The organism is Bacteroidales bacterium (genome assembly GCA_021157585.1).
Lineage (GTDB): Bacteria > Bacteroidota > Bacteroidia > Bacteroidales > UBA12170 > UBA12170.
The window spans coordinates 1-57671 of sequence record JAGGWH010000037.1; the positions used below are offsets into that span (position 1 = coordinate 1).

General features: G+C 33.5%; 53 protein-coding genes and 2 tRNA genes (1 of these 55 running past the window's edge). 39 read left to right on the top strand and 16 right to left on the bottom strand.

Features of this window, described 5'->3' with window-relative positions; translation table 11 throughout:
• The coding region (locus tag J7K39_01975; GenBank protein MCD6178648.1) for an RNA methyltransferase at window positions 1-1514 on the bottom strand (1514 nt) is incomplete at its 3' end.
• A gap of 53 nt (window positions 1515-1567) precedes the next feature.
• Window positions 1568-2494 carry a bifunctional methionine sulfoxide reductase B/A protein gene (locus tag J7K39_01980; protein ID MCD6178649.1) on the bottom strand — a complete coding sequence of 309 codons (927 nt, stop codon included), beginning with the start codon at window positions 2492-2494 and terminating at the stop codon, window positions 1568-1570.
• 153 nt (window positions 2495-2647) lie between these two features.
• Between J7K39_01980 and J7K39_01985 the strand changes: the two genes are divergently transcribed.
• From J7K39_01985 to J7K39_02030, 10 genes are all read left to right on the top strand, one after another.
• Window positions 2648-3502: an SPFH domain-containing protein gene (locus tag J7K39_01985; protein ID MCD6178650.1), complete on the top strand. Its 855-nt coding sequence runs from the start codon at window positions 2648-2650 to the stop codon at window positions 3500-3502.
• 25 nt (window positions 3503-3527) lie between these two features.
• Window positions 3528-3698 carry an Arc family DNA-binding protein gene (locus J7K39_01990; protein MCD6178651.1) on the top strand — a complete coding sequence of 57 codons (171 nt, stop codon included), beginning with the start codon at window positions 3528-3530 and terminating at the stop codon, window positions 3696-3698.
• Window positions 3699-3810: 112 nt separating this feature from the next.
• Window positions 3811-4530: a hypothetical protein gene (locus J7K39_01995; protein MCD6178652.1), complete on the top strand. Its 720-nt coding sequence runs from the start codon at window positions 3811-3813 to the stop codon at window positions 4528-4530.
• A gap of 137 nt (window positions 4531-4667) precedes the next feature.
• A complete protein-coding gene (locus J7K39_02000; GenBank protein ID MCD6178653.1) occupies window positions 4668-4886 on the top strand; it encodes a nucleotidyl transferase AbiEii/AbiGii toxin family protein in 219 nt (72 codons plus the stop codon).
• Window positions 4814-5620 (top strand): nucleotidyl transferase AbiEii/AbiGii toxin family protein, encoded by an 807-nt coding sequence (locus tag J7K39_02005; GenBank protein ID MCD6178654.1) that lies wholly within the window; start codon window positions 4814-4816, stop codon window positions 5618-5620. Before J7K39_02000 ends, J7K39_02005 begins: the two co-directional genes overlap by 73 nt.
• 155 nt (window positions 5621-5775) lie before the next feature.
• Window positions 5776-6060 carry a hypothetical protein gene (locus J7K39_02010; protein MCD6178655.1) on the top strand — a complete coding sequence of 95 codons (285 nt, stop codon included), beginning with the start codon at window positions 5776-5778 and terminating at the stop codon, window positions 6058-6060.
• The gene (locus J7K39_02015; GenBank protein MCD6178656.1) at window positions 6057-7406 is read left to right on the top strand and encodes an ATP-binding protein; all 1350 of its coding nucleotides are present in this window, start codon (window positions 6057-6059) and stop codon (window positions 7404-7406) included. Before J7K39_02010 ends, J7K39_02015 begins: the two co-directional genes overlap by 4 nt.
• On the top strand, window positions 7403-8017 hold the full coding sequence (locus J7K39_02020) for a hypothetical protein (GenBank protein MCD6178657.1): 615 nt from the start codon (window positions 7403-7405) through the stop codon (window positions 8015-8017). The genes J7K39_02015 and J7K39_02020 overlap by 4 nt, the downstream gene beginning before the upstream one ends.
• Window positions 8018-8095: 78 nt before the next feature.
• The gene (locus J7K39_02025) at window positions 8096-8233 is read left to right on the top strand and encodes a hypothetical protein (GenBank protein MCD6178658.1); all 138 of its coding nucleotides are present in this window, start codon (window positions 8096-8098) and stop codon (window positions 8231-8233) included.
• On the top strand, window positions 8226-8735 hold the full coding sequence (locus J7K39_02030; GenBank protein MCD6178659.1) for a hypothetical protein: 510 nt from the start codon (window positions 8226-8228) through the stop codon (window positions 8733-8735). The genes J7K39_02025 and J7K39_02030 overlap by 8 nt, the downstream gene beginning before the upstream one ends.
• 148 nt (window positions 8736-8883) lie before the next feature.
• On the opposite strand, the gene J7K39_02035 is transcribed toward J7K39_02030, so the two are convergent.
• Window positions 8884-10008, bottom strand: a complete 1125-nt coding sequence (locus tag J7K39_02035; protein ID MCD6178660.1) for a Fic family protein — start codon at window positions 10006-10008, stop codon at window positions 8884-8886.
• A gap of 192 nt (window positions 10009-10200) precedes the next feature.
• Here J7K39_02035 and J7K39_02040 point away from each other — a divergent pair, with 192 nt between their 5' ends.
• Both J7K39_02040 and J7K39_02045 read left to right on the top strand, forming a co-directional pair.
• On the top strand, window positions 10201-10371 hold the full coding sequence (locus tag J7K39_02040; GenBank protein ID MCD6178661.1) for a hypothetical protein: 171 nt from the start codon (window positions 10201-10203) through the stop codon (window positions 10369-10371).
• A 178-nt stretch (window positions 10372-10549) separates the two neighbouring features.
• Complete coding sequence (locus tag J7K39_02045; protein ID MCD6178662.1) at window positions 10550-11719, top strand: ATP-binding protein; 1170 nt, start codon at window positions 10550-10552, stop codon at window positions 11717-11719.
• 80 nt (window positions 11720-11799) lie between these two features.
• Here the strand turns inward: J7K39_02045 and J7K39_02050 are convergent.
• The 5 genes from J7K39_02050 to J7K39_02070 form a co-directional block, all read right to left on the bottom strand.
• Window positions 11800-11873, bottom strand: a tRNA-Asp gene (locus J7K39_02050).
• 125 nt (window positions 11874-11998) lie between these two features.
• Window positions 11999-16180 (bottom strand): PAS domain S-box protein, encoded by a 4182-nt coding sequence (locus J7K39_02055; GenBank protein MCD6178663.1) that lies wholly within the window; start codon window positions 16178-16180, stop codon window positions 11999-12001.
• Between the two features lie 71 nt (window positions 16181-16251).
• Window positions 16252-17730: a DNA recombination protein RmuC gene (gene rmuC / locus J7K39_02060; GenBank protein MCD6178664.1), complete on the bottom strand. Its 1479-nt coding sequence runs from the start codon at window positions 17728-17730 to the stop codon at window positions 16252-16254.
• 71 nt (window positions 17731-17801) lie between these two features.
• The gene (murD, locus tag J7K39_02065) at window positions 17802-19136 is read right to left on the bottom strand and encodes a UDP-N-acetylmuramoyl-L-alanine--D-glutamate ligase (protein MCD6178665.1); all 1335 of its coding nucleotides are present in this window, start codon (window positions 19134-19136) and stop codon (window positions 17802-17804) included.
• Window positions 19130-20512, bottom strand: a complete 1383-nt coding sequence (locus J7K39_02070) for a hypothetical protein (GenBank protein MCD6178666.1) — start codon at window positions 20510-20512, stop codon at window positions 19130-19132. Before J7K39_02070 ends, murD begins: the two co-directional genes overlap by 7 nt.
• A gap of 295 nt (window positions 20513-20807) precedes the next feature.
• On the opposite strand from J7K39_02070, the gene J7K39_02075 reads away from it, so the two are divergent.
• From J7K39_02075 to J7K39_02120, 10 genes are all read left to right on the top strand, one after another.
• Window positions 20808-21824, top strand: a complete 1017-nt coding sequence (locus tag J7K39_02075) for a phosphotransferase (protein ID MCD6178667.1) — start codon at window positions 20808-20810, stop codon at window positions 21822-21824.
• Between the two features lie 6 nt (window positions 21825-21830).
• On the top strand, window positions 21831-22229 hold the full coding sequence (locus J7K39_02080; protein ID MCD6178668.1) for a hypothetical protein: 399 nt from the start codon (window positions 21831-21833) through the stop codon (window positions 22227-22229).
• A 52-nt stretch (window positions 22230-22281) separates the two neighbouring features.
• Entirely contained in the window at window positions 22282-22875 is a 594-nt protein-coding gene (locus tag J7K39_02085; protein MCD6178669.1) for a cation transporter, read from the top strand.
• 152 nt (window positions 22876-23027) lie between these two features.
• Window positions 23028-23582, top strand: coding sequence for a DUF4199 domain-containing protein (locus J7K39_02090; protein ID MCD6178670.1), 555 nt, complete (start codon window positions 23028-23030; stop codon window positions 23580-23582).
• Window positions 23583-23612: 30 nt separating this feature from the next.
• Window positions 23613-24566: a glycosyltransferase family 2 protein gene (locus J7K39_02095; protein MCD6178671.1), complete on the top strand. Its 954-nt coding sequence runs from the start codon at window positions 23613-23615 to the stop codon at window positions 24564-24566.
• A 2-nt stretch (window positions 24567-24568) separates the two neighbouring features.
• Window positions 24569-25714, top strand: a complete 1146-nt coding sequence (locus J7K39_02100; GenBank protein MCD6178672.1) for a glycosyltransferase — start codon at window positions 24569-24571, stop codon at window positions 25712-25714.
• A complete protein-coding gene (gene miaA / locus J7K39_02105) occupies window positions 25711-26610 on the top strand; it encodes a tRNA (adenosine(37)-N6)-dimethylallyltransferase MiaA (protein ID MCD6178673.1) in 900 nt (299 codons plus the stop codon). The genes J7K39_02100 and miaA overlap by 4 nt, the downstream gene beginning before the upstream one ends.
• Before the next feature lie 166 nt (window positions 26611-26776).
• Complete coding sequence (locus J7K39_02110) at window positions 26777-27232, top strand: efflux RND transporter permease subunit (GenBank protein MCD6178674.1); 456 nt, start codon at window positions 26777-26779, stop codon at window positions 27230-27232.
• A gap of 259 nt (window positions 27233-27491) precedes the next feature.
• Complete coding sequence (locus J7K39_02115; protein ID MCD6178675.1) at window positions 27492-27935, top strand: hypothetical protein; 444 nt, start codon at window positions 27492-27494, stop codon at window positions 27933-27935.
• Window positions 27936-28070: 135 nt separating this feature from the next.
• Window positions 28071-29834, top strand: coding sequence for an APC family permease (locus J7K39_02120; protein MCD6178676.1), 1764 nt, complete (start codon window positions 28071-28073; stop codon window positions 29832-29834).
• A gap of 107 nt (window positions 29835-29941) precedes the next feature.
• Here J7K39_02120 and J7K39_02125 read toward each other — a convergent pair whose 3' ends face one another.
• The gene (locus J7K39_02125) at window positions 29942-31030 is read right to left on the bottom strand and encodes a S9 family peptidase (GenBank protein ID MCD6178677.1); all 1089 of its coding nucleotides are present in this window, start codon (window positions 31028-31030) and stop codon (window positions 29942-29944) included.
• A 230-nt stretch (window positions 31031-31260) separates the two neighbouring features.
• On the opposite strand from J7K39_02125, the gene tig reads away from it, so the two are divergent.
• The 4 genes from tig to J7K39_02145 all read left to right on the top strand — a co-directional run bounded on the left by tig (window position 31261) and on the right by J7K39_02145 (window position 35272).
• Entirely contained in the window at window positions 31261-32628 is a 1368-nt protein-coding gene (gene tig, locus J7K39_02130) for a trigger factor (GenBank protein MCD6178678.1), read from the top strand.
• 5 nt (window positions 32629-32633) lie between these two features.
• A complete protein-coding gene (gene clpP / locus J7K39_02135) occupies window positions 32634-33302 on the top strand; it encodes an ATP-dependent Clp endopeptidase proteolytic subunit ClpP (protein MCD6178679.1) in 669 nt (222 codons plus the stop codon).
• 71 nt (window positions 33303-33373) lie between these two features.
• Window positions 33374-34618, top strand: a complete 1245-nt coding sequence (clpX, locus tag J7K39_02140) for an ATP-dependent Clp protease ATP-binding subunit ClpX (protein MCD6178680.1) — start codon at window positions 33374-33376, stop codon at window positions 34616-34618.
• A 72-nt stretch (window positions 34619-34690) separates the two neighbouring features.
• Window positions 34691-35272, top strand: coding sequence for a DUF4294 domain-containing protein (locus J7K39_02145; GenBank protein ID MCD6178681.1), 582 nt, complete (start codon window positions 34691-34693; stop codon window positions 35270-35272).
• Here J7K39_02145 and J7K39_02150 read toward each other — a convergent pair.
• The gene (locus tag J7K39_02150) at window positions 35267-36931 is read right to left on the bottom strand and encodes a response regulator (GenBank protein ID MCD6178682.1); all 1665 of its coding nucleotides are present in this window, start codon (window positions 36929-36931) and stop codon (window positions 35267-35269) included. The genes J7K39_02145 and J7K39_02150 overlap by 6 nt on opposite strands.
• Window positions 36932-37311: 380 nt before the next feature.
• Here J7K39_02150 and J7K39_02155 point away from each other — a divergent pair, with 380 nt between their 5' ends.
• Together J7K39_02155 and J7K39_02160 are read left to right on the top strand one after the other, a co-directional pair.
• The gene (locus J7K39_02155; protein MCD6178683.1) at window positions 37312-40248 is read left to right on the top strand and encodes a pyruvate, phosphate dikinase; all 2937 of its coding nucleotides are present in this window, start codon (window positions 37312-37314) and stop codon (window positions 40246-40248) included.
• A 240-nt stretch (window positions 40249-40488) separates the two neighbouring features.
• Window positions 40489-41379 carry a patatin-like phospholipase family protein gene (locus J7K39_02160; protein ID MCD6178684.1) on the top strand — a complete coding sequence of 297 codons (891 nt, stop codon included), beginning with the start codon at window positions 40489-40491 and terminating at the stop codon, window positions 41377-41379.
• 1 nt (window position 41380) lies between these two features.
• Here J7K39_02160 and J7K39_02165 read toward each other — a convergent pair.
• From J7K39_02165 to J7K39_02175, 3 genes are all read right to left on the bottom strand, one after another.
• Window positions 41381-41467 (bottom strand) — tRNA-Ser (locus tag J7K39_02165).
• 163 nt (window positions 41468-41630) lie between these two features.
• Window positions 41631-43196: a GMC family oxidoreductase gene (locus tag J7K39_02170; GenBank protein ID MCD6178685.1), complete on the bottom strand. Its 1566-nt coding sequence runs from the start codon at window positions 43194-43196 to the stop codon at window positions 41631-41633.
• A gap of 97 nt (window positions 43197-43293) precedes the next feature.
• Window positions 43294-43740, bottom strand: a complete 447-nt coding sequence (locus J7K39_02175; protein MCD6178686.1) for a thioesterase family protein — start codon at window positions 43738-43740, stop codon at window positions 43294-43296.
• A gap of 156 nt (window positions 43741-43896) precedes the next feature.
• Here J7K39_02175 and J7K39_02180 point away from each other — a divergent pair, with 156 nt between their 5' ends.
• Window positions 43897-45189 carry a hypothetical protein gene (locus tag J7K39_02180; GenBank protein ID MCD6178687.1) on the top strand — a complete coding sequence of 431 codons (1293 nt, stop codon included), beginning with the start codon at window positions 43897-43899 and terminating at the stop codon, window positions 45187-45189.
• A gap of 46 nt (window positions 45190-45235) precedes the next feature.
• On the opposite strand, the gene J7K39_02185 is transcribed toward J7K39_02180, so the two are convergent.
• From J7K39_02185 to J7K39_02195, 3 genes are read right to left on the bottom strand one after another with little or no spacing between them, the layout of a single operon-like run.
• Window positions 45236-46165 (bottom strand): DUF2279 domain-containing protein, encoded by a 930-nt coding sequence (locus J7K39_02185; GenBank protein MCD6178688.1) that lies wholly within the window; start codon window positions 46163-46165, stop codon window positions 45236-45238.
• Window positions 46166-46184: 19 nt separating this feature from the next.
• The gene (locus tag J7K39_02190; GenBank protein MCD6178689.1) at window positions 46185-47528 is read right to left on the bottom strand and encodes a phosphomannomutase/phosphoglucomutase; all 1344 of its coding nucleotides are present in this window, start codon (window positions 47526-47528) and stop codon (window positions 46185-46187) included.
• Window positions 47529-47543: 15 nt separating this feature from the next.
• On the bottom strand, window positions 47544-47852 hold the full coding sequence (locus tag J7K39_02195) for a hypothetical protein (GenBank protein ID MCD6178690.1): 309 nt from the start codon (window positions 47850-47852) through the stop codon (window positions 47544-47546).
• A gap of 273 nt (window positions 47853-48125) precedes the next feature.
• Between J7K39_02195 and J7K39_02200 the strand changes: the two genes are divergently transcribed.
• The 10 genes from J7K39_02200 to J7K39_02245 all read left to right on the top strand — a co-directional run.
• Entirely contained in the window at window positions 48126-49076 is a 951-nt protein-coding gene (locus J7K39_02200; protein ID MCD6178691.1) for an RnfABCDGE type electron transport complex subunit B, read from the top strand.
• 33 nt (window positions 49077-49109) lie between these two features.
• A complete protein-coding gene (rsxC, locus tag J7K39_02205; protein MCD6178692.1) occupies window positions 49110-50441 on the top strand; it encodes an electron transport complex subunit RsxC in 1332 nt (443 codons plus the stop codon).
• 8 nt (window positions 50442-50449) lie between these two features.
• Window positions 50450-51436 carry an RnfABCDGE type electron transport complex subunit D gene (locus J7K39_02210; GenBank protein MCD6178693.1) on the top strand — a complete coding sequence of 329 codons (987 nt, stop codon included), beginning with the start codon at window positions 50450-50452 and terminating at the stop codon, window positions 51434-51436.
• 35 nt (window positions 51437-51471) lie between these two features.
• The gene (locus J7K39_02215; protein ID MCD6178694.1) at window positions 51472-52017 is read left to right on the top strand and encodes an RnfABCDGE type electron transport complex subunit G; all 546 of its coding nucleotides are present in this window, start codon (window positions 51472-51474) and stop codon (window positions 52015-52017) included.
• Window positions 52017-52604 (top strand): electron transport complex subunit E, encoded by a 588-nt coding sequence (locus J7K39_02220; protein MCD6178695.1) that lies wholly within the window; start codon window positions 52017-52019, stop codon window positions 52602-52604. The genes J7K39_02215 and J7K39_02220 overlap by 1 nt, the downstream gene beginning before the upstream one ends.
• 18 nt (window positions 52605-52622) lie before the next feature.
• Window positions 52623-53195 carry an electron transport complex subunit RsxA gene (gene rsxA, locus J7K39_02225; protein ID MCD6178696.1) on the top strand — a complete coding sequence of 191 codons (573 nt, stop codon included), beginning with the start codon at window positions 52623-52625 and terminating at the stop codon, window positions 53193-53195.
• Between the two features lie 309 nt (window positions 53196-53504).
• Window positions 53505-54809, top strand: a complete 1305-nt coding sequence (locus tag J7K39_02230) for a carboxypeptidase-like regulatory domain-containing protein (protein MCD6178697.1) — start codon at window positions 53505-53507, stop codon at window positions 54807-54809.
• 85 nt (window positions 54810-54894) lie between these two features.
• The gene (locus tag J7K39_02235; GenBank protein ID MCD6178698.1) at window positions 54895-55446 is read left to right on the top strand and encodes an RNA polymerase sigma-70 factor; all 552 of its coding nucleotides are present in this window, start codon (window positions 54895-54897) and stop codon (window positions 55444-55446) included.
• An 8-nt stretch (window positions 55447-55454) separates the two neighbouring features.
• Complete coding sequence (locus J7K39_02240) at window positions 55455-56444, top strand: FecR domain-containing protein (GenBank protein MCD6178699.1); 990 nt, start codon at window positions 55455-55457, stop codon at window positions 56442-56444.
• A 32-nt stretch (window positions 56445-56476) separates the two neighbouring features.
• Window positions 56477-57671 carry the 5' portion of a carboxypeptidase-like regulatory domain-containing protein gene (locus J7K39_02245; protein ID MCD6178700.1) on the top strand. Its footprint extends 296 nt past the window's final position, so only the first 1195 of its 1491 coding nucleotides appear in the window; its start codon is at window positions 56477-56479; its stop codon lies off the right edge, out of view.

The following is a 57671-nucleotide window of genomic DNA, read 5'->3' on the forward strand; positions in this document are numbered from 1 at the left end:
TCTCTTCTTGGACCACGACTTCTATCAGCATAATTAGATCTTTCATCTTTAGTATCCGAATCGGATCTTCTTTTATGCTTATTGTCTGATTTGTCAAAAGTTCTTCTTGGTGTTCGTCTTTCGGAATAATCGGATTTTTCGTCTCTATTTTTATAATCCGATCTGTGTTCTTTCCTGTGTTCATCTGATTTGGGAAACTTATCTTTAGTCCCTTTTCGCTCTTCTTTTAGCTTAGCATCAAATGCCCAATCGCTTTTTGTTTTTCCTTTAAATTTGGTATTTTTTCCTTCTCTATCCCAATCGTCTTTTCTTCGGTAAGCAGGTCCTTTTTGTCTGTTATTATCTTGTTTACCTCTTGATTTATAGTCTTTATACTTTTCTTTTTTACTGCCTTCGTAGATTTCGAATTTCTCAAAACGACATTCAAGGGGTCCGTTATAAAGTTCGAGTTTTTGCGATGGATATAAGCCGATTTGCTTTAGAGCAATAATATCAGAACTGATTATCCAAGCATTATATCCGCCATATTTTTGTTTCATTGTATCGCCCATTTCACGATATAATTCCACAATATCGCGTGTTTTGATACGCTCTCCATAAGGTGGATTACAAACCATTATTCCGGGACCTTTAGGAGGATTAAATTCTTGCATTGGGACTTGCTCAAGCTGTATTTCGTTTTTAAGATGTGCCGATTTAATATTTTTTTCAGCAATTGTAATCATCCCGGCAGCAAGATCGGTTCCAACTATTTTGTAGTCAAAATCTTGTTGTTGTGCTAAGGCATCAATTTTAATTTCTTTCCATAGCTCAGCATCAAAATCTTTAAAGTTCTGAAAGCCAAAGAAATCGCGATAGCTGGCAGGTGGAATATTCATTGCAATTAAAGCTGCTTCTATAAGTAAAGTTCCCGAGCCGCACATTGGATCAACAAAATTGCTTTTTTTGTCCCAGCCGCTTAATAGAATCATACCCGCGGCCAAAACTTCGTTCAAAGGAGCAGAGCCGGCACTTACACGGTAGCCGCGCTTGTGTAAAGATATATTCGAACTGTCTAAGGAAACGGTACAATGATCGTCTTTAATAAAGATGCTAATACGTAAATTGGGACGTGTAGTCTCAACATTTGGTCTTTCTTTAAATTTGAATACAAACTGGTCAGCAATAGCATCTTTTGTTTTTAAAGCAGCATATTGCGAGTGGTTTATTTTGGAATTGCTAAGAGTGGCATCAATAGCAAAGGTATCTTCCAATCCCATAAGTTGCGACCAATCTATAGAACGAATGCCTTTGTATAAAGCCAACTCATCGGCAGCAGGAAAGTCTGCTATTGGTTTTAAAATTCTTATGGCGGTTCTGCACCAGTAATTAGCTGTGTATAAGTCTTTTAAGTCGCCTTTAAATGAAACGGCGCGATTAAGTATTTCTACTTCATTTATTTGTAAATCTCGAAGTTCTTGTGCTAAAATTTCTTCTAATCCGGCAAATGTTTTAGCTATGTATAAATCTTTCAATGTCTATGCTTTAAGTTTTTTGCAAAGATAGCTTTTTCTTAGGCTCGCTTTAACTAAAATTTCTTTTGATAAATATGGCAATATGGAGTGCCTCCTTTGTTTTTATAATAGTTTTGGTGATAATCTTCTGCTTTCCAGAATGTAGTAGCAGGACTAAGTTCTGTGGCTACATCAAAACCATTTTTCTGTAATTCGGCTATTAGCTTTTTAGCTGTTTCCTTTTCTGTTTCAGAGGTGTAGAATATTGCAGAGCGGTATTGTGTTCCAATATCGGGTCCTTGACGGTTTCGCTGACTTTGGTCGTGGGTTTCAAAAAATATTTTCGTTAACTCTTCATAACTTATTTTGTTTGCATCGAAAATAACTTTTACCGTTTCTGCATGAGCTGTTTGTCCCGTACACACTTGCTCGTAAGTTGGGTTGTCGCGATGTCCTCCCATATATCCGACTTCCGTTGATATTACTCCTTTTTGCTTCTGAAAGTGATATTGAGTTCCCCAAAAACAACCGCTTGCAAAATAGGTAGTGTCAAAATTTTCTACGGGAAGTTTTACGGCTTCAAAATTAAGAGATATAGAGTTTACACAATGACGGATATTTTTATCGGTAAATTTTTCACCTTCAAAAATATGTCCAAGATGAGCACCGCAATTAGCGCAAAGAATTTCCGTTCTTTTGCCATCGGCATCTAATTTACGCTCAATAGCTCCCGGAATTTCATCGTCAAAGCTTGGCCATCCGCAATGTCCGTCAAATTTATCGTCTGATTTATATAGGTGAGCACCACATCTTTTACAGTTGTAAGTGCCACTTTCTGTATGTTCGTTATACTGTCCGGAAAAAGGACGTTCCGTTCCTTTATATACTATTACCTTTTCTTCCTCTGCTGTTAATGCTTTGTATTTTGGTTTATTTTGGCTGTTTGTAGACATAATTGTAAATATTAATAGAGATGCTAAAACTATTGTTTTTTGTTTCATATGCAAAGAAACTTAAAATTGATTTCTGTTCCGAAGATAAGTTCTAAAAAGCTGTTAAAAAAATAATCATTTAAAAACTTGATATATATTTTGGTATTTTGTATTATTGTGATATTAAAATAATATCATTACAAATTATAAATTTACTATATTATGAAAGAAGAAAAAGAATTTAGTCCATCATCAGGTTATTTTATGTTATTTATAACTTTAATATTAATTCTTGTACCAATTCCATTAATTATTCTGTCGAAAATGATTGTTTTATTGGTTTTCTTAGTCATTGGAATCTTTTTGGCAATTGGATTTTTCATTGTTAATCCAAACGAATCGATGGTTATGGTTTTATTTGGCTCATATAAAGGAACCGTGAGTAATAACGGATTTTTCTGGGCTAACCCTTTTTTTACAAAAAGAAAGATATCATTACGAGCAAGGAATATAGATAGTTCGCCTATTAAAGTGAATGATCATGTAGGAAATCCGATTATGATAGGAATTGTATTGGTTTGGAGAGTTAATAATACGTTTAGAGCTGCTTTTGACGTTGATGATTACATTCAGTTTGTAGAGATACAATCAGAAGCCGCAATTAGGAAGTTAGCAGGTGATTATCCTTACGATAATTTTGATGATGAGGGTGCTGATATTACGCTAAGATCAGGAGGCGAGATTGTTAATCATAAGCTTGAGCATGCACTTAAGGAACGCTTAGAAATTGCTGGAATAGAGGTAATGGAAGCTCGTATTTCTCATTTAGCCTACGCCCAAGAAATTGCTCAAGCTATGCTAAAACGTCAACAAGCTACCGCTATTGTAGCAGCACGGTTTAAGATAGTTGAGGGTGCTGTTAGTATGGTTAAAATGGCTCTTGATCAGTTGAAGGAAGAGGATATTATTGAAATGGATGATGAGCGTAAAGCCGCTATGGTTAGTAATTTGATGGTTGTTTTGGTTAGTGATAAAGATGCTGCTCCCATTGTAAATACAGGAACACTTCATCATTAATTTTTTGGGTAAAAAGTATTCTAAAATGTCTGAGAAGAAAAAAATCAATAAAAAAAAGGCTTTTGCTTTACGCTTAAATCCAAAAATGATGGATGCACTTGAAAAATGGGCTGCTGATGATTTTCGGAGTATGAATGGTCAGATAGAGTGGCTACTTTCAGAAGCGTTAAAAAAGGCAGGACGAAAGTTAAAATGAATATTAGATTAATATCTGTACCCTTAAATGGTAATATTTATTTCATATTGTTAAATTAATCTTGCATTGATGAACAAAATAATCTAAACTATATTTGTTTCAAATAGTTTAAATGAGAACAGCAGAATACCATATCGAAGAATTTAAAAATGTATTTGAGAATAGCATTTTTTTTCATGTGTCTGATATATATGCATTTTATCAATCATTTGATGCTAAAATTCCACGAACTACAGTTAATTGGAGAATTAACACCCTTGTTAAAATTGGAGTAATTCAACGGGTTGGAAGAGGTAAATATAAATTAGGGACAGGAAATATTTTTTCACCACAGATATCATCTAAAGCTATACGGCTAAATAACTTGATGAAAGCTAACTTTCCGTATTTAAATTTTTTAATTTGGCATATAAGTGAAATAAATTCACTTTCACAACACCTTATCAATAAAGATATATATTATGTTGAAGTGGAGCGAGATGCTATTGATGCGGTTTATGAGAAACTTGGGGAAAAATATAAATTTGTATTAAAAGGAACAATCAATGACGATGTGTTTTTTGACGAAAGTCAAATCGTAGTTCGTCCATTAGTTACAGCTTCACCTCTTCAAGTTGTAAAAAAAGTCCAGACCATCACTATCGAAAAGTTATTGGTGGATTTGTTTGTCGATAAAGAATTTGAGTTTCTTCAAGGAAATGAGTTAATACATATTTTTACAAATGCGTTTTCCAAATATACCATAAACACTGATAAATTGCTTAGATATGCCAGTAGAAAGGAAAAACGGATAACAATCGCCAATTATATCGATACTATAAAACGACAGTAAAATTAATTTACTGTCAATAATCTAATTATAATGATTCAAACAATTTGTACAACAAACGAGTGGATTTCCGAAATTGCTCACACAAAAAAAGCAGATAAAGGGTTGGTTCAGAAACTTATTCGTGTATTCGTGCATTAATGCTATTGGAAGGATTGTCCGAATCAAAACTCGACTACGTTTTTAAAGGCGGAACAGCACTTATGTTGATACTCAATAGCACCAAAAGATTATCCATTGATATAGATATTATTATTCCGAAAAGGATGAAAGTCTTCAAGGAATATTGTCCAAAATTGCTGATAATAAAGGGTTTATTGGTTTTGAAGAACAAAAGCGGAAAACAATTAGTGGAATAGAAAAAGCGCATTATAAATTTTTCTATCCCAATGCACTTAAAGCGGATGATGAAGATTTTATATTGCTTGATATTTTGTTTGAAAAAATCCATTATACCACGTTGATTTCAATCCCAATTCAGTCTTCTTTCGTTTTAAATGCTGGAGATAATATCGAAACCAGAACTCCCGATTTTAATAATATCATGGGAGATAAATTAACCGCTTTTGCACCCAATACAACAGGAATCCCATATTTCAAAAATGATAGACCAATGGGTCAGGAAATAATTAAACAACTTTACGATATTGGAAATATTTTTGAAGAAATAAACGATGTTAAAATTGTTTATGATGTTTTTGTTCGCTTTGCTATTGTTGAACTCCAATATCGGGATTTAGGTTCTGATGTGAATATTGTATTAGATGATATTGTTGAGAATTGTTTATCCATTGCATTGCGCCAACCCATTGGAAATGCTAACTTTGAAGTGCTACAGCTTGGGCTAAAACAGATTACTAATTATATATTTTCCGAAAAGTATCATATAGAAAAAGCCATTGTTCATGCTTCACGAACAGCATACCTTACAGCATTAATGAAAATCAGTACTGAACTGGAACGGTATAACAACAAAATTGATATGAAGGAATGGATAATCGAACAACCCAACAATACCAAGCTAAATAAGCTTAAAAAGACCAATCCAGAAGCATTTTACTATTGGTTTAAGTATTATGCATTGCATAAATAAATTGTAAGCAGTCGATTGATTGTGATCTTGGTAAATTATGCGCTCCTGCTTGGCTTAGTCTCCAGATTAGGTTGTATAAAAGCTTTACAACTAAAAATATTGTGATTTCTGAACGGGAAATATTCACTACATTTACTCTAAATTAGAAACAAAAATTGACCAATCCAACTTTTATAACTACCGCTTTGGATTCAGGGCCAAATGCTCTGGAAGCCTATAATTACTCCATTCAACAAAATAAATTAAACTTAGAATTTGATTGTTACGATTACGGTGCAAGGTTTTCTGATGTGAATTTTGTGCAAATAACTCTGGCTATTTTACAAATTAAATTCACAATTACCGTCGCTTTGGTACAAGTATTACAAGTAAATACCATCTCTTTGTTACAAAATACTTGTATATTTACATCCTCTTTGTTACAAAATAAACAAAAATGAATATAAAAAGGAAAGCTTATTCTCAACTGCTTGAGTGGAAGGAATCAGAAAATAGGAAACCATTGCTATTGCGTGGAGCCCGACAAGTAGGCAAAACGACATTAGTAAGAGAATTCTCTAAAGAGTTTGACAATTACATTGAGTTGAATCTTGAAAGAGATGCTGATCGTAATCTGTTTCAGGTTGACGATATTAATAAGATTTTAAATGGCGCATATATTCTTAGAGATGTTACGCCTACAAATAAACCAACACTTTTATTTCTTGATGAGATTCAAGAATCACCCAAAGCAATTCAATTGCTTAGGTATTTCTATGAAGAAAAACCAGAACTCTACGTTATAGCAGCAGGATCTTTATTGGAATTTGCATTAGGCAAAGTGCCTAGTTTTCCGGTGGGTAGAATAGAGTATCTTTATATGCATCCTTTAAATTTTGAAGAGTATTTGGGCGCGATAAATCATACACAAGCAATAAACGTAATTAAGAAAATTCCCATTCCTGATTATGCACACGATATATTATTAGATTTATTTCACGACTTTGCAATTGTAGGTGGAATGCCTGAAGTAGTACGTCAGTATATTAAAAATAAAAGTATTGCAATACTATCGAAAACGTATAATAAATTGTGGCAGGCCTATAAAGACGATGTTGAAAAATATGCGCGAAACAATTCGGATAAAAAAGTTCTTCAGCATATTATTAACGTAGCTCCAAATGAAATTGACCGGATTAAATTTGAAGGTTTTGGAGAATCAAATTATCGTTCACGAGAAGTCGGTGAGGCTCTTCGTTCTTTGAGTTTAGCTAAAATAATACAACTCATTTATCCAACTACCAGTATATCGCCGCCTCTTCGTCCTAATTTAAAGAAAAGACCTCGCCTACAATTTCTCGATACAGGAATGTTAAATAATATATTGCTAATACAAGGAGATATGATAACCGTTAAAGATCTTAATGATTTTTATCGAGGCAAAATTATTCATCATCTGGTTTGTCAGGAGTTAATTTCTATTCATGATGAGCAAACGTATATTCCACATTTTTGGGTAAGAGAATCCAAAGATTCCAATTCTGAAGTAGATTTGGTGTATAGATCCGGTAAATATCTTATTCCCATTGAAGTAAAATCTGGGAGTCAAGGGAGGTTAAGGTCTCTACATCAATTTATTGAAAGAACCGACCATCCGTATGCTATGCGTGTTTACGCTGGAGTATTTAAAGTGGAAACCCATACTACACCTGGAGGAACGCCATATTTATTAATGAATTTGCCCTATTATTTAGGAACCAAAATACCAGAGTATTTAGATTTTTTTGTAAAGAATTATAACCTATGACAGAAGTGCTTATACTTGGTGGGCAAATGAGATTGTGGATTATACTGAATCCCCCCAATAATCAAAAAACTTACTGTTACGATTACGGGGCAAGGTTTTATGACCCACAGTTGGGACGCTTCCACACATTGGATCCTTTAAGTGAAAAGTACAGTTTTCAGTCTCCTTTTGTTTATGCAGCTAACAACCCGATAAGATATGTTGATTTTAATGGATTAGGTCCGGATGATCCAAGTAAACGCCAAAAGAAAGCAGAAGCAAGTTTTGCTTTTGCTCATCCCATTGCTGCAAGGGGTATTGGTTTTGAGTATAAACGTGATGGTAAAAACTTAATCGCATATGCCGGAAATTTTTCCATTAATGCTGCAAAGGATAATCTTTTAACTGGTGAAGGTTCACAAAGAAATGCTGTGCGACATGGCGTATGGCAGGCAATGATTACACAAGAATACGGGACAGACATTGCTAAAAGTGCTGGTTTTGCTCATGAAGGTTTTACTGTCCCAGAAGTTGGTGTTACAGCCGAAGGTTATACTGTTTCTGGCACTAGCAAAGAAAAGTTGTCTGAAGCTGATGGGATGGCCGATTTATTGAACAATATCATTGGATAAACCATTGGTGAAAATAACCCTGACGCATCTAACGCTGACCTAACCAAACTTGTTTTAGATACTTTTAAAGAAGATGGAATGTGGACTGTAACCGAAACAGAATCTGGATTTTCCATTACTAAAACAAAAATAACGGAAGAACAACATCAAAAAGCAATTGAAAATACACAGTCAAAAGGAGAAAATGGGTTAAATAAAGATGAAGAGAATGAATAAAATTAATAATAGCCTTGTAATATTTATATTTTTAGCAGTTGTTAGTCTTCTTTTTCTTAATAGTTGCACTAATTCATTTGATGAACGAATTGCTAAACAAGTTGAGACCAAGTGTTCTGATTTTTCGACACCTGAAAGCTGTATTATCGGTTTAAATGAAATAACAGAGTTTGATTGGAATAATGTTTATGTTTTTGCGAGTATGACAATGCCTGATGAAATAAGTAACATTATTGGATTTGATTGTGATTGCAGTCATGTTAAAGATAATTATACAAGGATTGTTTTTACAAAAGATAATATGATAGTTTTTCAGGATCAGTATTATGGATTATCTTCATTGGTTCAATTCAGATCAGTTAACAAAGCTGACAAATACTTACATTACTCAAAAACTGAAGCGAAATTTTATGCAATAAAGAGAAACAATACTTTATCTAATGGGTATTTTTATGATCTTTATCCTGTTAGTGGTGAAAGGAAACCAAGATTTAGCAGGTAGTTTTATTTTATGAAAATACTGAAAAATAACTGGCAATAATTAAGAATTACCCAAAACCCGGCTCTGCGTCGGGTTTTTCATTTTAAGTTATCAGTACTACCAAAATTTTTCAGAGTCTCTAAGCCGGCAAGTCCGGGCTTTTTTCTTACTAATCACCGCTCAAAATCCTTAGCAAATCATTATTTAGATAATAAACTTCCAAGCCTTCTTTTTTGGGTGTCAAAATATCGGTTTTTGTTAGTTCGGCCATATATTTTGTTATGGTTGTTCTCGATGTTTTATTGAGAATTTCACCAACAGTTTTGGCCTTAATATAGGGTTGACTATAAATGGCTTCGTTAAGCTCTTTCGAATACCATTTGAATTTTGACTGCGCATAAACATAGGTTTCGTTCATCTGGTCAATAATATCTATAATCAAATTGCGTGTCTGAACCGCAGTTTTTTCAACCGCATTAAGCATATAGATTATCCAGCTTTTCCAGTTCTGTCTTTGTGTTACTCCAGCCAGATAATGATAATAATCATCTTTATTTTTGATAATATATTTAGATAAATATAATATTGGTTGAGTAAGTAAACCAGTATGAGATAGGTATAATAAATTCAGTATTCGACCTGTTCTGCCATTGCCATCCTGAAAAGGATGAATGGCTTCAAATTGGTAATGTGCAATACACATTTTTAATAATGGATCTGTTTCTGCATTTAGTGATCCGTTCAAGTATTCAATCAGATTTTTCAGATAGGATTCAATAATTCCTTCGCCTCTTGGCGGTGTATAAACAACTTCTCCTGGACGTAATTCACTATTTCCTCTTCTGATTATTACTCTGGACTGAGGTGGTCGTATTCCAATATTAGTGTTTTTAATTTGCTGAACAATATTTATTATGGTTTGTAAGTCAATTTCCTTTTTCTCATAAATTGAATTATACCCAGTCCATAAAGCTTCTCTGTATCTAAGAACTTCTCTTGTTGCCGAGTCTGTATGTTCTTCTCTTTTTGAGTCTGATATGGCCTTAAACAGCTCATCTTCTGTGGTAAATATGTTTTCTATCTCGGATGATGATTTAGCTTCTTGAATAGAAATTGTGTTTATAAGCATAAAGGGGTTAGGTAACTTGGTCATTTCAATATTTACGGAAGATAAAGCACGGGAAGCAGAGACTAGCTTTTTTAGTATTTCACTATCATTCTCTAATTCTTTGTCTGGTGGAAGCAAAGGTAAATTGTTGAAAGGCTTGTTTCGATCAAAAATATATTTGTTCATTTTCTATCATTTATTGGACATAGTACAAAAGTATGTCCAATTTCTTTTAAAACCTAGGAGTATGTCCAAAAAATATATTAAAAATGAACGTAATGTTAAATTGTGTCCATTTGTATTATTTTTTCTCTCCTTATTGTTTAAAGTAGTATGCTGGAAATATTCATTACATTTACTTTAAATTAGAAACAAAAATTGACTAACTCAACTTTAATAACAACCGCTGTTTATACTGAGCCAAATGCCATGGAAGCCTATAATTTTGCCATACAACAAAATAAATTAAAATTGGAATTTCACTGTTACGATTATGGTGCTAGGTTTTATGATCCGGCAATAGGGCTGTTTACAACTATTGACCCTTGAGCTGAAATTTACATTTCGACACCTTTTTTTATAACAACAACGATTTTATTAGGTATACAGAAATATAAACGTCAAGCAAAAAACACAATCGTATTGCACTATTAATTGAGCATTAATTAGGATAATTGTTAATTGTATTGTGCATTTTGTATCTTTGTGAAAATAAATTATAGAAGCAATGAGAACACTTTATCAGAAATTTGAAACGCTTTTACAAAATACAACAACAGATTTTAAACGTTATTTGTACGAAAAAGTCTCTTGGGATAGTCGTATGATTGGGATTATTGGTCCTCGTGGTGTTGGTAAAACAACAATGATTTTGCAGTATATCAAAGAAAACTTAGACAAAAAGAAAGCATTATATGTATCAGCAGATGATATGTATTTTAGTGAAAATAAACTTGTTGAATTAGCAGATGACTTCTATAAAAATGCAGGAGAGTATTTGTTTATTGATGAAATACACAAATACAAAGATTGGTCGCGTGAATTAAAAAATATTTACGATTCATATCCTACATTAAAAGTTGTATTTACTGGTTCCTCAGTTCTTGACATCCTTAAAGGTTCTGCGGACCTAAGTCGTCGTGCTTTAATCTACAAATTACAAGGGCTTTCGTTTCGGGAATATTTAAACTTTTTTCATAATTACGAGATCGAAGTTTATTCCTTAGAACAAATAATTAATAACGAAGTAAAACTTGAAAACATTAAACATCCACTACCATTATTTAATGACTATCTACAAAATGGATATTATCCTTTTGGAAATGAAAACGAATTGAATTTACGTTTAGGACAAATCATTGTACAAACATTAGAAACAGATATTCCACAATATGCAAACTTAAATGTAGGAACAAGTCGTAAACTGAAACAATTGCTTTCTATTATTGCAGAAAGTGTACCGTTTAAGCCTAATTTTTCTAAGATTTCTGAAATAATTAAAGTTAGTAGAAATTCTTTAGATGATTATTTCTCTTATATGGAAAAAGCTGGACTTATTGGTCAGTTGAGAAATGAAACAAGTGGTATTCGTGGATTAGGAAAGGTTGATAAAGTTTATTTAGATAATACTAATATCATTTTTAATTTAGCTGGAGAAAAAACAAATGCAGGAAATTTACGAGAAACCTTTTTCTTTAACCAAATACGATTGAAAAATGAAGTGATTTCTTCAAAAAAGGCTGATTTTGTCATTGATAATTATACGTTTGAAGTTGGTGGTAAAAACAAACAACAGAAACAAATTGAGAAAGATAGAAAATTATTTGTGGTAAAGGATGATATTGAATTTGGATATTTAAATGTAATACCTCTTTGGGCTTTTGGATTAAATTACTAAAAAACAAAGCATATAAAAATGCCAAGCACATTGTTAAAAGAAAAAAGCCCTTAAAATGAATTAAGAGCTTTTTAAAATCGCGGTCTGGACGGGACTCGAACCCGCGACCCCCTGCGTGACAGGCAGGTATTCTAACCAACTGAACTACCAAACCGTTTTTTCAATGTACTTGCCTTGTGTAAAGCGTTGCAAAAGTACATTATTTTTAATTATCTCCAAATGTTTTTTATCTTTTTTGATTTTATTTTTTAGAAAAAAATATAACTGCTAAAAAGAGCATTATTCTTCAATTAACGGAAGGCTAAAGTTAAATGTAGAACCATTTCCTTCTTCCGACTCTAACCATATCTTTCCTCTAAAACTGTTTACTAATCCTTGAGAAATTGCTAAGCCAAGCCCTGTTCCTCCATAAAGTTTGGTGGTCTTTAACTCTGCTTGCATAAAGCGCTGAAAAATTTCATCTTGTTTGTCTTTGGAAATGCCTATGCCGCTATCTTTTACATAAAAGCGAATACTTTTTTTGTGGTCTGTTATATAATAACCAAATTCTACAAATCCACTCTGTGTAAATTTTAATGCGTTACTTATTAAATTGATTAATATTTGTTTTAATCTTAATTCGTCGGTTATTATAAAGTATTCTATTTTAGGACAATCTGGTTTAAGAATTAGCTTTAGATTTTTTTCTAGTGCTGATATCTCAAACATATTGAAGATATCCTTAAGAGTTTCGCAGAGATTAATTCTTTCATAGTTAAGTTTAATTTGCCCTGATTCTATTTTAGAAATATCAATAATATCGTTGATGATACTCATTAACTGATTGCCGTTTTGTCTGATAATTCTAATGAAATGATCCTTTTCATTTTGGGAAATATCATCTTCGCCAAGTAAGTCGGAAAAACCGATAATAGAGTTCATAGGTGTACGTATTTCATGACTCATATTGGCTAAAAAAGCCGACTTTAATTTTTCATTCTCTTCTGCTTTTTCTTTTGCTTTTAATAAATCGTGTCCGGCTTGTTTTACTTTAGTTATATCTCTTACAATAATGAGTAAATGTGGTTCATTATTATAATTTATTAAACGTCCTTTTACATTGACAAAGAAACTTTTTCCATTTTTGGTTTTATCTATCGACTCTCCTTCAAACATTTTAGTGTAGCTATTGTCGAGATGATTAATAACTTCTTCAAAGCTGTGATCTTTAACGGGATTGATATATCGTGAGCTTGTTGATTGTGTAAATTCAGTATAGGAATAGCCATACATGCTTATTGCCATTTTATTTACCTGAACAATCTCTGCTTTCATATTGTAGATAATTACACCATCTAAAATAGATTCAAAAATATGACGGTAACGTGTTTCGCTTTCTTCTAGTGCTTTTTGTGCAATTTTGCGGTTTGTAATATCTCGACTAACAATAACTAACGAAAGCGGTTTCCCTGCTGTATCCAGTAGTGTTTTTGCAGTAAATTCTAATGGAATTGCACTTGCATCTTTTTTAATACCTGTAATTTCTTTTTGGAAATAGCCGTAAATGTCAATACTGCTTATTATTTCTTCAAATAGTGATTCTCTGTCTTCATCTTTCCAAAGAATATGAATTTGCTCTCCAAGTATTTCGTGATTTTTATAACCGAAGATATATTCAGCTTTGCCCGTCCACGTACTTATTTTTCCCGATAAATCGGTTATTATAAGCCCATCATTCATTTGTGATAGAATTTCTTCAGATTGTCTGAGTTTTTCAATACGCGAAATGTCATCTGTAATGTCTGATAAAACACCGTAGAAATGAGTTATTTCACCCTCGGAATTATATTGAACAGTAGTGCGATCGTTAACCCATTTAATTTTATTGTCTTTTGTAATAATTCGGTAGGGATGATGAGTAAAATTGTTTCTTTCTTTTTTGGATAACTCTTCAGTCTCTTTTCTTAATCTACCAATATCGTCAGGATGAATAAATTGAAGATAATTCATATTTTGAGAATAGAGCTCTTTAGGTTTGTATCCGAATAAAATCTCGGAATTATCAGAGACAAATTCTATCGGACTACCGTTTTCATTTTTCCATAAAATAGCAACCATACCACTCATATTTAAAATACGAATAGCTTCTTCTTTATTAGTTATATCTTCACCTGAACTGATGGTGCCAATTATTTTGTTGTTTTCATCTCTCAGCAAGCTGTTGCGCCAAGCAATTAGTTTCTCTTTTCCGTTGACCGTTTTTATCTTGTTCTCAAAGTAGTTATCATGAAACTCTTTATGTTCCATTGACTTATTAAATAGTTCCCTATACCTATTACTTTCATTTTTGGGGAGAAAAGTTGAAAACCAATTCTTGCCTACAATATTTTCTTTGGTTGTTTCAAGAATTTCACATCCTTTTTTGTTGATATCAATTATAGATCCATGGGTATCTAGAACAATCATTATCGTACCTGCAACTTCAAAGTACTGCCTTGCTCTTTGGTGCTCTTTTTCTATTATTAAAGCTGTTTTTTTACGTTCGGTAACATCAAGCAGTTGTGCAATTGTTTTGTTTTTGCCGTCAACATTTTTTATAACAGAAGAATGAATTTCAACATGCCGTATTTCTCCGCTTTTTCTTATTACTTGAAAAGTATAATATTGAGGAACAGATTTTCCTTCTTGTCTGTCTTTATATCGTCGTCCGACTAAAGTGGCACTTTCCGGCGTTAGAAATTCTCTGAAATCTTTGCCTATAAGTTCTTCGGTAGTATATCCTGTTATAATTTCCATTTGATGGTTTACATACTCGAAATGAAATGTATTGTCAATAATAGTAATTCCCTCGTAAGAGTTGTTGACAATAGTTTTATAATTATTATCTTTTTCGAAAAGTGCTTTTTGGATATTTACAAAGTCATTAATATTCTTAGCAATTATCAGATAGTATTTTTTATTACCAATATCGATAAGTTTTGCCGAAACAAGCATATGAATTTGTTTCCCGTTTTTTAGGGTGAACAAACTCTCGTGATTGATGATTTCTTCTTTGTTTTGTAATTTTTGAGTAAAAAATTTACGATCCGATTTACGCGTCCATAAATTTAAGTTGAAGGTTGACTTGCCAATGATTTCCTGATATGATAATCTGGTTATTTTAGTAAACATTTCATTTACTTCTACATAGGTCCAGTTATCCATTTCCATAATAGCTAAAGCATCGGGGCTATTGCTAAAAATACTTTGGAATTTTTCTTCGCTGCGTTTTAGTTTATCTTGCGCAGCTTTAATTTCGGTCATGTCTTTAGTGACGGTTATTATGTGAGCTTCTCCGTTTAATTCAATAATATCTGCAGATATAAGTGCCTGAAGTAAACTCCCATTTTTCATACGGAAAGTAATCTCCAAGTTGGAAATATGGCCGTCTTTTTTAAGTGGTCGGTAAAAACTACGATTAGTTATACCATCTACCCAAATATTTAAATCGTGAGGTGTTTTCCCAATAAGCTCTTTTCTAGTATATCCTGTGTATTTTAGAAAGGTCTCATTTACGTCTACAAAAGTAGCATCCGAAACTTTATTAATCTGAAAAGCATCAGGAATATTCATAAAGGCTTTGCGGAATTGTTCTTCGCTTAGCTTTATTTTTTGTGTTAGTTCATTAATTTCAGTTACATCTTTGGAAGTAACTATAAAGCTTGGCTCTTCATTATAAACAATTGTTTTAGCAGATAGTAAGGTATCAATAGTTCTCCCTTCTTTTGTTTGAAAAGAAGTTTCTAAATTTTTAATAAATCCCTTCTTTTGAAGCTCGCTAATATAATAATCTCTGTCCTTTTCATTTATCCACATGCCAAGATCAAAAGCAGATTTATTCTTAACATCAGTATCAGTATAGCCAGTAGTATCTGTAAACGATTGGTTTATGAAAGTAAATTTCCCATCAGATATTCTACTTATTGTAATTGAGTCTGGGCTTAAAACTACTGCATCTTTAAATTGTTGCTCTTGTATTTTTTCTTTACCGATATCTTCCGTAGAGACAATAGCTAAAACTTTCTCGTCTTTCTTAATTAAATTTGATTTTAGTCGAATATGTTTAAGCGTGTTATTTTTGGTAATGATCTCTGTATTAGCACTAAAATGTGTATTCCCTTTAAAAAAATGATTCAATTGCTGAATAAATATTTCTCGTGATTTTTTAGTAAAAAAACGAGAACCATTTAATTCAAGTTCTTCTTTAGAATCTATTTCGTAAAGGTCGAGTACTTTTTGGTTTAACTGTGTGATTTTGCTCTTATCAATAAAAAGTAAGAATTCCGTTGGGTTCTCAATAAGATACTTTTTTAAATCTTTAACTCCATCTTCTTTAAGCGTATCGAAATAAGAAAACATCTCTGTATAATCAATTTCCCAAAGAGGAATAGGGGAATGCTCAAAAATGAGTTCAAAAGAAGACAGGTCAAGCGACTTGCTCATAAAATACGGTTTTTCATTAAATTAACAACTGATTTTAATAATTAACGTGCAAGTTACAAATTATTTTAGTATTACTCTTCAAAAGGTAAAACCTGAGAAGCTTCATCAAAACTTTTAGGCAAAATTGCCGATTTTGTTTCTTCTAAGCTTTCTAAGCTGTCAACATTTTTTAGTTTGCGTTCCATAGCGCGAGCACGTGTATTGGCTAAGGTGTCTAATGTTCCTGCTGCTGTATGTATCTGTCGGTGTGCTTTTTCTAATGTCGATGAGAATTTATTAAACTCGGTTTTTACTTCTTCTAAAACTTTCCATACTTCGCTACTGCGTTTTTGAACAGCCAAAGTGCGGAATCCCATTTGCAGACTACTCAATAAAGCAGAAAGGGTAGTAGGTCCGGTTATTGTAATATGATATGTTCTTTGTAAACGCTCAAAAGTACCTGGATGCCGTAGAATTTCAGCATAAAGGCCTTCTACAGGTAAAAACATAATAGCAAAATCGGTTGTGTTTGGTGGATCTAAATATTTTGTGCTTATGTCTTTAGCAAATCCTTCTATGGTTTTTAAAAGTAATTTCTGTGTTTGTTCAATTACCGTTTTATCTCCTAATTCAAAAGCATCTATCAGTGTATTATAATGTTCTAATGGGAATTTTGAATCAATGGGTAACCAAACTTCTTGATCACTTGATTTTCCGGGTAGTTTTACGGCATACTCAACATTAGCTTGACTGCCTTTTTTTGTTGCAACATTTTGTGAATATTGTTCCGGTGTTAAAATTTGCTCTAATATATTTCCGAGTTGGTATTCGCCCATTATACCACGCGTTTTAACATTACTCAGCACTTTTTTTAAATCACCAACTCCGGTTGCCAAGCTTTGCATTTCGCCAAGACCTTTATGTACTTGCTCTAAGCGGTCGCTGACTTGTTTAAAGCTTTCGCCGAGGCGTTTTTCCAATGTTGTTTGCAGCTTTTCATCTACTGTTTTGCGCATTTCGTTGAGCTGAGTTGTATTGTCGGTTCTGATATCTTTCATCTGCTTTTCAACAGTTTCTTTAAGCTCTTTTTGGCTGTTTTGGGATTGTTTATTCAAATCTGCAAAATTGTTACGCATTTGCTCTGAGAATTCATTTAGCGATTTTCCTAGTTTTTCTTCAAAACGACTAAGGTTTTTACTTAATTCCTCACGACTATCTTTAGCGTTTTTGGCTTGTGTATCGCGGAATATTGTAAAATGTTGCTGCATTTTATCGGAGAAATCAGATAGTGATTTCGAGAATTTGTTAAACTCAGCTTGTTGCATCTTTATCGAATCAAAAACCCTGTTTAATAAGCTGTCTTGTAGGATTTTAAAAAGCTCGTTAATTTCTTTTCTGTTCTCGGTATTAAGCTCTCGAGTTTCTTTACGCATTTCTGCTAGATTGTCTTTTATATCACGTTTAAAATCATCAAAAGCAAAATCGTCTTTCTGTTTGTTACCGTATTTGTAAACCAAATAAATGAGCGCTAGGAGTAAAACAATTACTAAATAAGTAAGATAAATTTCCATATGTAGATTAAATCAGGGTTAAAAAATGATATTTCTCAGGCACAATAATTAGAATTAAAGTGTAGCTAAAATTACATAAATTTTTCGATAAGACTTCTAAAATAGTCGCCTCTTTCTTCAAAATTTTTAAATTCATCGTAGCTTGCTGCCGCCGGCGATAATAGGCAGATAGAGTTTTTGTTTTCTTGTATGATGTTTTCTAAATGAGGCTCAAACAGGTGCAGCTTTTCAATATGTATTTTTTTAAATTTACTGTTGTTCGCTAATTCGTCAAACATTCTTTTCCCGGCAGGGCCGATAAAGAATATTGTATTTAAAGTAAATTTTTCAAGAAAAGCATATAATTTTTGATAATTGAGTTTGCGATCTAATCCTCCTAAAATAAGATAATCGACTTTTTTTAAAGATTTTAGAGCTTCTATACTAGCTTCGGGAATTGTCGATATAGAATCGTTGTAAAATTGTAATTTTTTAATTTTTCCGATAAACTCAATGCGGTGTGGTAGTGGTTTGAAGTTTCTTATGCTCTCTAATGTCAATTCTTCATTCAGCCCAAGAATATTAGTCAAATTTAAAATAGGAATACAGTTTTTTAATTGATGCAGCCCTTTTAAATAAAGCATCTCATCAATATGGATTAATTTTTTATAATCGTTTTTTCTTTTAATACTATCGTTTATTAAAGTATAATTTGAGCTATAAATTTTATCTTTTAAAAAAGAAAAACCCTCTTTTATCAATTCTGTTTGATTACAAAAAAAGAATTCACCTTCCGATTGGAATTTTGCAATATTCAGCTTTGCTTTAAAATAATTATTTTCAGTCTTAAAATAATCTAAATGTTCCGGAAACAGATTTAATAAAATGGAATAAGTAGGACTGAATCGTGTATATTCCAATTGGTGAGCAGAAAGCTCAAAGACAATAAAGGTATCATCTTCAATTTTGTCCCAGTAATCTAAAGCGGGCTTTCCAATATTCCCAATAAGGATTGCTTTTTTATTTTGGTCGCTTAAAATTTTAAATAGTAAACTGGAAGTGGTGCTTTTTCCTTTTGTGCCGGTAACTCCAATAATTTGTTTTCTAAAGGCTTGTATAAATAAATCGGTTTGGGAAAAAATAGAATCGTGATTTAATTTACAATTTTCCGGAAGTTTAATTCCCGGCGATTTAATAATAAAGTCATTATCAGAAATAGAACTCAAATAATTCTGTCCGGTACTTATTTCTATATCAGCTTGTTGAAGAAGAGGATGCTCTCTTATATTCGGGTTTTTGTCGGCGATTAAAAAATTATTCTTGGGAAAATTTTTACTAAAAAAGCGAAAAGAAGATTGACCTTCCATTCCAAAACCCAGAAGTACAATACGTTTATCTTGAATTATAGAAGGAAGTTTATTTAGCATGTCGATAGCTTTTGTTTCAATAATATTTCTAAAAATTCAGGTAAAAAATGTTCCTGATTCCAGTCTTTTAGCGATTTAGCAAAGAGTTTTTCTGCCTCTGTTACAACTTGCAATTTTAGTGTTTTGGGCTTTGGGTAATTGTTTTTGTTTATTGCCTGAATAAGAGATAAATTTACTTCTTCAACAGTTCCAACACATTCAAAAGGTTTTACTTCTGTCAATCCGCGTAATTCTTCGAGCGATGTTTTAAGAGAGGGTTTTATAATTAAATTTTCACCTATCATTGCGTTTAATTCCGTTTCTGCTATAAAAGGAGCTAACATTATATATGTAAATAAACACTTCGGACAATTGCAACACCAAGAATCAGTTTTGCTTCCAACATTGCAAGATCTGAAAGTATAATGATGACTTTTTAATTTTGAAAATAAGCAGGCAATTTGAAGCTCGGAAAGAGGTCGTAAAAAACTGAAATATTCAATGTCGGGTGTAATATAGTTTTTGTAATAGTTTCTAAAATCCGATTCAAATTCAAATGTTTTGGAATATTGATGATTCACGTGACTATCGGCTACGGAAGGTTCGTTGGCACTTGATTCGTTGGATAAAGCAACATATTTTGTGTTTGTAATATAAGCTTGCAACAAGCTTGTAAAAGCTAACATAGCAGAAAAGGGAGTGTGCCCATTCAGATAGCCTTGTTTGTTTAGTCTTATTAAAGCAGGATCTATACTGCGCTTTGCAAGAAGCATATTCTCTTCCGGTAGTTCGGCTTGCTTTATTGTACTGAGGCTTGCTCCACGAGGATTTATAATAAATGGAAATAGTTTTAGCGATGAGCTTTTTAGCAGTTCTAAGCTTACTGCTGAGTCTTTTCCTCCACCAATAGGGACAATAATTTTTTGTTCTGTCTGTAAAGAAAACGATTCTGATTTCTTACTCGAATCTGTTCTAATATGCATAAAATTTTGCATATCAGCAGCTATCTCGTTTATATAAAAAAACTCACCTAACCCATTCCAATATAATTTCTTCCAGAATTGAATCTGATCTTCGTTTAAATAAAATGGTTTTATTATTACTTCAGCCGGACAGGCAGCTTTCCAATAACTGATTAATTCAACCATTCCCATATTAAATACAAGATTATCTATCTCCTGAGATTTTATTTTGTTGCCTTTAAACGACGACGGAAGAGCTAAATTTAGTGAAGGCTCAAATTTAACAGACGGTAAATCTTTTGGAAATTCACTTTCTAATAAAAATTCAAAACTAATATTAAGCTCTTCATTTTTAATGTAGTAATGGAAGTTTGTATATGTAAACTTTGAGTATATTTTGCGATATTTTATGTAGTCTTGCTGTCTGTTTGGCATTTGTTGCTGTTTGCTGTAATTTTTTGTTAAAGATAAATGGATTTTTGTAATCTGAAATGAAGAATAGAATAATTTAAATTAGCGTATAATGTTTATTTAAATTGTAGATTTTTAACTGAAAAACACTTTTTTATAATTCATCTTTAAATAAATGTTAAATTTTTTTAAAAATCTTGTGGCTGCTATAAAAAAAAGTGTACTTTAGCAGTGCGTTAATTTTAAGTGGGAATAATAATTGGCCCCCGATCATTGGTTTGATTGGGGGTTTTTTTATATTTGTGAAAAGGTACCTTTTATGGAGCATTTATTGGAACTGGAAAAAATTTATTCAATTTGGAAAAATTGCCCCCCCGATAGTATTAAACCATTAGATAAAAGTTCGGCATCTCCGAGGCTCTATTTTCGTATTTATGCTGATAATCAAACATATATAGGAGCTTATAATACCGATTTAAAAGAGAATAGAGCATTTTTTCATTATACAAATATTTTTAAAAAGGCAGGAATTAATGTTCCTGAACTCTATTTTGTTTCTGATAATGAAGCTTATTATTTGATTGAAGACTTAGGAAACAAGAATTTATTGGATGTACTTAAGAAAGAAGGAGAGTCTGATTTTGTTAAGCAATTGTATAAAAAAGCGATTAATAATCTCTTGAAAATGCAGCTATTTGGAAAAAATAAAATTGATTTTAAGCATTTTTCCTATCCAAGAGCCGAATTTGACACCCAATCGGTGCTTTGGGATTTAAATTATTTTAAATATTATTTTTTAAAAGTATCCGGTCTTACTTTTGATGAGCAGCTATTAGAGAATGATTTTCAGCTTTTGGCTAAGGAAATAGAAAAACAACATTGGATTGCATTTATGTTTAGAGATTTTCAAGCAAGAAATATTCAAGTTGTAGAAGACGATGTTTGGTTTATAGATTATCAAGGTGGCAGAAAAGGTCCGATGCTTTACGATTTAGTTTCTTTATTGTATCAGGCATCAGCCCAATTGAGTACGGAATTTAGACATGAATTAAAAGCATATTACGAGCAAGAAATGGGAAAAATATTTTCTGTTGATGATAGGATATTTAAGCAAGATTTTGATATTATGGTTTTTATACGAATTATTCAAACATTAGGAGCCTATGGCTTTCGTGGTTTAATAGAAAAGAAACCTTATTTTATTAATAGTATTCCTTTGGCTTTGGGAAATCTGGACGATTTTCTTCAAACCCAGCATCTTAAGTTAGAAATTCCTTATTTTATTAATTTGTTAAATCAATTAGTCAAATTAAAATCTAATTTTGCACCTAAATAAGATTGCATGCTAACAGTTACGGTTACCAGTTTTTCTTTTATATACGGCTCTTATCCTAAGGATGATAATTCAAATGGAGGAGGCTTTGTTTTTGATTGTAGGGCTTTGCCTAATCCCGGAAGATATGAGAAATATAAAGCTTTATCCGGAAAAGATGATGAGGTTAGTAAATACCTTGAGCAACAAGAGGAAGTTGCTTTATTTTTAGATGCCGTATTTAAGTTGGTAAGTCAGTCGGTAAAAAAGTATCAAGAACGCGGTTTCGAGAATTTACAAGTTAATTTTGGTTGTACCGGTGGACAACATAGATCGGTTTATTCTGCCGAAAGATTAACAGATTATTTAAATGAAAATTTTGATATTAAAGTTAATCTGATTCATTTACGAGAAAAAATCTGGGGGTAATTTGGGAGAAGAAACGACTTTAGATACAGATTACGCTTTGAAAAAAAAGCGGATGCTTAAATTTAATTTTTTGATTATTTTTGCTACTTGGATTCCGTTTGTATTTATTGCTATTTTTTCTAACTCATTAACTTTAATTGCTCAAATGATAATGGGTGGAGCACAAAGCCTGTCTGTTTTTCTTAGTTGGATGTCGACACGTAAATCTTATAGATTGCGAATGAATTTACCAAAAGGAGAATGTTTAAATGCTCGCTTTATGGCTTTTGTGTTTTTAATTTCCTTTATTGTAGTTTTGGCTATGGCTATGGAGAGGTTTGTTAATCCAAGAGAAATGAAGGAAGAGATTGCTTTGTTTGCCCTGTTGGTAAATAGCTTTGCTCTTATTGTAAACTACGTTCAGTGGCGTAAAAATTCTCATTTATCTAAGCAGAATCAGTCATTGGTTATGGAAAGCCAAAAATCTTTATTTTTTATTAAATTCTTTACCGTTCTGACAGTTGAAATCTCTCTTTCCCTTTATTTTTTACTTGAGGGAAAAGGTATTCACGATTATGTTGATACTTCTTTTAGTGTCGCATTGGCATTTTTAACATTATATTCCTCATTTCGTTTGTTTCGTAAATCTAAGCGCATTAAAGTATAATTTTTTTATTTGTTGTTGATACTTTTGTTTTTACATAAAGATTATCTCTGCTTACTTGCTCTCAGAAACCGGCAAAAGGATGAAGATTCTAAATTATCAAATTAGTATTAATTTTATTAAGTTTGCATACATATTAACTAAAACACAAGTAAATGATGGAAAACAAAGTGTCACCTTTCAAGCCGGCTCTGAATAATGGAATTATTTTGGGTATTGTAAGTATTTTTATTTCGGTTATTATATGGATTGCAGGTCTTATGGAATCTATGGGATTTGCAGGATCTTTTTATATCCTTATGTTTAATTTAACGATAACAGTTGTTTTGTTAGTTGTTTTTACAAAATCCTATAGAGATAACCTTTTGGATAGAAAAATAACTTTTGGTAAAGCATTTGTTTTTGCTTTTCTTGTTGTAATTGTAAGTGTAATCCTTTCAGCTATTTATAATTATATTTTCAATACTTTTATCGATCCTGATTATGTTCAGAGATTAATGCTTAGTATGCAAGATAAAACTGTAGCGATGTTAGAAAATAGTGGTGCAGGTGATGAAGCTATAGATGCTGTGCTTGCTAAGTTTGAAGAGCAGGGAATTCCTAGCGTATTAAAACAGGTTCAACAAGCTTTAATTGGAGGTATAGTTGGAGGCGCATTTATGGCACTAATTAGTTCTGCAATTATTAAAAAAGATAATACAGAAGCTTAATAAATTATATTTTTTACTGAGATTAAAAGTATGAATATATCGGTAGTAATACCTCTGTATAACGAAGTGGAATCCATTGGCGAATTGAGTCAGTGGATTTCGCGTGTTATGTTGGAAAATGAGTTTTCCTACGAAATTATTTTTGTAGATGATGGAAGTAGGGATGGTTCTTGGGATGAAGTTCAACGTTTGTCCGCAGAAAACCAAAATATTAAAGGCATACGATTCCAAAGAAATTATGGAAAGTCTGCGGGTTTGAGTCAAGGCTTTCGTTATGCGCAAGGCGATGTAGTAATTACTATGGATGCCGATTTGCAGGATAGTCCGGATGAAATTCCTGATTTGTATCATAAAGTGATGGATGAGGGTTTTGATTTGGTTAGCGGTTGGAAGAAAAAACGCCACGATCCTTTTATTAAACGACGAACATCTAAATTCTTTAATTGGGCAACGAGAGTAGTAAGTCGTATAAAGCTCCACGATTTTAATTGTGGTTTAAAGGCTTATAAAAACGAAGTCGTTAAATCTGTTGAAGTATATGGCGAAATGCATCGCTATATTCCTGTAATGGCAAAATGGGCTGGATTTACTAATATTGGAGAACAGGTTGTTCATCATTATCCGCGCAAATATGGAAAAACCAAGTTTGGATTGGAACGCTTTATCAATGGTTTTCTCGATTTATTATCCATTACATTTGTAAGCCGTTTCGGAAGACGTCCGATGCACTTTTTTGGTTTGTGGGGCTCTGTTTTATTTTTTATAGGTTTTCTAATTGCCGGGTATTTAGCTTATGAAAAAATATTTAATGAAGTCTATAAAATGACCGAAAGACCTTTGTTTTACTTAGGTTTAGTAGCTATGATAGTTGGAGCTCAAATGTTTTTGGCAGGTTTTATTGGAGAACTGATTTCCAGAACATCTATTAATAAAAACGATTATATAATTGCCGATACTAAAGGCTTAAATATTGATAAGGTGTAATCTTGAGAAAAATAATTGTTATCGGTCCGGCTTACCCTTTGCGGGGCGGTATTGCCGCTTTTACAGAGCGACTATCTGATGAATTGTTTAAGCAAGGTAATGATGTGAGTATAGAAACATACAGCTTTCAATATCCTAAATTTCTTTTTCCCGGTAAAACTCAATTAAGCACAGAAGAGAATACATCAAAAGTTCCAATTCAGGTTTCTTTAAACAGTATTAATCCTTTTAATTGGATTAGTCTGGGTAAACGTTTAAAAAAGGCTAAACCCGATATTGTTATTTTTAAATACTGGATTCCATTTATGGCTCCGGCTTTGGGAACGTTGGCACGGATTATTAAAAAAAATAAAGTAACAAAATGTATTGCTTTAGCTCATAATATTTTGCCTCACGAAAAACGAATAGGGGATAGATGCTTATCGAAATACTTTATTAAAGCAATGGATGGCTTTCTTGTGCTTTCCGAATCAGTAAAAAAAGATTTGGAAAGTTTTAACTTTAAAAAGCCCGTTCGTATTAGTTCACATCCGCTTTACGATCATTTTGGAGAACTTTTAAAAAGAGAAGAAGCTCTGAGGATTCTTCAATTAGATACCGATTATAACTATCTTCTGTTTTTTGGTTTTATCAGAGAGTATAAAGGATTAGATTTAGCTTTAAAAGCGTTAGCAAGCGCAAAATTGAAAGGCTTAAAATTAAAATTGATTGTCGCCGGAGAATTTTACAGTGAGGCTAAATCATATCACGATTTAGTAAATAAGTTGAGTATTTCTAATCGTGTAATTTTCCGTAGCGATTTTATCCCGGATAGCCTGGTTCCTGCTTATTTTTCTGCTGCTGATTTAATTGTACAGCCTTATAAAGATGCAACGCAAAGTGGTGTTACACAAATTGCTTACCATTTTAACAAACCTATTTTAGTGACTAATGTTGGAGGCTTGCCTGAACTTGTCCCTCATAAAAAAGCAGGTTACGTTTCCAGTCTTGATACAGAAGAAATAGCTTCATATATTCTCGATTTTTTTAAAGAAAAACGAGAAAAAGAATTTTCAGCTAATATTTTCGACTTGAAGAAAAAATATAGTTGGAAATTGTTTGTAGAGCGGTTCAATGAATTAATAACAGACATAGAATCGTTCAAATGAATAGAAAAACGGTTTATTTTGTAGTTGGTCCAACTGCCGTTGGAAAAACAGCTTTTGCTATTCAATTGGCTAAATACCTCGATACGGAGATTATTTCGGCAGATTCACGACAGTTTTACAGAGAAATGAATATTGGAACAGCAAAACCATCAGAAGAAGAGCTTAATCAGGTAAAACATCATCTTATCGGGAATTTATCAATTTACCAAGATTATAATGTTTCTTCTTTTGAGCAAGATGCTTTAGCCCTTTTAGAGGAATTATTTCAATCAAAAGATACTGCTGTTGTCGTGGGTGGTTCAGGTTTGTATTTAGATGCTTTAGCCTATGGAATTGATGATTTGCCTGATGCTTCAGAAGAGCTCAGAATGAATTTAAAACGACTTTACGATAGTGAAGGCATTGAAGCTTTACAAAAGATGTTAGAGAAACTAGATCCTTTGTTTTATGAGCAGATTGATAAACAAAATCCCAAACGACTATTGCGGGCTTTGGAAGTATGCTTGACTACCGGAAAATCATATTCAGAGCTTAGAATGGGGCAAAAGAAAAAACGCGATTTTGAAATACTATGGATAGGTTTGAAGCAAGAGCGTTCCGTTTTGAATGATCGTATAAATTTACGAGTAGATTTGATGTTGGAAGCCGGTTTGTTGGAAGAAGTAAAACAGCTTTATCCTCATAAAGATTTAAATGCATTGAATACCGTTGGCTACAAAGAGTTTTTTCTTTGGTTAGATGGAAAAGAAAGTTTTGAATGGGCGGTAGAAAAGGTAAAAACAAATTCGCGGCGTTATGCTAAACGTCAAATGACTTGGTTTAGAAAGAATGATAAAATTAATTGGTTTAATGTGGAAAAGTTACCGGATTTTCGGGATATGCTTAATGGGTTATAGTGTATTTATTTGGGTTTTTACGGAGTGAAGATATAATATTTAGAAGCTTGACAATCAATTAGTTTGCTTTTACTTGCAGAGATTGCTCATTCGCAGAATCGTGATTTGAATTTTTATATAGAGCAAGCAAAGGTATACAGAACAGCAACAATCTTTTAGGGAGCTAATGTTAATTTTGGCTTTAGCAACACTCTTTGTATTTGCCGTTTTGATGTTCTTGTTTAAACGCTGGCGAATAGCATTTTTGATTTTGTTTCTCTATTTAATGGGAATAACAGGAAGTCTAATTATGTTATATGTATTTAATATTCCTTTGAATGTGAGTAGCTATACCGGTTTGATTATGATAGTTGGAATTATTGCTGAGAATGCAATCTTTACGGTATTTCAATATTTTTCGGAGCTGGAAAATGAATCTAGAGATTTTGCAATAAAAAATGCCATTAATTTACGTTTACGTCCCAATTTAATGACAGCCCTAAGTGCTATCTTGGCTCTAATTCCTTTATCAAGTGGTATTGGCATTGGAGCACAGATGCAACAAGCCATCGCTATTGCCGTTATTGGTGGGTTTATTGTTGGATTACCTTTATTGTTCTACCAACTTTCTTACAACGAATGAAATTTAATTGATAGTAGTATAAATGAAACCTTATTATATTACCTTTTCAGCAATTATTTTTTTGTCAATATTATTTTTCCAATCAACTAATAATAGTTTGTTTGAAAATCCACAATCTAATATTGAAATGGTTACGAATACAATAATCAGTTTTGAGAAATCAGTTTTGAGAGAAAAACCGGAAAAATGGTTTCTGGCACGTACGGGTAAAGGAGAAATGTGCGATTGAGAAATTGAAAATGATAATAGAAATAAAGTATTGGTACAACTATCGAAGCAAAAAATAGATTATCGTTTCAATCTAATTATTAATAATTCCTTAAGAACTAAAAATATTGAAATGCAAGTTAGTTTGAAAGCAATTTCAGGCAAAATGGATCAGGGAGGCGGATTAGTGTGGCGATATCAGGATGAGAATAATTATTATGTAGTACGAGCCAATCCTTTAAAGAATAATTTTCGAGCCTATAAAGTAGTGAATGGAAATAGAATAGAGCTGAATAGTGCTAGCATAGAATTGGATTCTAAACAATGGTATATCATAAAAATAAGGATGCAGGAAAATCATATCGAATGCTATCTTAACGGCAATATAATGTTGGATGTATTTGATAATACAATAACTAATAGTGAAAAAGTTGGCTTTTGGACTAAATCTGATGCCGTAACGTATTTTGATGACCTTCGCATAAATGCTTTATAAGATTACTAGAATATTCATTTAATGTGGCTTATAACTTCTCAATATTTATTCACTTTAAAAGGTTAATATTTTAATTTGTTTTTTATATCTAATTTATTAGATACAATACTAACTTTGCGGCTTGATAAATTTAATATGAAGTTAAAAAAAGATCAAAAACTATCGCAGTTATCCGCTACTGCTATTAGTGGAAACGATATTAGTTCGTCGGTTTTGTACGTGTCTGCTTTATCTATTATTTATGCAGGGCAATATGCTTGGATTACTTTGTTAATAGTTGCTTTTGTTTTATTTTTATTTAGAAAGATTTATGCAGAAGTGGTTGGGGCACTGCCTCTTAATGGAGGAGCATATAACGCATTACTGAATACAACCAGTAAAAATACAGCCTCTTTTGCCGCCGGTTTAACAATATTGTCATACATGGCTACATCAGTAATCTCTGCTAATGAGGCTATGCATTATCTACATAATATAGTTCCTAGTATAGAGGTTATTACGGCTACAATATTAGTGCTGGTTTTTTTCGCAGTATTAACAATTATTGGAATTAAAGAATCGTCGGTAGTTGCCATTGCAATATTCATATTTCATCTAATTTCGATGTTGGTTCTATCTTCCTCTATTGCCTATTATCTGATGCATAATGGATTCTCTATTTTTGTACAGAATTGGCATGCTCCAATTGAAGGTGGTAGTATTTGGGTTGCTATTTTCTTAGGATTCTCTGTGTCGATGTTGGGAATTTCCGGATTTGAAAGTTCGGCTAACTTTGTCGAAGAACAAAAGCCGGGCGTTTTTCCAAAAACGCTTCGTAATATGTGGATAATTGTAAGTGTTTTAAATCCTTTAATGGCTTTCTTTGCCTTGTCTATTGTCCCAATTCCTGAAGTTAAAGAATTGTATGAAAATACGTTGTTGTCTCATATGGGAGAAGTTTCAGGAGGAAATTTGGTTTCATTAATAGTTTCAATAGATGCAGTATTGGTTTTAAGTGGGGCAGTTTTAACATCTTATGTGGGCGTTTCCGGATTATTAGAACGAATGACTCTGGACAGAATTTTACCGCCGTTTTTCTTGAAAAGAAATAAACGCGGAAGTTCATATCGTATCATCATTCTATTTTTAATATTGAATGTATCTGTATTATTTCTCTCTCATGGTAAAGTTACAACTTTAGCTGGTGTTTATACTATCTCTTTCCTTTCAGTAATGGGTTTATTTGTTGTGGGAAATATTTTCTTAAAGATAAGAAGAGCCAGGTTGCCACGGCCTGAGAGAGCGTCTTGGATTAGTTTGCTTGTCGCTTTATTTGGAGTTTCTGTTGCTTTAATTGGAAATATTAAATTGGAGCCGGAACCAGGTGAAGTTTCTAACTTTTCAATTTTTATGGACTATTTAATACCTACTATGCTGTTAATCATTATTATGCTTAATAGAATTAGTGTTTTAAGGTCGGTAATTAAAGTAGTGCATTATATGGTCGATCCAATAACAAAGAATGTTAGGCGATTGGATATGAATATTATAAAATTAATACAAAAAATTAATTCACAGGAATTTGTTTTCTTTACAAAGGGAGATTATATCAATAATCTGAATAGAGTAATGCTATATATTCTTAGAAATGAGCAAACTAGAAAGGTTAAGATTGTAACTGTTTTAAAAAAGGGAGAACAAGTACCTGCTAGTCTACAAAAAGATTTAGATTTTCTGAACAGGCTTTATCCTGATATAACCATTGATTTTGTGAAAATTGAAGGAGAATTTGGTCCCCAATTAATACAGGAACTGTCTAAAAAATGGGGTATTCTTCCTAATTTTATGTTTATTGGAGTTCCAGGAAATAAATTCCCTTATCGTATCCAAGAGTTGGGTGGAGTAAGATTAATTATCTAAGGTTTTCTGCTTACTTTCTCAATATAAGTCGTAAGAGTTTGTAATTATACATCCAAAAATATTAGCGTTATTTTTCAATAGCAGCAACTAAAAGATTACAGCTAAATTTAGAATCTGTAAGCTGCTTTTCGCAGTTCTTCAAGATTCCTAATAGGTCTTGGAGGCCTTAGCTTATCGCTTAAAAATTTATAAATCTTAACCCGAATCTGATTTGCTTTCTTGGTATCAATTCTATCAAAAGAATGACCTCCGGGTATTGCTTGATATATCTCGTATTCAAACTCTTTTCCGTCTGCTTTTAGAGATTTTATTAAGTTTTCAACTTCCAAAACATTCACATCGTCATCGATAGTGTTAGAATGAATCAAAAGAGGAGTGTTTCCCATTCGGTGAGTATTCCATGCCGGTGAACGTCTGCGGTATTCGGCTACATCTTCATTTACGGTTTTTCCAATATGATAATCAGCAGAATATAAATCGAGGTAACTTTGATTATGATAACCCATACGAGCAATTAAATCGCTAACAGGAACACCTGCAAAACATGCTTGATAATCATCGGGATGATCAAAAATATTCATTAGACTAATCAATCCACCGTGGCTCCAACCAATAATTCCAACACGGCGTTTATCTACAATTTTATAATTTTCAACCATATGGTTACGAGCAGCATAAACGTCTTCTATTTCTAATCCTCCATAGTCAATATTTTGATAATAAGATTTACCATAACCTGTGCTGCCTCTATATTCTGGGGCAACAACAATATAGCCTTGAGCCATTAATTCGCGGATAATATGAGTGTAATAAGTGCCGAGATTTGAATGTACACCACCATGAGGTAAAACTATAAGCGGATACTTTCTCTCGGGGTTAATCCAACGAGGAATAAATACATAAGTCCAGAATTTTAATGGATTTCCGTATCCCATAGCAGTTGGGTTTTTCATATTTGTTCTGGGAGGACCCGTAATATAAATTTTATCGACAAAAGCTATATCACCTACACGTTGAAACCATAAAATATCATCGTTTTGTTTGGACAACTGATCTATGCGATGTCTTAAATTGTCGTTTGATCTTTCTATATTTTGTAGTTTTTTTAAGATTGCTTCAGTATTATCTTGTGCTTGGAGAGTGTAACTGGCGCTAATAAGAATAATAAAAGCAAATAATCGGGTAAGGGTTTTCATTTGGCTTGATTAGTTTTAAGATTTCTGTATCCTCAAAAGTACAATAATTTTTTTGTGAAGCTATCACCTTGGAAAAATCTAATAAAAAAAAGTTTAAATGTATTTGAAATTGTTATTACAATTTTCCATTAATAAAGCCTTCGTATTTTTAAAAAAATATGTATATTTGCAGCCCTTAAAAACAAGCTAAAAACAATTGATTTTTAATCCATTAATAATTCAATTTATCAATGAATATTACAAAAGAGAGTACAGGAGATTTAACAGCACTAATTACTGTTGAAATTAATGAAAATGATTATGCCGATAAAGTTAAAAGTTCTTTGAACGATTATCGTAGAAAGGCTAATATCCCAGGATTTAGAGCAGGTAAAGTGCCATTTGGTATTGTAAATAAGATGTATGGAAAAGCCGTTTTGGGCGAAGAAGTGAATAAAGTTCTATCTGAAAAATTGAATTCGTATATTACTGAGAATAAGTTAAATATATTAGGAAATCCGCTACCTAGCCTTGAAAATAAAGATAAAGCTGATTTGGATAATGATAAAGATTTTACTTTCTATTTTGATATTGCGCTATCACCGGAAATAAAATTGGAGTTAAATGATAAAATTAAAGCTAATTATTTCGATATCGAAATAAGCGATAAAATGCTTGACGATTATGTGCTGGATATTCAAAATCGTTTTGGTGAGCATTCTAATCCCGAGGTTGTAGCCGAAGGAACAGAAGTTGAAGCCGAATTTAAACAGTTGGATGCAGATGGTAATATTCTTGAAGGTGGTATTGCTCACAAAGGAAAATTTAAAGTAGACGATATTAAGCTTAAAACTGTTGCCAAGAAATTTATTGGTGCTGCCAAAGGTGATAAAGTAGTTTTTGATCCTATGAAAGCATTTAAAGATGCCGATAAAGTTGCTGCTATGTTAGCTGTTGCTAAAGAAATGCTTGAAGACTTGAAAGCTGATTTTGAAGCTGTGATAACAGAAATTTACCTAACTATTCCTGCCGAAATAAATGAAGACCTTTATAAAAAAGCTTATCCTAACGATGAAATTAAAAGTGAAGAGGAGTTGAGAGCAAGAATAAAAGAAGATGCAGCAAAACAATTTATTGCCGAGAGTGATAAATTATTTATGTCAGAAACCGTTGATATGTTAATAGAAAAGGCTAAAATTCAAATTCCTGCCGATTTTATGAAACGTTGGGTCTTAGCCAATAATGAAGGAAAATTAACAGCTGAACAGATAGAAGTACAGTGGGATAGCTATGAGCATTCTTTAAAATGGCAATTACTGCAAGATAAGATATTCAAAGAAAACGATATTAAAGTTGAACAAGCAGAAGTACGTGAGCATATTAAAGGATTTATAGGTGGTCAATATTTTGGCGGACAAGCACAAGATCCTGCTTTAGCAAGTCAAATGGATGGTATTGTTGATTCGGTTATGCAAAATCAAGAAGAAGTAAATAAAATTTACGATCAGCTTTACGATAAAAAATTGCTAGACTTATTCAAAGAAAAGCTATCTTTAAAAAATAAATCAATCTCATTAGAGAATTTTATTAAAAAAGCTAGTCAACCACCTAAAGCATAATAATTATGGATGCCAACGAATTTAGAAAGTACGCAACTAAACACATAGGAATCAGTTCTTTAACCCTTGATCGTTATACTTCAATAGCGCAAAACTATATTTCGCCAACTATCATAGAAGAACGTCAGTTAAATGTTGCTCAAATGGATGTTTTTTCTCGTTTGATGATGGATCGTATTATCTTTTTGGGCGTTCCTATTGATGATTATGTTTCAAATATCATTCAGGCACAATTACTTTTTTTAGAAAGTGCAGATGCCGAAAAGGATATTCAAATTTATTTGAATACCCCCGGAGGCTCTGTTTATGCAGGTTTGGGTATTTATGATACCATGCAATATATTAATCCTGATGTAGCTACCATTTGTACTGGTATGGCGGCATCTATGGGTGCTGTTCTATTATGTGCCGGTGCCGAGGGGAAACGTACTGCGTTAAAGCATTCTCGTGTTTTGATTCATCAACCAATGGGAGGTGCTTCAGGGCAAGCGTCTGATATAGAGATTACAGCTCGCGAAATTGTTAAATTAAAGAAAGAGCTTTACGAAATAATTTCTAAGCATAGTGGTCAGACAATGAAGAAAATAGAAAAAGATGGAGATCGTGATTTTTGGATGACAGCAATTGAAGCCAAAGAATACGGTATGATCGATGAAGTTTTAGGTCAGAAGTAATATAAAAAATGATTTATAAAACTACTTTGAAGGTATTTATCTTTAAGGTAGTTTTTTTATAAGATATTGAAATGGCAAAAAAAAATATTACCGATTCTTGTTCTTTTTGTGGTCGCTCTAAAGATGAAGTTCAACTTCTGATTGCAGGATTTAATGCGCATATCTGCGATGCTTGTATTGAACAAGCACATCTGATTTTAAAGGAAGAGTTACAAGGTCAAAAAGACGGTTCCGATTTTACTTCCGGAGAGTTGTTAAAGCCTGTGGATGTAAAATCTCATCTCGACGAATATGTAATTGGTCAGGATGCTGCCAAAAAAATGCTGTCTGTTGCGGTTTATAATCATTATAAGAGACTTGTGCAGCCCGAAAGCAAGAAATTTGCAGATGTGGAGATTGAAAAATCTAATATGATAATAGTTGGAGAAACAGGTACGGGAAAGACGCTACTTGCCAGAACTATTGCTCGTGTTTTAGATGTCCCCTTTGCTATTGTTGATGCTACGGTTTTAACAGAAGCAGGTTATGTTGGCGAAGATGTAGAAAGTATTTTATCGAAACTCTTACAAGCTGCTGATTTTGATGTTAAAGCAGCTGAGCGAGGAATAATTTTTATTGATGAGTTGGATAAAATTGCACGTAAGAGCGACAATCCAAGTATTACTCGCGATGTTTCCGGCGAAGGTGTTCAGCAAGCTCTTTTAAAATTGCTTGAAGGAACTATTGTAAATGTTCCGCCACAAGGTGGTAGAAAACATCCTGAGCAAAAAATGATACAGGTAAATACCAAGAATATTTTATTTATTGCCGGTGGTGCTTTTGATGGTATCGAACGTAAAATAGGATCTCGACTAAAAGCCAATATGTTAGGATATGGTGCTAAAAAAGAAACAGGCAATATTGATAAGAAAAACCTTTTACAATATATTACGCCGGGCGATTTAAAGTCATATGGTTTAATTCCTGAAATTGTGGGTCGCCTTCCTATTGTTACCTTTTTAAATCCTTTGGATGAAGATGCTTTGCGTAAGATTTTAACCGAGCCTAAAAATGCCCTTATTAAGCAATATTCTAAATTGTTTGATATGGATAATGTAAAGCTCGATTTCAAAAAAAGTGCTGTAGATTTTGTTGTGGAAAAAGCATTAGAATCGAAAATTGGAGCTCGTGGATTGCGTTCGATTATGGAAGCCATTATGTCTGATGCTATGTTTGATATTCCATCTAGGAAAGATGTGAAAATATTGAAGGTAGATAGAAAATATGCTGACGAAAAATATAATCAAAATAATCTTACTGATCAGAAAGTAGCCTGACTCTAAAAGGTGTTTCTGTTGTTTCTGATATAGGCATTATTTTTGTAGTCTTATTTAGGTAATTTATTTACTATGAAGGCCTTTATTCTTACATCGTATTTTTTACTTTTATTTTTTGTAGCTAACGCTCAGCAGTCGGATACTTTGCTTATTCAGGCAAAAGTTCAGGCTGGTGATACACTAATGGTTAAGCAACTTAAAGAAGTAGAAGTTTATCCTAAATTCAGAAATAGATATCAGGCTCGACGGTATTATAGATTGGTTAGGTATGTTAAAAAAGTATATCCTTATGCGCAAATAGCAGCCGAGAAAATGAAGGAATACGAGCAGATTTTAGCCGATATTCCAGAACCCTCTGATCAGCGTAAAATTATGAAACAGATTGAAGCTGAGATTTATGAAGAGTGGGAAGATGATCTTAAAAATCTTACTTATTTGCAAGGTGGTATCTTGCTAAAACTTATTGATAGACAAACAGGAGAAGCATCCTATACTATAGTGCAAGAATTTAGAGGTAATTTTCGTGCTTTCTTTTACCAGTCTTTTGCTCGTATTTTTGGTTTTAATTTAAAGGAGCGTTATAACCCAAAAGGTAATAATTACGATATGCAGATTGAGCATATTGTTCATCTGATAGAAACAGATAGACTATAAATCTAGAATATTAGATAATTCGTTGTAATTAAATGGCTTTCTTAGCATACCATCCATTCCTGCAACTCGGCACTTTTCTCTAATACCCTGATAATCTTCAGCCGTTAATGCTAAAATTTTTGGAGCATTAGGCTTTTCAAGTTCCAAATCAATATCGCGCATAGCTTCACAAACCTGAAATCCATCGAGTTCGGGCATTTTTAAATCCATTAAAACTAAATCATATTCTTCTCGGCGGTATTTTGAAATAGCATCTTTTCCAGTTCTAGATACATCAACATTATATCCAAGACGATTTAAGCTCGTTTTAGCAATCTTTTCGTTTATCAAATTATCTTCCACTAAAAGTATTTTTAGGTTTTTTGGACTTTCTCCTATATCCGGTTTCCTTAAGTCTTTATATTTTGCTGGGATAATTGATCCGATTTCATTAGCTAAATGTGCCAATTTAATGGGTTTGTTTAGGTAGCCGGAATATCCAACTTCTTTAAGACTTTTAAGTGGGAAAAGACTGGCAGTAGTAGAAATTAGAATAAGCTCTGCTTTACTCAATTGAGTTATATCTCTAAGTTTTTTAATAACAAAGGTGTCTAGTGTGTCACGGTATTCTCTGTCGAGTAATACTAAATCGTAAAAAGTAGATTCTGCACCTCTTTCTTTAAAATAGCTGTAAGCTGCCGAGGGATCAGGGAAATCTTTGGCTGTAATACTTAGGCTTTGGAGATATTTAATTAATATTTTTCGACTTATCTCATTAGGCTCAATTACTACTACACTTAATCCGCTAAAAGAAATATCTAAAACAGCTTTTGTAATATCAAGTCGTGTTGTAGTTTTTGTTAGTTGAGCGGTAAACCAGAATGAGGTACCGTTGCCTTCTTCACTATTGAAGCCCATTTCGCCACCCATTAATTCACATATTTTTTTCGATACAGCGAGAGTAATGCCGGGTTCATCTGAATCTAAAAAGCGTAATCTGTCCATACGTGTAATTGTATTGTACAATGCTTTTTGTTTTGCAATATTCATTCCGATACCGGTATCATCAACCTTAAATTTTACTTCTACTTTATCTATAGTATTTTCTATTCGTTCAACAAAAATAACTATCTGCCCCGTTTCTGTATAGCGGATAGCATTATTGATCATATTGAGTAGAATTTCTTTTATACGTACCGGATCACCAAGTAAAGTTTGTGGAATTTTAGGCTCTACGTAAATTGCTAACTCCAATTGTTTTTTTGAAATATCATTACTTACCAAGTCGGCTATACCGTAAATAACATCATGAATATTAAAAGGCACTTCATCAAGCTCAATATCATCAGATGCTAATCGACTTCTGTCGAGTAAATTATTTACCACGGTCAATAAGTTATTTGAAGAAATAACCAAATCTTCCATGTATTCACTTTGCTCTTTAGAAATATTGGTTTTTTTTAAAAGATCAATTAGTCCTACAATACCATTCATCGGAGTTCTGATATTGTGAGATATCGATGACCAGAATTCGGATTTGCTCAGGTTTAATTCTTTGATTGTAGCTTCGCCATGAATCTTATATTTTTTTACTTTTTGTTGTAAAAACAAAACTGTAAATCCCAAAATAGCAATTATTACAATTAATATAATGAGAAAAATTCCTAAGTTGTCTATCATATCTGAGGCATCTAGTTTTCAAAAAGTTAAATTACTTTATTTATTAGGGAAACGGTATTGTCTAAATGCTATTTTATTAACAATAAATTTTGAATAAGTATTAGTCTGTTTTAGATTTTCTTAAGTGTTAATGATATTTTGTAATTAGTTGATATACAGTAAGAAAGTGCCTGTTGTAGATTGCGTAGTTTTTCTGTCTGTTGAGGCAAAATATTTTTAAAGAACTATACGATAAAATTTGTAGTTTTGTTCTTCCAAAAATATGATTATAAAAGACTATGTTTTGTAATATATTCTTTAAATTATTTTGGGCTTAAATAAAATAAATATATTGAAAACCAGATATTAACAAATAAAAATTTAATATAAAATTTAGTAAAATGGCTAAAGACAAAAAACAAAAAAATGTATATCTGTTTGGTAACAAAAAAGCCGAAGGAAATACAACAATGAAAAACCTTTTAGGTGGTAAAGGAGCAAATCTTGCTGAAATGAATTTAATTGGAGTTCCGGTTCCTCCGGGATTTACAATAACTACCGAAGTATGTACTGCATATAACGAAAAAGGTAAAGAGTATGCAATAGACTTGATTAAAGATGAAGTTGAAGCAGGAGTGAAATCTATTGAGGACATTATGGGAACCAAGTTTGGGGATAGAGAGAATCCTTGTTTGGTTTCTGTTCGATCTGGAGCTCGCGCTTCTATGCCGGGAATGATGGATACCGTATTAAACTTAGGTTTAAACGATACTGCTGTTGAAGGTATTGCAAAAAAATCGGGTAACGAGCGTTTTGCTTGGGATTCTTATCGTCGTTTTGTGCAAATGTATGGCGATGTAGTAATGGGAATGAAACCTGAATCTAAAGAAGATATTGATCCTTTTGAAGAAATTATAGAGAAAATAAAAGAAGAAAAAGGTGTTAAAGATGATAACGATTTAACCGTTGCTGACTTAAAAGATATGGTTGTTCGTTTTAAATCTGCCGTTAAAGATCAAACCGGACAAGATTTTCCTGAAGATCCTTGGGAGCAACTATGGGGTTCCATTATGGCTGTCTTCGATAGTTGGATGAACGACAGAGCTATTCTTTACCGTAAATTAGAAAATATTCCTGCTGAATGGGGAACAGCTGTTAATGTTCAAGCAATGGTATACGGTAATATGGGATCTAATTCTGCAACAGGGGTTGCGTTTTCAAGAGATGCAGCTACAGGAGAAAATATTTTCAATGGAGAATATTTAATAGACGCTCAAGGCGAAGATGTTGTTGCCGGTATTCGTACTCCACAGGAGATTACAATCGAAGGTTCTAAACGTTGGGCTGTTTTGGCAAATGTTACTGAAGAAGAGCGTGCCGCAAAATATCCTTCTTTAGAGGAAACAATGCCCGAAATTTATAAAGAATTAGATGAGATTCAGAAAAATTTAGAGCTTCACTATAAGGATATGCAGGATATGGAATTTACTATTCAAGATGGTAAATTGTGGATGTTGCAAACTCGTAATGGAAAACGTACCGGAGGAGCAATGGTGAAAATTGCTATGGATATGCTCAAAGAAGGTATGCTTACAGAAAAAGAAGCTTTATTGAGAGTTGAACCTAATAAATTAGACGAATTGTTGCACCCTGTTTTTGATAAAAAAGCTATTGGTAATGCAAACGTAGTTATTAAAGGTTTACCAGCTTCTCCCGGAGCTTCTACTGGACAAGTGGTTTTCTTTGCCGATGAGTGTGATAAGTACGAAAATTCTATTTTGGTTCGTATCGAAACTTCTCCTGAAGATTTAGAAGGAATGAATATTGCCAACGGTATTTTAACGGCTCGTGGAGGTATGACTTCTCACGCTGCTGTTGTTGCTCGTGGTATGGGTAAATGTTGTGTTTCTGGTGCCGGTAGTGCTAAAATTGATTATAAAACTAGAACATTGGTTGCCGATGGTAAAGAATTTAAAGAAGGTGATTGGATTTCATTAAACGGATCTACCGGTGAGGTTTATGAAGGAAAAATTGATACTATTGATCCTGAATTAAGTGGCTATTTTGGAGAATTAATGACTTTGGCTGATAAACATTCGGTTATGTTAGTTCGTACTAATGCCGATACTCCTCACGATTCTAAAGTGGCTCGCGATTTTGGTGCACAAGGAATTGGATTATGCCGTACAGAGCATATGTTCTTCGAAGAAGATAAAATTCGTCCTATGCGCGAAATGATTTTAGCAAATGATGAAGCAGGTCGCCGCGAAGCTTTAGATAAACTATTGCCATTGCAACGTACCGACTTTGAAGGTATTTTTGGTGCAATGCATGATCTTCCTGTTACTGTTCGTTTGCTCGATCCACCATTGCATGAGTTTGTTCCTCACGAGGAAGAAAATCAAGCCGAAATGGCAAAAGAAATGGGGATTAGTGTTGAAGCGATTAAACAAAAAGTTGAAGACCTTCACGAATTTAACCCAATGCTTGGTCACCGTGGTTGTCGTTTAGGAAATACCTATCCTGAAATTACAGAGATGCAAGCACGTGCTATTATCGAAGCTTGCTTGAACTTGAAGGAAAAAGGCATTACTACTAAACCTGAGATTATGGTTCCTTTAACAGGTACTAAAGCAGAAATGAAAATGCAAGAGAAAATCGTTCGCACAACTGTTGAGAAAGTATTTGAAGAAAGAAATGATAGTATCGACTATATGGTTGGTACTATGATTGAAGTTCCTCGTGCTGCTTTAACTGCTGATGAAATGGCAGAATCTGCTGAATTTTTCTCCTTTGGAACAAACGACTTAACCCAAATGACTTTTGGTTATTCTCGTGATGATGCCGGTAAATTCTTACCTATTTATTTAGAAAAAGGATTATTAGAAAAGGACCCTTTCCAAGCGTTAGATCAGACCGGTGTTGGCAGTTTAATGAAAATTGCTGTTGAAAAAGGGCGTAAAACCAGACCAAATATCAAGATTGGCATTTGTGGTGAGCATGGTGGTGAGCCAAGTTCTGTTGAATTCTGTAATACTTTAGGATTTAACTATGTAAGTTGTTCGCCATTCCGCGTTCCTATTGCTCGTTTGGCTGCTGCTCAAGCAAATATTAAGCAAGCTACTTGGGATAAAGATAAAGCTGTAGATCAACTAAAAGATAGTACTAAAAATGTTGGTGATGTTTTAGGTGTTGAGTTTACAGAGCTTGAAAAAGAAGCCAGAAAAGCAGCTAAGGTTGCTCGCAAAGAAGCTGAAAAAGAAATCAAGCGTTTGCAATCTGAAGCTAAGGATGTACTTAAAAAACTAAAAAAAGAGTTGAAAAACTTTAAAAAATAGTATAAGTTCCTAATTCATTTAAGAGGGGTCACGTGAGTGATCCCTTTCTTTTTTTTATAAAACAGTATAAATAAAATGAATATAGGATTGTGCTATTACTGAGTATTTATGCTTGACTTTGGGTGTTTTTGTGATATCCTTTGTGATTATTTGTGACGAAAATTTAACCATAAAGTACATATTAAGGAAAACTGAGAAAAATTTAATTTTTAAACTGATTTTAATTTTTTACATTTGGCTATGAAGAAAACAGTTTCGTTAGTTTTATCGAGTGGTGGTGCAAGAGGGATTGCTCATATTGGTGTTATAGAAGAATTGGAAAATCGTGGCTATACCATAGGTTCTGTTTCAGGAACATCTATGGGTGCTTTAGTGGGTGGTATTTATGCCGCCGGAGGACTGAAACTTCTTAAAGAGTGGATGCTTACCCTTGATCGTTTAGAAGTTTTTAGCTTGGTTGATTTTACGCTAACACGCAGCGGAATGGTAAAAGGAGAGAAAGTATTAAAGGAAATGAGAAAACTTATTCCTGATAAAAATATCGAAGACTTTTCTATTCCTTATACTGCCATTGCAACCGATATTATAAACGATAAAGAAGTGGTTTTTGATAAAGGAAGTTTGTATAATGCAATTCGTGCTTCAATATCAATTCCTACTGTTTTTACTCCTTTCGAACATCAAGGGGTTAAAATGGTTGATGGAGGTGTTATCAATCCAATTCCACTAAATCGTGTTAAAAGAAGCGAAAATGACTTAGTTGTGGCTGTAGATGTAAATGCCAGAATTCCTTTTGTTTCTACAATAAGCAAAAAACAAATTGCTGAAGAAAATAGAATTAAAAAAGATAAGCGGTTCTCAAAATATATAAATCTTCTATCTGGGAGGATTAATGCTTTTATTCCCAAGCATGAAAAAGATAAACTGGGATATTTTAATCTAATGAATAAAACAACAAGCTTGATGGTGCATCAGCTTACAAGACAGTCTATTAAACAATATAAGCCTGATGTTTTAATAAATATACCACATCAAGCATTTGGTACATTTGATTTTTATAAGACAGCAGAAATTATCAAAATGGGAGAGGAGCTTACCCGAAAGACTTTAGATGATTTTGAGAATAAATAAGCGGAGAGACAGGGATTCGAACCCTGGGTCCGTTCGCACGAACAACGGTTTTCGAGACCGCCCCATTCGACCACTCTGGCATCTCTCCGAGGCTGCAAAAGTAGTAAAATTGTGAAATAAATATTATTTCTAATATTTAAAATTGCAAGACTATTTTTAATTGATCAAACCCAATTTATTCTAAGCTTCAGCTAATATTTTTGCCAAATTATAATTTATTGAAGCTATAAACCTTTAATTTTATTATATCGTTATAATTTTTTTTGAATAAAACTCATCCCACGCTCCGTCATAGCCGTAATGCTTAAAGAAGGATTAACGCCTGGATTAGCTGAAATAGCTGAGCCATCAAAAACATACATATTCTCATAGCCAAAAACTTTATGTTGACTATCAATTACACCTTGTTCAGCATCTTTTCCTATACAAGATCCACCCAAAATATGAGCCGTCGAAGGAGTTCCCATAATAGTTTCCGTAAATAAAACAACGGGTTTCCCATTAATAATTTCTCCAAATTGATGTGCTACTTTATGTGCTTCAGGAATAAATGGAGTGGGAGCTTTACCACTTGAAATTCTAGACTTGTAGCCAAAAAGCCAATGGTTCTTTAATTTTAGAGTGCTATCTAAATGTTGCATAAAAAGTAGAGTAGTCGATCGTTTGGCAAAGTCATCCACAAAATAAATCTTTAACCATTTTAATGGTGCTTTAAAGGGTTCAATAAACATTTTGCCAATCCGCTTAAAAAAGTTCCTTTCCAAAATCATGGGCGTAATTCCCAAGCGCCAAAAGCCGGAACCTTCTCCATAACGAACGGGCTCAAGATGGCTGTTTTCATCCAGTTCTAAAATAGAACCAATAGCAATTCCTTTGGAGAGGTTTCTATCTTTATCCAAAGTTACATCCATAATTAAAGCTTCGTTATTGGTACGAATCATTTCTCCAATACGTGGACTAAGATTGGGTAAGCTTTTCTTTTTGAGTTTTAAGAAGAGAGGAATAGTCCCTAAAACACCTCCGGCAAAAATCACTGATTGAGCTGTAAGCGATTTGCTTTTGCCAAAAAAGCTAGTTGCCTTTTTAAAACTGATACGGTAACCATTTTCACCACTTTCGCTGTTCAAAGGAATAACATCTTTAACTTGGTGTTCTGCAATAACTTCAACACCCATCTGTTCTGCTAAGTACAAATAATTCTTATCCAAAGAGTTTTTGGCATTATGACGGCAGCCTGTCATGCAGGCACCGCAAAATGTACAACCTGCTCTTTCCGGTCCTTTGCCATTAAAGAAAGGATCGGGAACGGTTTTTTCAGCCTCACCAAAAAACACACTGACTTTTGTTGGCTCAAAGCCTTTCTCTTTTCCGATTTTTTTTGCTAGTGCTTTTAATGCTAAATCACTTTCTTCCAGATTGGGATTAACCGCAGCTCCTAACATTTCCCAAGCCTTTTCATAATGAGGTTCTAATTCCTTTTCCCAATCGTTTAATTCAGCCCAAGAACCTGTATTGTAAAAAGCCTTTTTTGGTTTAGGTAAAGTGTTTGCGTAAACTAAAGAGCCTCCTCCAACACCAACACCACTTAATATGCTTGCATGTCTTAAAAAAGTTAGTTTTTGTATTCCATGAAATCCAAGTTGAGGTAGCCATAACCATTTTCTCAGATTCCAAGTGGTTTTTGCAAAATCATTGTCTTTAAAGCGTTTGCCTTTTTCAATAACTAAAACTTTATAGCCTTTTTCAGCCAATCTTAAAGCGGAAACAGAACCTCCAAAGCCGGAACCAATAATAATATAATCGTAGTCGTGAGTCATCCCGTAAAGGTAGGGAAGAAATTTAAATAGAAAAAATGGGGGATTTGTAAAAAGTATTTATCTACACACTATTTACTTATTTTTTACACTGAGTATTCTATTTGCTTTTTACAATTTCCTTGAAATTATCTGTTTTGGGTAGCTCGTTAAAATTATCAGCAATATTTATTGGAGGTGGTTTTAGTTTGCGTTTTGTCATATCTATCCAAGCACCGTCAACTGAGATAACAGCCGAGAGTTTCCCGTCTGATTTATAAATATGGTGAACCATCTGCCATCTTTCTCCATCGGCTGAAAGTCCTGAGATTTGAAGATCGACTTTAATCTTTTCACCCATTCTAACTTCTGAGAGAAAACGTGTTTCTTCTTTAAATAGAACCGGAGCGAGTTGTAGTTTTTCCATTTCTTCTAGGTTCAATCCGTTATCAGCCATAAAGGTTACGCGAACCTGTGCCGCATAATCGTTATAAGCGGTATGACGCATATGTCTATTGGGATCCATATCGGCCCAAATCACTTCAAATATTTTACTGTAGTTTTTCATAATGGATTTTGGTTTATGAGCTGTAAAATTAGAGTATAAAGTTGGAATATTATAATGTAAAAGTCAGCTTTTTAATGTAGATTTCTAAAATTTAGAATGATCTGTTATTGAAAATAAGTAGTACATTCGTGTCCTTAACGCATCTAAACTACCTGAATGAAAAAACGACTATTACTTACGCTCCTATCCTTATTTTTTATTTTGTCAGTATTTGCTCAAGTCGAGATGTCAGCATTGAGTTTTGGAGAAAAAAAACAATTGAGAAAAGCTTTAAAAGTTGAAGCCTACACGCTCGATGGAAATCAGCATAAAGGGTATTTGTATTATGCTGATTCGGACAATATTTATTTAACAGACAATCCTTTTGAAAATGGTAAGCTTACGGAGATTAAGTCCTTAGATTTATATCAAATAAAAGTGATAAGTCATATTCCTTTTGGAAAGCGTTTTTTAGGGGGAATTACCTTTTCTGCTGCAGTAATGGCAATATTAACAGCAGAAATGTATAGTCATGGCGATGCCATTATGATAGGTCCTGATTTTGTATTTATTGCAGGAACAGCTTTTTTTGGAACTCCCGTTGGTTTTTTATCAGCAGCTATATTTCCAAAAGAGCGAACCGATTTTGAGTATATAACGGATGGGCAGGACGAGGCTTTTAAGATAACTTCAACGTTTTTTGAAAAAAGACGGTTTACGTCTATTCACCCCAATACAGAATATGTTGAGGAACTTCATATTGTTAAAAATGATGAAGGTTTGAAGAATGTATTAGAGCCTTTAAAATCACTGCATCCTGAAGCCATAAGGAGTTTTCATCTTATGTTTGGTACTTCTTTTACAATAAATAATTTAGGTAAGCAATTGGGGGGAGTATTTTCGGATACTCAGGGACTTGAGACTGGGTATTATCGTTCAGATAGAATCAGTTTAACAGGAAAATTACAATTTAATGTGAATGATCATATTCGTCCTTATTTGAGTTTTACTTTTGGTGAAACGGGATATGCTAGCGGCGAATTGCTTCCGGAAAGGGATGAACCTGAATATATTTATAATGATTATTCTATCTCTTATGGCCATTTGGGTGCTGATTATGTTTTGAATCCGATAAATAATATGGGATTGTCTTCTTTTGAGTTTTCAATAAACGGAGGATTGAGCTTTGCAAAGCTTAATTATGATTATACTTCGGGTCAGACAGGTTTCTTCTCTCAACCTAAAAACACATCTTATACAAGTTTTGGACTTCAGTTAGGTGGAAGAGTGGATTATTATATCTCACGCAGTTTATCGATAAATCTCGGACTTACAACAGATATCATGTATCCAATTAAATTGGATGATATGCATTATGAATCGGCTACAGCTGGATCTTTAGTCTTTGATGGAGGGTGGTTCAATACTTCGAACGGACAAATACATTTTGGTTTAAGTCTTCACTTATAAAATCTACTATGAGGAAATATATGATATTGATTTTACCGAAAATAATTTAAAAGTGTAAGGGGTGAAAAGAGATACCGTTTTCGCTATTATATTCCAAAGTAGGAAAAGGGATTTTAACTACACTAACAATATCTAAAAGCATTTTAAGAAATTCAGATTTGGTGTGTATTCGACTTAAATCTACATCGAGCGATAAATAATATTGACGTGTTCTGTTAAATGTTGGAATAATAGAACTATTTGAAATAGAGTTTGAATAAGTATTTAGCATTCCTTTTGCGCCATATCCAAAAGCAATATTCAACCATTTGGGTATTTTGGTTTCTTGTTTTAGAAAAGAAGCAATATTTACAGATAACCAATATGTTTGTCCGTTATAATCTTTTAAAACTCTTTCTTGAAAATTAGCTCCTAAAACGGCTGGATTAAATTCTGCATATTCACTTGGGAAATAAGAAAATTTAAGACTAATACGTTGCTCTTTCCATAGAATCTGTTGTCCGGCAAAAATAGCTGTCCCTGCAATATTTGCCCCAAAGTCGCCCCAAGAAAAACCCCAGTTTGTAGAAAGTCCATCAAGTATTTCAACGCTTGTTTGAAAAGTTAAACCTGCTAAACTACCTATAAATAAAGCTTTATTGTCGGTCATTCCCGACCATTTAAAAATAGTATAACTGCTTTTTGCTAAATGATAAGTTGTAGTGCTATGACCAACTTTATCAACTTGTAGCCAAGCCGCATTATCGTTTAAAGTATGAAAGGAAGATTGCGGATAATTTTTATACCATAAAAAATATAAAGCTGTCATTCCGCCGGCATAAGTTGTTCCTGCAGCTGTTAGTGTTGGAATAAGTCGTTTGTTGCGGATTTGTGTGCTGTCTTGTTGAGCGGAAATAGGAGTAGAGGTGAAAAGAAAAATAGCAAGTACAATGGGTGTTAAACAATTTTTATAAAACTTGTATTTGCTATTTTTCACTTTTTTAGTATTTATTTAATTAGCTGAAACTCTTGATAATATCAGTTGATTCAGTAACAATTTTATCTAATAATTCTGTTGTTTTTGCTTCGGCTAAGAAACGTAAATAAGGCTCTGTATTTGATGGACGAATATTTAACCACCAATCAGCAAATTCTATACGGTAACCATCAAAATCGTAAAAAGCATCCGGTGTTCCTTGACTTTTAAAGTGTGCAATAACTGCATCCATTGCCTCTTGCTTTTTCTCAATTTTAAAATTGATTTCTCCTGAATTCTTATAAACTTCTATTTCTGCAATGGCTTCCGATAAAGAAATGCCTTGCTTTTTAAGATCACTTAGGATATTTAGAATTAGGCTTGCAGCCATTAAACCGGAATCGGAATAGAAAAACTCTTTAAAATAATAATGTCCAGCTAATTCACCACCAAATAAACCGTCAATTTCTCTGAGTTTTAGTGCGGCATAAGCACGACCAACACGCCACATATGCATTTCGCCATTGAATTTAGCAATATATTCACCCACAGCTTTTGAAGTGCGTATATCTTGTAAAACACGAACACCTTCTTTTTTCTCTTTTAAGAAATGGTTGGCTAAAAATGCAATCATTAAATCTGGCGAGATAAATCTTGAATTTTCATCCACAAACATTACACGATCTGCATCACCATCAAAAATAACTCCAATATCGGCTTTGGTTTTCTCGACTAATTTTTGAGCATCTACAATATTCTCAGGTTTTAAAGGATTTGCTTCGTGATTGGGAAATGTTCCGTCAAGATCTTCAAAAATATAATGAGGATTATCGCCTAAAATGTCACGAATAAACAATCCGGCCATTCCGTTAGATACATCAACAGCTATATTTAGATTAGAAATGTCATTTAGTTTTTCTTTCTGAAAAGCAAGATAATCGTTTCTAAAATCATTTTCAATAATTTTACCTTTTAGTGTTACAGGCTCAATTTTTTCATTTAAAACCATTTGTTCTAAATCGCTTAATCCGCTGTCGTAGCCAACAGGCAAAGCATTGCTCGCAGAAACTTTTAACCCATTATATTCTTTTGGATTATGTGAGGCTGTAATCATAACGGAAGCATCAAAACCATATTGAGCTGTTCCCCAATAAATCATAGGAGTTGTTGCTAAGCCTGTATTGTAAACATCTGCTCCACTATCGGTAATACCTTTACATAAGTATTCAAATATTTCTATAGAAGAGGTGCGTACGTCACGCCCTATAAGTACCTTGTTTGTTTTTAAAAGGCGAGGAATAAAAAAACCAACCTTATAAACATCGTCTTTGTTAAAATCGCGGTTATAGACACCGCGAATGTCGTAAGCTTTAAAAGCATTCATAGTATTATAATTTTGTTAAAATTTTGTTCCTATTTGAGATAGTATTTCGCGTATGATAGTTTGCTCGTAAACGCCACAGTTATCAATATGAACTTCCATTATAGTTCTAAATGCTGCCGCTTCGGCTTTATTTAAGCTGATTTTGTTTTTCTTTTTTAAATCTTGAAAGCGATTAATCATTTTTTTAAGTACTCTGCCTAAAAGAAAACGTGCCATTATCTCTTTATCGGGATCCTCGCCATAAAGTTTTTTGATACTTAACATGCACTGTGCCAGTGCGGAAAACTGACTGGCTGTTAGGTCGAGTTTTATTTTATCATTCATATTGCGAACTTAAATACTCTGCAAAGATATTCCTTCCTGATGAGTTTTAAAAATTTATAATGATTCTAAACATAGAGCGTAACTTTCAGTAAATCAGCCGGTAAACGCATTTTGTGAAAGGCGTAGTATTTTCAAATTGACTATAACTATGTCGTTATCAATTAGTTATATATAAAAAAATAGCTTGTATATGAAGTGCTTCATAATTAAATTTGTTCATACTTTTGCGCATCAATAAGGGTTTAATAATAAACCTTACTAAAACTTTGAAATGTGAACGAAGTACTGATTTATGCAGTTGGTTCTTTAGGTGCTATAGGTGTTGTTGCCGCCATTATTTTATATTTTGTCGCGCAAAAATTTAAAGTCTATGAAGATCCTAGAATCGATGAAGTAGAAGAAGCATTACCGAGTGCAAACTGTGGTGGATGTGGATATGCAGGTTGTCGTGCCTTTGCTGAGGGAATAGTAAAAGCCGGAAATATGGAAGGCTTTAATTGTCCGGTCGGTGGTGCTAAAGTGATGGAGCAAGTAGCAGGGATTTTAAATTTGGTGGCTGAGGTTGCTGAACCACAGATTGCTGTTGTTCGTTGTAATGGTTCTTTGGCTAATTCACCCAAAAAGGTAGAGTACGACGGAATTTCAACTTGTGCTTCGGCACATGTGCTTTATGCCGGAGATGGAGGATGCTCTTACGGTTGTTTAGGATTAGCGGATTGTGTTGCTGCTTGCGAGTTTGATGCTATTCATATGAATCCTGAAACGGGTTTGCCTGTAGTAGATGTTAATTGTGTGGCTTGTGGCGCTTGCGTCGAAGCTTGTCCACGTGATATTATTGAGCTCAGAAATGTGGGTAAAAAAGAACGCCGCATCTTTGTTTCTTGTGTAAACGAAGAGAAAGGTGCTCCTGCCAAAAAGAATTGTACCGTTGCCTGTATTGGATGTGCAAAGTGTTTTAATGTTTGTGCATTCGATGCTATTGAGATGAAAAATAACCGTGCTTACATAGATTACGAAAAATGTAAACTTTGTAGGAAATGTGTGACTGTTTGTCCTACTGATGCTATTCATGAGATTAATTTTCCTGTTCGTAAACTTATAGTTAAAGAAGAAAAGGAAAAGGCAAAAAAAACTGTTGAAGCAAAGAAAGTAACTGAAACAGTTAGCTCAAAGGCGAGTGCCAATGAGAAAAAAGAAGAAGTAAATAAAACTAAAGAGTCATAAAATATTCTCTTAAAAAAACTAAAGGGAAAACCTATGAAAACCTTTAAACTAGGAGGTGTTCACCCACCTGAAAATAAATTATCTACTGAGGCAGTTATAGAAACTCTCATGATTCCTAAGCAAGTTGTAGTGCCTGTTGGTCAGCATCTTGGGGCTCCTGCAACTCCGGTTGTAAAGCGAGGCGAAGAAGTGAAAGTTGGTCAGTTAATAGCTAAGTCAAGTGGATTTATCTCTGCAAATATTCACTCTCCGGTTTCCGGTAAAGTGTTTAAAATTGATAATGTATACGATGCAAGCGGTTTTCGCCGTCCATCTGTAATTATAAATGTAGAAGGTGATGAGTGGTTAGATACTATTGATCGTTCTGATGATATTGATTCTGATATCAAATTAAGCCCAAAAGAAATTACAGATAAGCTAAACGAAATGGGTATTGTAGGACTTGGCGGTGCTACTTTTCCATCTTTTGTTAAGCTGATGATTCCAGATGGCAAAAAAGTCGATTACTTGATTATTAACGGTGTTGAATGTGAGCCTTACCTTACTTCTGATCATCGACTGATGATGGAAAAAGGCGAGGAGATGCTTATAGGAGTTACGATACTAATGAAGGCTTTAAATACCAAAAAAGCAATGATTGGTATAGAAAACAATAAAGCTGACGCTATTGAACATCTTCAGAAATTAGTTGTTAAATATAACGGTATAAGTATTCACCCACTAAAAGTAAAATATCCTCAGGGAGGTGAAAAGCAGCTGATAAAAGCATTAACTGGCAGAGAAGTTCCATCAGGAAAATTACCATTGGAAGTTGGATGTGTTGTAAATAATGTTGGGACAGCATTTGCCGTTTATGAAGCTGTACAAAAAAACAAACCGCTGTTTGAGCGTGTAGTTACTATTACCGGCAAGTCGGTAAAAAAACCTTCAAATTTCTTAGTTAGAGTAGGGACTCCTATTAAATACTTAATTGAAGCAGCTCAAGGATTGCCTGAAGATACCGGTAAAATTATTAGTGGTGGCCCAATGATGGGAAAAGCGGTATTAAATACCGATATCCCTGTTGTTAAAGGTACATCGGGTATCCTTTTAATGGCTGATGCTGATGCTAAGCGTGGAGAGGTTAATACCTGTATCCGTTGTGCAAAATGTGTAGAGGCTTGCCCTATGGGATTAGAGCCCTTCTTGCTTTCAAAATCGTCTAAGCTTGCTAAGTTTGATGTTGTAGAAAAAGAATTGGTAATGGATTGTATAGAATGTGGCTCGTGCTCTTACACTTGTCCATCTAATATTCCATTGCTCGATTATATCCGCTTAGGAAAAAATAAAGTGGGTCAGATAATTAGAAACAGAAATCAGAAATAAGATACCGTATGAGTTTATTATCTATTTCGGCATCTCCACACGTTCATGGAGATAATTCAGTAAAAAAGATTATGTGGGGAGTAGTTATAGCAATGGTTCCGGCCTTGCTAGTCTCTATTTACTATTTTGGTCTTGATGCTATTAGAGTCACATTGATAGCCGTTTCGGCTTCATTGTTTTTTGAATGGTTTTTTCAAAAATACCTGATAAAAGGACCCGAGACCTATATGGATGGTTCTGCTGTTATTACAGGTCTTTTACTGGCGTTTAATGTACCCTCTAATTTACCCTGGTGGATTATTGTGATAGGTGCACTTGTTGCTATTGGAATTGGAAAAATGTCTTTTGGAGGTATTGGGAAGAATGTTTTTAATCCGGCTTTAGTGGGTCGTGTTTTCTTATTGATTTCTTTTCCTGTTCAAATGACATCGTGGCCAAAAATTAGTCCAATAACAAATGGAATAGCCGATGCTATCACAGGACCAACACCTTTGGGAATTGTTAAAGAGGGTTTGGATGCAGGTTTAACTGTAGATCAAGTTATGGCACAAGTGCCGTCGTTTATGCAACAGTTTATTGGAGGTATAGGGGGCTCGCTTGGAGAAGTATCTGCTTTAGCAATACTGCTTGGTGGCTTTTGTCTTCTCAGAAGAAAAATTATTACTTGGGAAATCCCTGTTAGTATTCTTTTAACAGTTTTGGTTTTTTCCGGTATTTTTTGGTTGATAGATCCAACACATTATGTAAATCCTATTTTTCACTTGCTAACTGGAGGAATGATGTTAGGTGCTATTTTTATGGCTACTGATATGGTTTCTTCACCAATGTCGAGAAATGGTCAACTTGCATATGGCGTGGGTATTGGTTTAATAACGGTTATCATTCGTACTTGGGGTGCATATCCCGAAGGAATGTCGTTCGCTATTTTGCTTATGAATGCCGTTACACCATTATTAAATAATGTTTTTAAACCAAAACGATTTGGGAGGAATTAATTATGGCTGCTAAAACAAAATCCACATTTTTAAATATGGTTATAGCTCTTTTTGTAGTAACTGCCGTGGCTGGCTTGGCTTTGGGTAGTGTCTATAATCTGACGAAAGAGCCTATCGCGATAGCAAATCAAAAGAAATTAAACGATGCTATTAAAGCTGTTCTTCCTAATTTTGATACAATTCAAAAAATTAAGGTAGCAGTTGAAGGTACTTCTGATAGTTTACAGTTTTATGTTGCTTCTAAGGATAGTAAATATATTGGAACCGCTGTAGAAACATTTACAATGAAAGGTTTTGCCGGATTGGTAAGGCTTATGGTTGGTTTTCTCCCCGATGGAAGTATTCATAATATTTCTGTTTTGGAACATAAAGAAACACCTGGTTTGGGTACTAAAATGGGTGACGCTAAGTTTAAAGATCAATTTAAAGGCATACAACCAGCTACTTTTCAGTTAAAGGTTAAAAAGGATAAAGGCGATGTAGATGCCATTACGGCAGCCACAATTAGTTCTCGTGCTTTTTGCGATGCTGTTAAGCGTGCTTACGATACCTTTGAACAAAATAAAGGAGGGAATAAATAATGAGTCAAATGAAGAATTTCACCAAAGGATTTATTAAAGAAAATCCGGTATTTGTTTTACTTTTGGGTATGTGCCCAACTCTTGGAGTAACTACTTCTGCTCTTAATGGTTTGGGTATGGGATTGGCTACAACTTTTGTTCTAATTGGTTCGAATATGGTTGTTTCTGCCGTTAAAGATTTTATCCCTGATAAAGTGCGTATCCCTTCGTATATCGTGATTATCGCAACTTTTGTAACTATTGTTGAGCTTGTTATGCAAGCTTATCTTCCGGCACTTTATAATCAATTGGGATTATTTATTCCTTTAATTGTGGTTAACTGCATTGTATTGGGTCGTGCAGAAGCTTTTGCCTCAAAAAATTCGGTGGGAGCTTCTATTATCGATGGACTAGGAATGGGATTGGGTTTTGCTTTTGCACTAACTCTTTTAGGAAGTGTTAGGGAATTATTAGGAAGTGGAGCACTCTTCAATTTCAAGTTTATGGAGAGTGATGGAATGTTAGTATTTGTTTTGGCTCCCGGAGCATTTATTGTTTTAGGCTACCTTATTGCTATCATCAGTCGTTTAAATAAAAAGAACGCTTAATTTTAAATAGATAATATTATGGAATATGCTATTATAATTATTGCCGCTATATTTGTTAACAATGTTGTTCTTGCTCAGTTTTTGGGTATTTGTCCTTTTATTGGTGTTTCAGGAAAAATATCTACTTCGGTAGGTATGGGTGGTGCTGTTTTATTTGTTATGACTTTGGCTACCGTGGTAACTTGGTTAGCTCAACATTATATCTTAGTTCCTTTAGGAATAACCTTTTTACAGACTATTACTTTTATTTTGGTAATTGCTGCCTTGGTGCAAATGGTTGAAATTATATTGAAAAAAGTTAGTCCTGCACTTTACGGTGCTTTGGGAGTGTTTTTACCTTTAATTACTACTAACTGTGCTGTTTTGGGTGTTGCTATTTTAACTATTCAAAAAGATTTTAATTTAATGGAAGGTGTTGTATTTGCTATTTCTACTGCTCTTGGTTTTACTTTAGCAATGGTTATTTTTGCAGGTATTCGTGAGCATCTTGATAATATGGAAGTCCCTAAAGGGATGGCCGGAGTTCCGATAGCTTTGGTAACGGCTGGTATTTTAGCCCTTGCTTTTATGGGATTTACCGGATTGGTTTAGCCAAAAATCAAAATCTATATATTTTGTAGGAAGTCTTTGGGCTTCCTTTTTTTGTTTAAGGAGCTATTGTTCTTTCTTGCTAAATATTGTTTATTTAGAAATAATGAACAAGGAATGTTGATTATCTCCGGTAAGCTCGCAAGCTTGGTTAACGATTGACGAACTTTAAAAATCTTTATTTGTTACTCTTTGTTCTATATTCTTTTTTTGCTTTTTCGATAGGGTATTTTAAGTTTTAATCATCATATAAATGTAAGTTCGATAAGACGACTTTTAATTTGTTATATTTATAAACTTAAAATAATCATCATGAAAACAAGGAGAATTAACCAAGTGAGAACGATAGCAGTGGTTTTCATGCTATTTGTCACCTCAATCACAAGCGCATGGGCTCTAGGGCTTGATGCTGTAGCCAAAAAGAATAACCAAGAAAGCGATACGCTTAGTTATCGTAGTTTTAAAGGTAAGATTGTAGATGCCCAAACCAAGAAAGCCCTCGTTTTTGCCAGTGTTACGGTTGAAGATGAGAACACCGCCACCATCACTAACCTCGATGGAGATTTCCTAATTAAAATTAGTAAAGACAGTAAGTCTCAGAATCTATTTGTTTCGTTTTTAGGATATTATAACCTTTCTTATCCTTTATCAAAGTTAAAAGTAGAAGGCAATGTTTTAGAACTTCAACCTGCCGTTATTACTTTAAATGAGGTTCAGGTTTTTCCAGATGCTCCTGAATCAATAGTTCGAGCAATGCTTCGTAGGGTGGGTCAGAATTATGCAGAAGATGCAAATTCAATGAAAGGTTTTTACCGCGAATCAATAAAAAAAAGAAATACTTATGTAGGTCTTTCCGAAGCTGTTGTTGATATTTACAAAGCGCCTTACACGAATAATTCAAATGATAGAATTCGGATTTTTAAAGGACGTAAAGGGATCAACGAACGTAAGATGGATACTTTATTATTCAAATTACAAGGAGGACCAGTTACCGCTTTATTGCTAGATGCGATGAAATATCCTCATATCTTAATAGATGAGGAAATGCTAAAGGATTACGACTTTACAATTGAAAATATGGTAAAGATTGATCATAAATTAAATTATGTAATCAGTTTTGTTGAACGACATAAAATTAAAGACTTTCCATTATACGAAGGGAAATTCTATGTGGATATGGAAACTTTTGCTCTATCGGCTGCCGATTTTAGTTTGAATATGGATAAGCCTGAAGAAGCAGCTCGTTTATTTATTAAGAGGAAACCTTTCGGAGCAAGAGTTGAACCAACAATGGCCAAGTATTCAGTAAAATATCGCGAGCAAAATGGGAAATGGTATTTCAACTATGCTATTGGCGAAGTGCAATTTAAAGTAAAATGGAAGAAAAAGTTATTCTCTACAACCTATACACTTAAATCGGAAATTGCAATTACCGATCGCGATGAGCATAATGTAGAAACTATTCCGAATAAAGAGCGATTTAAAAGGAATCAAGTTTTAAACGATAAAGTGGGCGTGTTTGCTGATGAGAATTTCTGGGGAAAATACAATACCATTGAGCCAGATAAATCGATTGAAGTGGCTATTAGGAAGTTGAATCGAGCTATGAATAGATAAGCCAATGTTTAGTTGATTCACAGAGGGAAGGAGGAATACTCCAATCCTTTGGACTTTTTTGTAAATTGATATTAAATTTTAGGCATTGACATTACACGATACAGCACGGTATAAAGCCATTAAAAAAGGCAATATTCAAGAGTATGAACTCTTGTTTAGGGAATACTTCCAGCCTTTGCTGTCTTATGCAATATCAATATTAAAATCGGAAGCCGAGGCAGAAGAAGTTGTTCAAGATATATTCTTCAATCTGTGGAGAAACAAAAAGAAACTGAATATTCATACCTCCTTTTCATCTTATCTCTACAGAGCAGTTCATAACAATTGCTTACAATTATTGAAAAAAGAAAAAAGGAAGTTGAATTATCAACAAGATCAAAGAAACTGGAATTATCATGAGAGTATGAGCCCAGGGGAAATTATGCAGTATAATGAGCTTTATGAAAAAATAAATAATGCCATTGACGAATTACCTGAAAATTGCAAAACAATATTTAAGCTCAACCGTTTTCAGGGTTTAAAATATAGTGAGATAGCTGAAAAGTTAGCGATTAGCATTAAAACTGTGGAGGCTAATATGACCAAAGCATTAAAACATTTAAGACGCCATATGGATAAATATGCAGCAAATTTTTGAAAGAAAGAATGGAAACAAGAACAAATAACAAATATTGGGAGAATATAACAGCCTATTTCTCCAGAGAGTTAAGTGATGATGAATTAATCAATATCGAAACTTGGGCAGATGGGCAAGATGGGAAGGAGTTGCTGATGGAAATGGATAGAAAAATGAATACTGTAGAAAAAGCCAGCTTTATGTATAATGAGAAAACCGACTTGGCTTGGAATAAATTGAATACTAGAATTCAGGAGGAAAAGCCTGAAATGAGTTTTTTCTTCAATCCCAGAAATCTCGTAGGAATCGCGGCTAGCATAATTGTGTTGTTGGGAGTGGGCTTTGGAGTTTTTAAATTATTACAAAATGATATGGAAATGAATAGCTTACAGACTGCTTTTAACCAAAGTAGGGTAGAGCTTGCTGACGGAACTATTGTACATTTAAACGGAAATAGTTCGCTTGTTTATCCCGTTGAATTTAGCGAAGAAACCCGTTCGGTAAAGCTTACTGGTGAAGCTTATTTTGATGTGAAATCAGATAAACAACATCCTTTTGTTATTGAAACAAATAATGCTCGAATTCAAGTACTGGGGACTTCTTTTAATGTTAAAGCTTTGAATTCGCAAGGTGATGTGGAAGTGATGGTAACCAGTGGAAAAGTGAGTTTGCAAGATATCCAGAATCCCACAAAAGAGTTGATCTTGGAAAAGGGTGATTTTGCTAGTTTAATAAATAATGAATTGCAAAATAGGTCAGTTAGCGATGAAAACTATTTAGCTTGGCAAACCAAATTTCTCAACTTTAACAATACACCTTTGCGCGAAGTTGTTAAAACGCTTAACCGCGCCTATGCTGTGCAAATAGAATTGGCTGAGGAGAAGCTTGGCGAATTGCCTTTGACTTCTAAATACGATCAAATGTCAGTGGATGCCTTATTAGATGCCATGTGTTTGACTTTTGGCTTGGATAAAAAAGTAGAAGGAGAACATATAATACTTTATTCACCAACACCTTAATTGATTTGCAAAAGCTCTGTTTAGTCATAATATTGCTCTTATTATTTAATGTCCACCTAAAAGGACAAGAGCAGGTTTTGTATCAACCAGAGAATTTGAAATTTACGAATATAACGGTAGATTCTGCTTTGCAAATCATCGAAAATCAAACGGGTTTACATTTTACGTTTAATTCTGATTTATTACGTACTACAGAAAATGTAAATGCGCATTTCCAGAATATACCGCTTTGTATTATTTTAGATAGCTTGTTTGCAAATCCTAGCTTGAATTATCAAATAATTGAAAGTCAATTGGTTGTTTATGAGCAAAGAGTTGTGCTTGACTCTAACCCACTTGAAATTGATTCTATCGTGGCATCCTCGCTACAACTTTCATTTGGAGGTGAGATACGAGATTTTGAAACAGGTAAGCCCCTTCCGTTTGCGGCTATATCATTACAGAATTCGGCTGTGGGAACGGTTAGTAATGAGGATGGAATATTTTCGCTTAAGTTTACTAGTCACAATCTAAATGATTCTGTTTTAATTAGTTATTTGGGATATAAAACTTTGATAATACCGCTAAAAAATTTTCCTAAATATCAGGTTTTTCAACTCCAGCCAACAAGTATATCTTTAAAAGAAGTTACCGTTCGTAGCTTGTATCCTGAGGGACTCCTTCGTTTGGCTATTGCAAATAAGAAGAAAAATTACCCCAATCACTCCTTTGTTCAAAAAGCTTTTTATCGCGAAGCCGTAAGAAGAGATAAGAAATATATGTTGTATTCTGAGGGGATTTTAGATGTTCTTAAACGCCCATATCGTCCTTCGCTTTTTAATGAGCAAGTGAAATTGGTTAAGCAAAGGACTTTTAAATCTATTGTGCGTGAAGACACGGTTCAGTTTAAATTACACGGTGGAATACAAACGAGTTTGGATTTGGATGTGGTTAAGCATAGCTTTTCATTTATTAATCTGGAGTCTTTGGTTGAATACACTTATACTATACAAGATATGGTTTTAAATGATGGAAGACTAACGTATATGATAGCATTTCAACCTAAAAATACAAAGCAAGCCTTTGCTTTTGAGGGTTTTATTTATTTGGATGTTGAGAGTCTTGCTTTTGTAAAATTTGAATTTAAATATACCAAGACTTCTTTGCAAAAAATGCGTAATGCATTTGTTATTCGATCGAGTCCAAAGTTGAAAATAATTCCCACAGATGTGCATTATGCCGTTACTT

Excerpts from the sequence above, each read along its gene's own strand:
- clpX (MCD6178680.1), top strand. The coding sequence starts at position 33,374 with ATGGCAAAAAAAAATATTACCGATTCTTGTTCTTTTTGTGGTCGCTCT.
- J7K39_02155 (MCD6178683.1), top strand. The coding sequence starts at position 37,312 with ATGGCTAAAGACAAAAAACAAAAAAATGTATATCTGTTTGGTAACAAA.
- J7K39_02240 (MCD6178699.1), top strand. The coding sequence starts at position 55,455 with ATGGAAACAAGAACAAATAACAAATATTGGGAGAATATAACAGCCTAT.
- J7K39_01980 (MCD6178649.1), bottom strand. The coding sequence starts at position 2,494 with ATGAAACAAAAAACAATAGTTTTAGCATCTCTATTAATATTTACAATT.
- J7K39_01990 (MCD6178651.1), top strand. The coding sequence starts at position 3,528 with ATGTCTGAGAAGAAAAAAATCAATAAAAAAAAGGCTTTTGCTTTACGC.
- J7K39_02150 (MCD6178682.1), bottom strand. The coding sequence starts at position 36,931 with ATGATAGACAACTTAGGAATTTTTCTCATTATATTAATTGTAATAATT.
- rmuC (MCD6178664.1), bottom strand. The coding sequence starts at position 17,730 with ATGGAAATTTATCTTACTTATTTAGTAATTGTTTTACTCCTAGCGCTC.
- J7K39_01985 (MCD6178650.1), top strand. The coding sequence starts at position 2,648 with ATGAAAGAAGAAAAAGAATTTAGTCCATCATCAGGTTATTTTATGTTA.
- J7K39_02080 (MCD6178668.1), top strand. The coding sequence starts at position 21,831 with ATGCTAACAGTTACGGTTACCAGTTTTTCTTTTATATACGGCTCTTAT.
- J7K39_02035 (MCD6178660.1), bottom strand. The coding sequence starts at position 10,008 with ATGAACAAATATATTTTTGATCGAAACAAGCCTTTCAACAATTTACCT.
- tig (MCD6178678.1), top strand. The coding sequence starts at position 31,261 with ATGAATATTACAAAAGAGAGTACAGGAGATTTAACAGCACTAATTACT.
- J7K39_02230 (MCD6178697.1), top strand. The coding sequence starts at position 53,505 with ATGAAAACAAGGAGAATTAACCAAGTGAGAACGATAGCAGTGGTTTTC.
- J7K39_02190 (MCD6178689.1), bottom strand. The coding sequence starts at position 47,528 with ATGAATGCTTTTAAAGCTTACGACATTCGCGGTGTCTATAACCGCGAT.
- J7K39_01995 (MCD6178652.1), top strand. The coding sequence starts at position 3,811 with ATGAGAACAGCAGAATACCATATCGAAGAATTTAAAAATGTATTTGAG.
- clpP (MCD6178679.1), top strand. The coding sequence starts at position 32,634 with ATGGATGCCAACGAATTTAGAAAGTACGCAACTAAACACATAGGAATC.
- J7K39_02000 (MCD6178653.1), top strand. The coding sequence starts at position 4,668 with ATGCTATTGGAAGGATTGTCCGAATCAAAACTCGACTACGTTTTTAAA.
- miaA (MCD6178673.1), top strand. The coding sequence starts at position 25,711 with ATGAATAGAAAAACGGTTTATTTTGTAGTTGGTCCAACTGCCGTTGGA.
- J7K39_02090 (MCD6178670.1), top strand. The coding sequence starts at position 23,028 with ATGATGGAAAACAAAGTGTCACCTTTCAAGCCGGCTCTGAATAATGGA.
- rsxA (MCD6178696.1), top strand. The coding sequence starts at position 52,623 with ATGGAATATGCTATTATAATTATTGCCGCTATATTTGTTAACAATGTT.
- J7K39_02175 (MCD6178686.1), bottom strand. The coding sequence starts at position 43,740 with ATGAAAAACTACAGTAAAATATTTGAAGTGATTTGGGCCGATATGGAT.
- J7K39_02020 (MCD6178657.1), top strand. The coding sequence starts at position 7,403 with ATGACAGAAGTGCTTATACTTGGTGGGCAAATGAGATTGTGGATTATA.
- J7K39_02180 (MCD6178687.1), top strand. The coding sequence starts at position 43,897 with ATGAAAAAACGACTATTACTTACGCTCCTATCCTTATTTTTTATTTTG.
- J7K39_02220 (MCD6178695.1), top strand. The coding sequence starts at position 52,017 with ATGAGTCAAATGAAGAATTTCACCAAAGGATTTATTAAAGAAAATCCG.
- J7K39_02015 (MCD6178656.1), top strand. The coding sequence starts at position 6,057 with ATGAATATAAAAAGGAAAGCTTATTCTCAACTGCTTGAGTGGAAGGAA.
- J7K39_02170 (MCD6178685.1), bottom strand. The coding sequence starts at position 43,196 with ATGACTCACGACTACGATTATATTATTATTGGTTCCGGCTTTGGAGGT.
- J7K39_02070 (MCD6178666.1), bottom strand. The coding sequence starts at position 20,512 with ATGCCAAACAGACAGCAAGACTACATAAAATATCGCAAAATATACTCA.
- J7K39_02110 (MCD6178674.1), top strand. The coding sequence starts at position 26,777 with ATGTTAATTTTGGCTTTAGCAACACTCTTTGTATTTGCCGTTTTGATG.
- J7K39_02145 (MCD6178681.1), top strand. The coding sequence starts at position 34,691 with ATGAAGGCCTTTATTCTTACATCGTATTTTTTACTTTTATTTTTTGTA.
- J7K39_02215 (MCD6178694.1), top strand. The coding sequence starts at position 51,472 with ATGGTTATAGCTCTTTTTGTAGTAACTGCCGTGGCTGGCTTGGCTTTG.
- rsxC (MCD6178692.1), top strand. The coding sequence starts at position 49,110 with ATGAAAACCTTTAAACTAGGAGGTGTTCACCCACCTGAAAATAAATTA.
- J7K39_02045 (MCD6178662.1), top strand. The coding sequence starts at position 10,550 with ATGAGAACACTTTATCAGAAATTTGAAACGCTTTTACAAAATACAACA.
- J7K39_02120 (MCD6178676.1), top strand. The coding sequence starts at position 28,071 with ATGAAGTTAAAAAAAGATCAAAAACTATCGCAGTTATCCGCTACTGCT.
- J7K39_02055 (MCD6178663.1), bottom strand. The coding sequence starts at position 16,180 with ATGAGCAAGTCGCTTGACCTGTCTTCTTTTGAACTCATTTTTGAGCAT.
- J7K39_02125 (MCD6178677.1), bottom strand. The coding sequence starts at position 31,030 with ATGAAAACCCTTACCCGATTATTTGCTTTTATTATTCTTATTAGCGCC.
- J7K39_02210 (MCD6178693.1), top strand. The coding sequence starts at position 50,450 with ATGAGTTTATTATCTATTTCGGCATCTCCACACGTTCATGGAGATAAT.
- J7K39_02085 (MCD6178669.1), top strand. The coding sequence starts at position 22,282 with ATGCTTAAATTTAATTTTTTGATTATTTTTGCTACTTGGATTCCGTTT.
- J7K39_02030 (MCD6178659.1), top strand. The coding sequence starts at position 8,226 with ATGAATAAAATTAATAATAGCCTTGTAATATTTATATTTTTAGCAGTT.
- J7K39_02095 (MCD6178671.1), top strand. The coding sequence starts at position 23,613 with ATGAATATATCGGTAGTAATACCTCTGTATAACGAAGTGGAATCCATT.
- J7K39_02075 (MCD6178667.1), top strand. The coding sequence starts at position 20,808 with ATGGAGCATTTATTGGAACTGGAAAAAATTTATTCAATTTGGAAAAAT.
- J7K39_02160 (MCD6178684.1), top strand. The coding sequence starts at position 40,489 with ATGAAGAAAACAGTTTCGTTAGTTTTATCGAGTGGTGGTGCAAGAGGG.
- J7K39_02195 (MCD6178690.1), bottom strand. The coding sequence starts at position 47,852 with ATGAATGATAAAATAAAACTCGACCTAACAGCCAGTCAGTTTTCCGCA.
- J7K39_02025 (MCD6178658.1), top strand. The coding sequence starts at position 8,096 with ATGTGGACTGTAACCGAAACAGAATCTGGATTTTCCATTACTAAAACA.
- murD (MCD6178665.1), bottom strand. The coding sequence starts at position 19,136 with ATGCTAAATAAACTTCCTTCTATAATTCAAGATAAACGTATTGTACTT.